This window comes from Curtobacterium flaccumfaciens, assembly GCF_004361695.1.
Lineage (GTDB): Bacteria > Actinomycetota > Actinomycetes > Actinomycetales > Microbacteriaceae > Curtobacterium > Curtobacterium flaccumfaciens_B.
The window spans coordinates 1-56,632 of sequence record NZ_SNVW01000016.1 but is presented as its reverse complement, the minus strand read 5'-3'; the positions used below and the strand labels follow the sequence as shown (position 1 = coordinate 56,632).

53 protein-coding genes (1 of these 53 cut by a window edge) are annotated in these 56,632 nt (G+C 72.1%); 14 read left to right on the top strand and 39 right to left on the bottom strand.

All coding sequences use genetic code 11. From position 1 onward, the window contains the following. Positions 1–671, bottom strand: partial view of a phosphatase PAP2 family protein gene (locus EDF64_RS17115; protein ID WP_133521163.1) — the start only. Its footprint begins 1,126 nt before the window's first position; the window shows 671 of its 1,797 coding nt (coding positions 1–671); its start codon is at positions 669–671; the stop codon falls past the left edge of the window. A gap of 169 nt (positions 672–840) precedes the next feature. After that, positions 841–1,725, bottom strand: a complete 885-nt coding sequence (locus EDF64_RS17110; RefSeq protein WP_166645794.1) for a CPBP family intramembrane glutamic endopeptidase — start codon at positions 1,723–1,725, stop codon at positions 841–843. 22 nt (positions 1,726–1,747) lie between these two features. Here EDF64_RS17110 and EDF64_RS17105 point away from each other — a divergent pair, with 22 nt between their 5' ends. After that, on the top strand, positions 1,748–2,437 hold the full coding sequence (locus tag EDF64_RS17105; RefSeq protein WP_133521161.1) for a metal-dependent transcriptional regulator: 690 nt from the start codon (positions 1,748–1,750) through the stop codon (positions 2,435–2,437). A gap of 50 nt (positions 2,438–2,487) precedes the next feature. On the opposite strand, the gene EDF64_RS17100 is transcribed toward EDF64_RS17105, so the two are convergent. Further along, positions 2,488–3,792 carry a sodium:proton exchanger gene (locus tag EDF64_RS17100; RefSeq protein WP_243736442.1) on the bottom strand — a complete coding sequence of 435 codons (1,305 nt, stop codon included), beginning with the start codon at positions 3,790–3,792 and terminating at the stop codon, positions 2,488–2,490. A gap of 355 nt (positions 3,793–4,147) precedes the next feature. After that, the gene (locus EDF64_RS17095) at positions 4,148–4,792 is read right to left on the bottom strand and encodes a HEAT repeat domain-containing protein (protein ID WP_133521179.1); all 645 of its coding nucleotides are present in this window, start codon (positions 4,790–4,792) and stop codon (positions 4,148–4,150) included. 94 nt (positions 4,793–4,886) lie between these two features. Between EDF64_RS17095 and EDF64_RS17090 the strand changes: the two genes are divergently transcribed. Beyond that, a complete protein-coding gene (locus EDF64_RS17090) occupies positions 4,887–5,840 on the top strand; it encodes an aldo/keto reductase (protein ID WP_133521160.1) in 954 nt (317 codons plus the stop codon). A 139-nt stretch (positions 5,841–5,979) separates the two neighbouring features. Here the strand turns inward: EDF64_RS17090 and EDF64_RS17085 are convergent, their stop codons facing one another. Both EDF64_RS17085 and pyrE read right to left on the bottom strand, forming a co-directional pair. Continuing rightward, on the bottom strand, positions 5,980–8,421 hold the full coding sequence (locus EDF64_RS17085) for a septum formation family protein (protein WP_166645793.1): 2,442 nt from the start codon (positions 8,419–8,421) through the stop codon (positions 5,980–5,982). Further along, positions 8,418–8,969 carry an orotate phosphoribosyltransferase gene (gene pyrE / locus EDF64_RS17075; protein ID WP_133521157.1) on the bottom strand — a complete coding sequence of 184 codons (552 nt, stop codon included), beginning with the start codon at positions 8,967–8,969 and terminating at the stop codon, positions 8,418–8,420. The genes EDF64_RS17085 and pyrE overlap by 4 nt, the downstream gene beginning before the upstream one ends. Positions 8,970–9,055: 86 nt before the next feature. On the opposite strand from pyrE, the gene EDF64_RS17070 reads away from it, so the two are divergent. Then, entirely contained in the window at positions 9,056–10,723 is a 1,668-nt protein-coding gene (locus EDF64_RS17070; protein ID WP_133521156.1) for a hypothetical protein, read from the top strand. A 127-nt stretch (positions 10,724–10,850) separates the two neighbouring features. Further along, a complete protein-coding gene (locus EDF64_RS17065; RefSeq protein WP_133521155.1) occupies positions 10,851–12,182 on the top strand; it encodes a M23 family metallopeptidase in 1,332 nt (443 codons plus the stop codon). Positions 12,183–12,226: 44 nt separating this feature from the next. Here the strand turns inward: EDF64_RS17065 and EDF64_RS17060 are convergent, their stop codons facing one another. From EDF64_RS17060 to EDF64_RS17035, 6 genes are read right to left on the bottom strand one after another with little or no spacing between them, the layout of a single operon-like run. Then, positions 12,227–13,018 (bottom strand): aminoglycoside 3'-phosphotransferase, encoded by a 792-nt coding sequence (locus EDF64_RS17060; RefSeq protein WP_243736441.1) that lies wholly within the window; start codon positions 13,016–13,018, stop codon positions 12,227–12,229. Between the two features lie 7 nt (positions 13,019–13,025). Beyond that, complete coding sequence (locus EDF64_RS17055; protein ID WP_133521154.1) at positions 13,026–13,619, bottom strand: hypothetical protein; 594 nt, start codon at positions 13,617–13,619, stop codon at positions 13,026–13,028. After that, entirely contained in the window at positions 13,616–14,239 is a 624-nt protein-coding gene (locus tag EDF64_RS17050) for a hypothetical protein (protein WP_133521153.1), read from the bottom strand. Before EDF64_RS17050 ends, EDF64_RS17055 begins: the two co-directional genes overlap by 4 nt. Then, a complete protein-coding gene (locus EDF64_RS17045; protein WP_133521152.1) occupies positions 14,236–14,619 on the bottom strand; it encodes a hypothetical protein in 384 nt (127 codons plus the stop codon). Before EDF64_RS17045 ends, EDF64_RS17050 begins: the two co-directional genes overlap by 4 nt. Further along, the gene (locus EDF64_RS17040) at positions 14,616–14,807 is read right to left on the bottom strand and encodes a DUF2273 domain-containing protein (protein WP_133521151.1); all 192 of its coding nucleotides are present in this window, start codon (positions 14,805–14,807) and stop codon (positions 14,616–14,618) included. Before EDF64_RS17040 ends, EDF64_RS17045 begins: the two co-directional genes overlap by 4 nt. Next, positions 14,804–15,250 (bottom strand): Asp23/Gls24 family envelope stress response protein, encoded by a 447-nt coding sequence (locus EDF64_RS17035; protein ID WP_133521150.1) that lies wholly within the window; start codon positions 15,248–15,250, stop codon positions 14,804–14,806. The genes EDF64_RS17040 and EDF64_RS17035 overlap by 4 nt, the downstream gene beginning before the upstream one ends. A gap of 180 nt (positions 15,251–15,430) precedes the next feature. Here EDF64_RS17035 and EDF64_RS17030 point away from each other — a divergent pair, with 180 nt between their 5' ends. Together EDF64_RS17030 and EDF64_RS17025 are read left to right on the top strand one after the other, a co-directional pair. Next, positions 15,431–16,267: an exodeoxyribonuclease III gene (locus EDF64_RS17030; RefSeq protein ID WP_133521149.1), complete on the top strand. Its 837-nt coding sequence runs from the start codon at positions 15,431–15,433 to the stop codon at positions 16,265–16,267. Positions 16,268–16,362: 95 nt separating this feature from the next. Further along, positions 16,363–16,620 carry a nuclease gene (locus EDF64_RS17025; protein ID WP_133521148.1) on the top strand — a complete coding sequence of 86 codons (258 nt, stop codon included), beginning with the start codon at positions 16,363–16,365 and terminating at the stop codon, positions 16,618–16,620. A gap of 5 nt (positions 16,621–16,625) precedes the next feature. Here EDF64_RS17025 and EDF64_RS17020 read toward each other — a convergent pair whose 3' ends face one another. Together EDF64_RS17020 and EDF64_RS17015 are read right to left on the bottom strand one after the other, a co-directional pair. Beyond that, complete coding sequence (locus tag EDF64_RS17020) at positions 16,626–17,033, bottom strand: aldehyde dehydrogenase (protein WP_133521147.1); 408 nt, start codon at positions 17,031–17,033, stop codon at positions 16,626–16,628. A gap of 102 nt (positions 17,034–17,135) precedes the next feature. After that, entirely contained in the window at positions 17,136–18,059 is a 924-nt protein-coding gene (locus EDF64_RS17015) for an AEC family transporter (RefSeq protein WP_133521146.1), read from the bottom strand. Between the two features lie 126 nt (positions 18,060–18,185). Here EDF64_RS17015 and EDF64_RS17010 point away from each other — a divergent pair, with 126 nt between their 5' ends. The 3 genes from EDF64_RS17010 (at position 18,186) to EDF64_RS17000 (ending at position 20,074) form a co-directional block, all read left to right on the top strand. Next, positions 18,186–18,782 (top strand): nitroreductase family protein, encoded by a 597-nt coding sequence (locus tag EDF64_RS17010; protein WP_133521145.1) that lies wholly within the window; start codon positions 18,186–18,188, stop codon positions 18,780–18,782. A 61-nt stretch (positions 18,783–18,843) separates the two neighbouring features. Next, positions 18,844–19,275 carry an acyl-CoA thioesterase gene (locus EDF64_RS17005; protein WP_133521144.1) on the top strand — a complete coding sequence of 144 codons (432 nt, stop codon included), beginning with the start codon at positions 18,844–18,846 and terminating at the stop codon, positions 19,273–19,275. 40 nt (positions 19,276–19,315) lie between these two features. Continuing rightward, positions 19,316–20,074 (top strand): HAD-IIB family hydrolase, encoded by a 759-nt coding sequence (locus EDF64_RS17000; protein ID WP_133521143.1) that lies wholly within the window; start codon positions 19,316–19,318, stop codon positions 20,072–20,074. A gap of 46 nt (positions 20,075–20,120) precedes the next feature. Here the strand turns inward: EDF64_RS17000 and EDF64_RS16995 are convergent, their stop codons facing one another. After that, positions 20,121–20,744 (bottom strand): phosphoribosylanthranilate isomerase, encoded by a 624-nt coding sequence (locus EDF64_RS16995; protein ID WP_133521142.1) that lies wholly within the window; start codon positions 20,742–20,744, stop codon positions 20,121–20,123. A gap of 73 nt (positions 20,745–20,817) precedes the next feature. Then, complete coding sequence (locus tag EDF64_RS16990; protein WP_166645792.1) at positions 20,818–21,870, bottom strand: serine/threonine-protein kinase; 1,053 nt, start codon at positions 21,868–21,870, stop codon at positions 20,818–20,820. Positions 21,871–22,070: 200 nt separating this feature from the next. Between EDF64_RS16990 and EDF64_RS16985 the strand changes: the two genes are divergently transcribed. Further along, the gene (locus EDF64_RS16985; RefSeq protein WP_133521140.1) at positions 22,071–22,274 is read left to right on the top strand and encodes a DUF2945 domain-containing protein; all 204 of its coding nucleotides are present in this window, start codon (positions 22,071–22,073) and stop codon (positions 22,272–22,274) included. Positions 22,275–22,287: 13 nt separating this feature from the next. Here the strand turns inward: EDF64_RS16985 and EDF64_RS16980 are convergent, their stop codons facing one another. After that, on the bottom strand, positions 22,288–23,022 hold the full coding sequence (locus tag EDF64_RS16980) for a DedA family protein (protein WP_166645791.1): 735 nt from the start codon (positions 23,020–23,022) through the stop codon (positions 22,288–22,290). Positions 23,023–23,096: 74 nt separating this feature from the next. After that, on the bottom strand, positions 23,097–24,245 hold the full coding sequence (locus EDF64_RS16975; RefSeq protein WP_166645790.1) for an ROK family transcriptional regulator: 1,149 nt from the start codon (positions 24,243–24,245) through the stop codon (positions 23,097–23,099). Positions 24,246–24,275: 30 nt separating this feature from the next. Here EDF64_RS16975 and EDF64_RS16970 point away from each other — a divergent pair, with 30 nt between their 5' ends. Further along, complete coding sequence (locus EDF64_RS16970; protein ID WP_208108938.1) at positions 24,276–26,045, top strand: beta-N-acetylhexosaminidase; 1,770 nt, start codon at positions 24,276–24,278, stop codon at positions 26,043–26,045. A gap of 91 nt (positions 26,046–26,136) precedes the next feature. Here EDF64_RS16970 and EDF64_RS16965 read toward each other — a convergent pair whose 3' ends face one another. The 19 genes from EDF64_RS16965 to EDF64_RS16880 all read right to left on the bottom strand — a co-directional run bounded on the left by EDF64_RS16965 (position 26,137) and on the right by EDF64_RS16880 (position 49,128). After that, positions 26,137–28,209, bottom strand: a complete 2,073-nt coding sequence (locus tag EDF64_RS16965) for a PTS fructose transporter subunit IIABC (RefSeq protein ID WP_133521138.1) — start codon at positions 28,207–28,209, stop codon at positions 26,137–26,139. A 98-nt stretch (positions 28,210–28,307) separates the two neighbouring features. Then, positions 28,308–29,330: a 1-phosphofructokinase family hexose kinase gene (locus EDF64_RS16960; RefSeq protein ID WP_133521137.1), complete on the bottom strand. Its 1,023-nt coding sequence runs from the start codon at positions 29,328–29,330 to the stop codon at positions 28,308–28,310. After that, on the bottom strand, positions 29,327–30,115 hold the full coding sequence (locus EDF64_RS16955) for a DeoR/GlpR family DNA-binding transcription regulator (RefSeq protein ID WP_133521136.1): 789 nt from the start codon (positions 30,113–30,115) through the stop codon (positions 29,327–29,329). Before EDF64_RS16955 ends, EDF64_RS16960 begins: the two co-directional genes overlap by 4 nt. 519 nt (positions 30,116–30,634) lie before the next feature. Then, complete coding sequence (locus EDF64_RS16950; RefSeq protein ID WP_243736440.1) at positions 30,635–31,579, bottom strand: carbohydrate ABC transporter permease; 945 nt, start codon at positions 31,577–31,579, stop codon at positions 30,635–30,637. Next, positions 31,576–32,538 carry a carbohydrate ABC transporter permease gene (locus EDF64_RS16945; protein ID WP_133521135.1) on the bottom strand — a complete coding sequence of 321 codons (963 nt, stop codon included), beginning with the start codon at positions 32,536–32,538 and terminating at the stop codon, positions 31,576–31,578. Before EDF64_RS16945 ends, EDF64_RS16950 begins: the two co-directional genes overlap by 4 nt. Before the next feature lie 3 nt (positions 32,539–32,541). Further along, positions 32,542–33,867: a sugar ABC transporter substrate-binding protein gene (locus EDF64_RS16940; RefSeq protein WP_208108937.1), complete on the bottom strand. Its 1,326-nt coding sequence runs from the start codon at positions 33,865–33,867 to the stop codon at positions 32,542–32,544. A gap of 284 nt (positions 33,868–34,151) precedes the next feature. Beyond that, positions 34,152–35,381, bottom strand: a complete 1,230-nt coding sequence (locus tag EDF64_RS16935) for an ABC transporter permease (protein WP_243736439.1) — start codon at positions 35,379–35,381, stop codon at positions 34,152–34,154. A gap of 11 nt (positions 35,382–35,392) precedes the next feature. Next, entirely contained in the window at positions 35,393–36,163 is a 771-nt protein-coding gene (locus tag EDF64_RS16930) for an ABC transporter ATP-binding protein (RefSeq protein WP_133521133.1), read from the bottom strand. Continuing rightward, a complete protein-coding gene (locus EDF64_RS16925; RefSeq protein ID WP_133521132.1) occupies positions 36,160–37,278 on the bottom strand; it encodes a peptidoglycan-binding protein in 1,119 nt (372 codons plus the stop codon). Before EDF64_RS16925 ends, EDF64_RS16930 begins: the two co-directional genes overlap by 4 nt. 29 nt (positions 37,279–37,307) lie before the next feature. Beyond that, the gene (locus EDF64_RS16920) at positions 37,308–37,829 is read right to left on the bottom strand and encodes a hypothetical protein (protein WP_133521131.1); all 522 of its coding nucleotides are present in this window, start codon (positions 37,827–37,829) and stop codon (positions 37,308–37,310) included. A 47-nt stretch (positions 37,830–37,876) separates the two neighbouring features. Then, positions 37,877–38,971: a sensor histidine kinase gene (locus EDF64_RS16915; RefSeq protein WP_133521130.1), complete on the bottom strand. Its 1,095-nt coding sequence runs from the start codon at positions 38,969–38,971 to the stop codon at positions 37,877–37,879. Beyond that, positions 38,968–39,621 carry a response regulator transcription factor gene (locus EDF64_RS16910; protein ID WP_133521129.1) on the bottom strand — a complete coding sequence of 218 codons (654 nt, stop codon included), beginning with the start codon at positions 39,619–39,621 and terminating at the stop codon, positions 38,968–38,970. Before EDF64_RS16910 ends, EDF64_RS16915 begins: the two co-directional genes overlap by 4 nt. A gap of 10 nt (positions 39,622–39,631) precedes the next feature. Next, complete coding sequence (locus tag EDF64_RS18620) at positions 39,632–39,754, bottom strand: hypothetical protein (RefSeq protein WP_279512741.1); 123 nt, start codon at positions 39,752–39,754, stop codon at positions 39,632–39,634. A 122-nt stretch (positions 39,755–39,876) separates the two neighbouring features. After that, a complete protein-coding gene (locus EDF64_RS16905) occupies positions 39,877–40,431 on the bottom strand; it encodes a DUF2231 domain-containing protein (protein WP_133521128.1) in 555 nt (184 codons plus the stop codon). Between the two features lie 83 nt (positions 40,432–40,514). Then, positions 40,515–42,683, bottom strand: a complete 2,169-nt coding sequence (locus EDF64_RS16900) for an ATP-dependent Clp protease ATP-binding subunit (protein ID WP_133521127.1) — start codon at positions 42,681–42,683, stop codon at positions 40,515–40,517. 73 nt (positions 42,684–42,756) lie between these two features. Beyond that, positions 42,757–44,160, bottom strand: coding sequence for an MFS transporter (locus EDF64_RS16895; protein WP_133521126.1), 1,404 nt, complete (start codon positions 44,158–44,160; stop codon positions 42,757–42,759). 199 nt (positions 44,161–44,359) lie between these two features. After that, positions 44,360–44,653 carry a twin-arginine translocase TatA/TatE family subunit gene (tatA, locus tag EDF64_RS18460; protein WP_208108936.1) on the bottom strand — a complete coding sequence of 98 codons (294 nt, stop codon included), beginning with the start codon at positions 44,651–44,653 and terminating at the stop codon, positions 44,360–44,362. A 178-nt stretch (positions 44,654–44,831) separates the two neighbouring features. Beyond that, positions 44,832–46,343, bottom strand: a complete 1,512-nt coding sequence (locus tag EDF64_RS16885; protein WP_133521125.1) for a sugar transferase — start codon at positions 46,341–46,343, stop codon at positions 44,832–44,834. A gap of 88 nt (positions 46,344–46,431) precedes the next feature. Further along, the gene (locus EDF64_RS16880) at positions 46,432–49,128 is read right to left on the bottom strand and encodes a glycoside hydrolase family 2 protein (protein ID WP_133521124.1); all 2,697 of its coding nucleotides are present in this window, start codon (positions 49,126–49,128) and stop codon (positions 46,432–46,434) included. Between the two features lie 232 nt (positions 49,129–49,360). Here EDF64_RS16880 and EDF64_RS16875 point away from each other — a divergent pair, with 232 nt between their 5' ends. Both EDF64_RS16875 and EDF64_RS16870 read left to right on the top strand, forming a co-directional pair. Then, entirely contained in the window at positions 49,361–49,759 is a 399-nt protein-coding gene (locus tag EDF64_RS16875; RefSeq protein ID WP_133521123.1) for a pilus assembly protein CpaE, read from the top strand. 88 nt (positions 49,760–49,847) lie between these two features. Beyond that, positions 49,848–50,678 (top strand): aldo/keto reductase, encoded by an 831-nt coding sequence (locus EDF64_RS16870; RefSeq protein WP_133521122.1) that lies wholly within the window; start codon positions 49,848–49,850, stop codon positions 50,676–50,678. Between the two features lie 119 nt (positions 50,679–50,797). Here the strand turns inward: EDF64_RS16870 and EDF64_RS16865 are convergent, their stop codons facing one another. Then, entirely contained in the window at positions 50,798–53,200 is a 2,403-nt protein-coding gene (locus EDF64_RS16865) for a M60 family metallopeptidase (RefSeq protein ID WP_133521121.1), read from the bottom strand. 24 nt (positions 53,201–53,224) lie between these two features. After that, positions 53,225–54,370, bottom strand: coding sequence for a class I SAM-dependent methyltransferase (locus tag EDF64_RS16860; protein ID WP_243736438.1), 1,146 nt, complete (start codon positions 54,368–54,370; stop codon positions 53,225–53,227). A 100-nt stretch (positions 54,371–54,470) separates the two neighbouring features. Between EDF64_RS16860 and EDF64_RS16855 the strand changes: the two genes are divergently transcribed. After that, positions 54,471–56,632 (top strand): hypothetical protein (locus EDF64_RS16855; protein ID WP_133521119.1); only part of this gene is annotated, 2,162 nt, incomplete at its 3' end.

Sequence of the window (56,632 nt, the reverse complement as noted above, 5' to 3'; positions counted from 1 at the left end):
AACTCGTGCGTCGTGTCGGTCACCGTGGGCACGCGGGTGATGTCGAGCGTGCCGTCTGCCGAGGCCCACGCCTTGCCGGCGCGGTTCGCCGCGAGCGACGAGGCGTTGACCGTCGCCGGCGCGCAGCCGGTCTGGTCGTCGGTCGCGGGCAGCGTCGCGGTCGTGGTGGCGGGCAGGTAGGGGCGCGGGTAGCTGTAGTGCGCCTTCGCGTCGCCGGTGCTGACGTACGCGCCGCTGGTGCCGTTCGAGCTGTTCACGAGCGCCGAGGTCAGGGGCAGTGCGCCGGACTGCCGGCCTTCGAGGTAGATCTTCTCGAGCGATGCGCCGAGGCCCTGCGACACCGTCGACGACTGGTCGTACCCGGTGTTCGTGGCGTTCTGGTACTCGGAGTCCTGCAGCGCCCTGAGCTGCTGCGCCTTCGTGGCGTGCTGGTTGATCCAGGACGTCAGCTGGTCGTTCTTCGCGAGCGTCGCCGGGTCCTGCACGGTGCCGTGCAGGTCGTTCTTCCCCGTCGACTGCCAGAACTGGTCGTAGCCGTTCAGCAGGGACACGAGGTCGGGCTTGCTGGAGTCGCTCGGGTAGCCCGCCGCGTTCGCGACGAGCGGCGAGCCGAGCACGAGTGCGGTCGCGACCGTCGCGACGGTCACCCCGCGGAGTGCGGTTCTGCGCATGTGGTGTGGTCGCCCGCGAGCGGGCGACGCTCCTCTCTTGGTACCGGCTTGGAATCACCGGAACGCTAAGGAGAGGTGGTTGCGGGACGGGGAACGGACGTCGACCACGAGGTGAACCGGGCCGGGGGCTGTGCGCATTCGCAGCCCCGCGCCTCCAGTCAGTCGGTGGTCACCACGTGACGGCCTGGAGGCGCGGCTCGTCCCCCTGCACCGCGAGGGCCGCCATGGGCGGTACCGTCCGCCACCGGCGCCGCAGGCGGCGCGGCCGGTCGTCCCGCCACGCGATCACCCCGCCGGCGACGACCCCGAGCGCCAGCACCCCGAACGAGAACAGCCCGACCAGGCCGACGAGCGCGAGCTTCGACGGGTCTCGCACGTCGGTCGTGGCCGAGAGCGCGATCGACCCGAAGTCCCAGAACGCGTGCAGCAGCACGGGCAGGAGCAGGTTGCCGGTCAGCCGCCGGGCGACGTAGAGCGTCGACCCGAACGACGCGGCGAAGACGACCTGCACGAGCGTCGCTCCCAGGCTCGCGCCGGCCAGGGCGTTGAGCAGGTGGAGCAGGCCGAACAGCAGGCACGAGGCGATCCACACGCCGAACTCGGGCAGCCGGCGGCGGAGGCCGACGAGCAGGACGCCGCGGGTCATCAGCTCCTCGAAGACCCCGACGAAGAGCACCCCGACGGTGAGCAGCAGGAAGTAGCGGACCGGTAGTGCGGACCAGTCGACGAGCGGCAGTCGCACGACGCAGACCACGAGGATGAGCAGCGGCGCGAGCATCGTCCAACGGAGCCCGGTGCGGGTCGGATCCACCGTCGCGATGCGCCACCAGCCGAGGCCGGTCACGACGAGGCACAGCGCGACCGCGGCGATGCCCTCGGGGACCACGAGCGACCGCACGACGCTCTCGACGGTCTGGCCGAGCGTCGGGTAGTCGTCGCTCGGACGGGATCGCCACGCGCTGATCGCCGCGAACACCACGAGCGGTGCGAGACCGACGAGCAGCGAGGGCGGGACGGGCCAGCGGCGGCGACGGGCGGGGGCTGCTGTGGTCACCTGCTGTTTGTACCATTGGGGCATGCGCCTGCCCTCCCTGTCCACGATGGCGGAGGACTACGTGAAGCTCGTCTGGAAGGCGAGCGAGCGCGGCGGTCCGGGGCTGGCGACGCGGGACATCGCGGCGACGCTCAAGGTGTCGGCCTCGACGGTGTCGGGCAACCTCCGGAAGCTCGACCGCGACGGCTTGATCGAGCACACCCCGTACTACGGCGTCGTCCTCACCCCGCTCGGCCAGCAGGTCGCCGTCGCCATGGTCCGGCGGCACCGGCTCATCGAGACGTTCCTCGTGGAGCGGCTCGGGTACTCGTGGGACGAGGTCCACACCGAGGCCGAGGCGCTCGAGCACTCGGTGTCCGAGACCTTCCTCGACCGGGTGGACGCCGACCTCGGGCACCCGACGCACGACCCGCACGGCGACCCGATCCCCCGCGCGGACGGCACGGTGCCGGACTCCCCGGGCACGCTGCTCGGCGCGGTCGAGCCCGGCGCGTGCGGCACCGTCGACCGGGTGTCCGACGACGACCCGTCCCTGCTCCGGTACTTCGACGAGCTCGGGGTCGGGCTCGGCACGCACCTGCGGGTGGAGCGGGTGCGGGACTACGCGGGCGTGATCGCGGTGTCACGCCGCGGTGCCGACGGCGAGGAGTCGCTCGTCGACCTGCCGGCGGCCGCGGCCTCGGCGATCTGGCTCGCCCCCGACGCCGACTGACCGCCCCGGGCTCGACTCAACCCGCTCGGCGGCCACCCGACGGTGGGCCCTCAGTCGCGGAACACCGGGGAGGACGGCCGTCGGAACGGGGCCGTCACCGTCGGCAGGACGTCCCGCCGGTTGATCCAGAGCACCACGAGCGCCGCGGCGACGTGCACCGCGCTGAGCACCCACCGTCCGTTCGTGTCCGTCACGAAGAACTGCACCGCGAACAGTGCCGCGAGCGCGATCGCCGACCACCGGTGGAACCGCAGCGCGATGATGATCGCCACGCCGAGCACGGTCTGCGACGCGGTGAGCACGAACTCCTCGACCTGCCGGCCGTCGAGCGGCAACCCGCCGGTGGTCCCACCGCCCAGCACGTGCGCGATCGGCAGCGACCCGACGAGCAGGGACCACTGGTTCACCTTCGACGCGATGAGCGTGCCGATCGCGGCACCGCCCATCCCGCGCAGGGCGAAGAGCGCGGCGACGATGAACTCCGGCGCCTCGGTCGCGAGCGGCGCGAGCCACTGCACGAGGAAGTAGCTGTCGATGCCGAGCGCGCTGCCGGACTGCACCAGGGCGTCCGCGAAGGGCTCGGCGGACGACAGGATGACCGCCGCGGCGACGACGAACAGTGCGACGATCGTCCACCGACGCGCCCGCTGCGGCATCGAGGCGATGTTCCCGGCCATGCCGACGAGCTCCTCGTCGTCCCCGTCGTCGGACACCTTCGACGCACGCCAGAGGTACCAGACGAAGGCGGCGAGCAGCACGAACCCGAACCACACCGGGATCGACCCCATCAGCGGGATGAGGAACGCGACGACGGCCAGCAGCGCCAGGAACCCGATGTCGAGTCGCGAGGAGCGTTCGAGCGCGAGCACCCGGGTGGCCGAGGCGGGGAGCGACCCGGTCCGGACGAACCGCCGTGCCACGAGCAGCGAGATGATCACCACGAGGGGCCACCCGAACCCGAGCAGCAGCCGGTTCGACCCGGTCATGTTCGCGGCGGCGAACTGCTCGTAGGCGGGGTCGTACCCGGACCGGAACGCGTAGTACAGGTCCACGGCGTACTCGGGCAGGACGGCGATGAGCGCGAGGATAGCGATGGCGAGTGCACCGGCGATGTCCTTCTGCGCGGCCTCGGCGGCCCAGGCGAGCAGGAACGACGCGGCGACGACGGCGGCGCCGAACACGAAGAGGTCGACGAGCGGGGCCGGGGCGAACCCGCCGATCCGGAAGACCACGGCGGGCAGGGCGACGGCGATGCAGATCGCGATGCGGCCCCAGGCGGTGGCGTGCATCCGTGGTGCGGGGGCGGCGGGTGTGGTGGACCCCGGCGACGCGGGCGTGGAGAGGGTGTTCGTCATGGTGGTCCTCGTGCTGGAGCCATGACGCGACACACACTGAGCGGCTTCGGCCATGGCGGAACGGCCGAAGGTCTCGCTCGCCCGGTCGACCGCCTGCTGCGACGGTGTCCGGGTGGTGCACCGGGCCGATCGTCGTGATGGCCAGTGTGTCGATGCACGCGCTGGGAGCTACTCCCCTTCGACACCCACCTTGGCGCGCTCCGATCCGCATGCGCAAGCCGATCCGCCCTGTTCGGCGGCCCGAATCCGGGTCTTCCCCGGCCCGCCCCGTCAGGGCCTGGAGGCGCGTGGCGGCGCCGCCACGCGCCTCCAGGCCGGCAGCCGGGTCGCGCCCACCGCGACCCGCCGTCGGTCGTCAGCCCGACGCGCGCTTGGTGCGTCCGAGCGCGACCTCGCGACGAGCACGCTCGAGCGCGAGGCCCGCGGCTGCGTCCGGATCGCGCAGGAGCCGTCGGACGTCGGCCACGTGCTCCTGGACGTCCTCGTCGCGACGCGCCTCGGCGGTGTCCAGCACCGGCGCGACGATGTCCTCGCCGAGTGCGACGATCGCTCGGCTCAGCGCGAGGCGGGCGTCACGGTCGCCCTGCCCGAGGTCGCGCGCCAGACGTCGAGCGAGGTCGGGTCGTTCGGCGTCCGGCGCGAGCCGCACGGAGGCGCGCCAGGCGGTCCGGACGACGCCGCGGTCAACGTCCTCGAGTCGCTCGACGACCGCGGGGTACACCGCGCCGTCACCGATCTTCGACAGGGTGTGCAGGGCCTGGCTCCGCGCCTGTGCCTCCGGTCGGTCCAGCTGCACGAGGAGCCTCGGGACGACCAGCTCGGCCGGCAGCCGCACGAGCGCCCAGGTGAGCATCTCCCGCACCTGCAGGTCGGGTTCGACGGCGCACTGCTCGACGAGGACGTCGAGGTCTGCCGGGTCGGGGGTCGTGCCGGCCTCCATGACCGCCCGGAGCCGGACGGTGGGACGAGGGTCGCTGAGGGACGAGGTGAGCGTCGACATGATCGACACCAGCAGACCCCACGGACCTGAAAGCGCACCCGGTGGCGGGCATACCGTGGCGTCGTTCGATCGTTCCGACCTGAAAGGACCTCGCATGCCCCGCATCGGTACCAGTGACCTCACCGTCTTCCCGCTCGCCCTCGGCGGCAACGTCTTCGGCTGGACCGCCGACGAGCAGACCTCGCACCGGGTGCTCGACGCCTACACCGGTGCCGGCGGCGACTTCGTGGACACCGCGGACGTGTACTCCGCCTGGGCCCCCGGCAACGAGGGCGGCGAGTCGGAGCGCGTCATCGGGTCGTGGCTCCGCGCCTCCGGCAAGCGCGACGACGTGGTGATCGCCACGAAGGTCTCGCAGCACCCGCGGTTCTCCGGCCTCGGTGCCCAGAACGTCGCCGCTGCCGCGCGGGCCAGCCTCGAGCGTCTCGGTACGGACCGCATCGACCTCTACTACGCGCACTTCGACGACGAGTCGACCCCGCTCGAGGAGACCGTCCGCGCGTTCGACCAGCTCGTGCGCGAGGGACTCGTCCGGTACACGGCGATCTCGAACTACACCCGCGCCCGCGCCGAGGAGTGGATCCGCATCGCGAAGGACAACGGCCTCGCGCTGCCGGTCGCGATCCAGCCGCACTACAACCTCGTCACCCGCGAGCCCTACGAGTCGGACATCGCCCCGCTCGCCGCGGCCGAGCACCTCGGCGTCGTGCCCTACTTCTCGCTCGCCGCGGGCTTCCTCACCGGCAAGTACCGCACCGCGGACGACTTCGCCGGCAAGGACCGCGAGGGGCAGGTCTCGGGCTACTTCTCCGACGAGGGCCTGGCCGTCGTGGACGCCCTCTCGACCATCGCCGAGGCCCACGGGGTCGAGGTCGCGACCGTGGCACTGGCGTGGCTGCAGGCGCAGCCGGACGTCGTCGCGCCGATCGCCAGCGCCCGGAACACCGAGCAACTGCCGGCGCTGCTGGCATCGGCAGAGCTGGAGCTCACCCCGGAGGAGCTGCGCACCCTGTCCGACGTGTCGGCGAAGGTGCCCGCCGCGGTCTGACGCCGCCGGCGCCGCCTGGCGCCGTCCCGGCGCCGTCCCGGAACGACATCGTCGACGTCGTACGACATCGACGATGTCGTTCCGGGTCGTCTGACCCGGGCGGCTGGCGCGGCTGACCCGGGCGCGCGGCCCGGCCGGCCTACGGCGCGACGGACCCTGTCAGCGGCTCCCCCGACGAGCGGGTCACGAAGCACGAGATGAACGTGTCGCCCTGGTCCCACGTCGCCTGGTCGGGCGCGTACGACCCCTGCACCTGCACGTCCCCGACGGCCGCAGCCGCCGACGTGTTCAGCGCCGCCGAGGTCTGGCACTGCTCCGCAGCCTGCGCCGCGAGGGCGTCCGGCCCCGGCCACTGACCCGCCGTCACGGGCAGGCGGGCGGTGAGCTGGGCGGCGTGCGGACTCGTGCAGTCCACGACGGTGAAGGTCTGCGCCCACGCGTCGGTGAACGGCGACAGGCACTCCCCGCCCGCGAGCTCGGTCCAGCCGTGCTCGCCCGGGGCCGCAGGGGTGGTCGCGAACTCCAGGTTCTGCAGCCCCTGGGTCGGCGACGGGGTCGCCGCCGGGCTCGACGCCGTGGAGGCCTTCGCCGAGGACGACGCCGGGGCGGACGCCGCCGAGGTCGAGGTGGGCGCCGGGGTGTGGTCCTCGATGGTGTTGCCGAGGATCCACCGCGTCAGGGCGAACACGGCGACGAGCAGGATGACGATCAGCGCGACCGAGCCCCAGATGAGCAGGCGCTTGCCACGCTGCCCCTCGTTCCGGAGCTTGGCGAAGCCCTCGTTGATGAAGTTGCCGCGGTCGCCGCCACCGGCCGCGGCTGCCGGAGCGACCGGCGTCCGACCCGGGCCGGGAGCGTGCGCCGGAGCACTGCCGACCGCGGGCATCATCCGGGTGCTGCTGTCGTGCGGGTCGTAGCCGGTGCCGCCGAGCTGCCCGACGGCCTCGGTGCCGAACAGGTCCTTGATGGCGCTGGTGTCGCTGGTCTCGCGGCCGTCCCACTCGGACTGGTCGAGCTCGTCCGGAGCGGCTGCCGGCAGCGGCTCCGGTCCTGCGTCGTCGGCGGTCGGTGCGTGCCCGCGGATGCCGGTCACGGCGTCGAGGTCCTGCCCGACGGCCGGGGGCAGGTGCGCCGGGTACGCCTGCGCGTCGGTCGCCGCGGCGGGTTCGACCAGCGGCGGGGCCGCGGTCGGCGGCACGGTCGCCTCCGGCTCGGCCCACCAGGGCGTCTCCGTCACGGGCAGCGCGGTGGTCGCCGCGTCGGCACGGGTGCGGTCGGACGGCGCGTCCCGCTCGTCGGCCTGGAGGCCCGTGGCCGCGTCCGCCTCGTCGCTCTCGTCCTCGACCTGCGTCCAGTCGAAGGCCGCGGTCGGCTCGTCGCGGTGCGTCACGTCGGACGGCGTGGCCGCGGTCGGGGTGTCTGCAGGCGGCACGACGGTCGGCGGCACGACGGCCGGCGGGACGGCGACTGCTGGTGGCACCACAGCGGGCGGGGCGACCGCCGGCGGCACGACAGCGGGCGGCACCACGGCCGGCGGCACGACGGCGGGCGGCACGACAGCCGGCGGCACGGCCGGTTGCGCGACGACCGGCGGCGGGACGACGGCGGGCAACCCGAGGCCCGGCGTCTCGAGCTCGCCCGAGACCACGTCGTCGTCGGACTCGTCCGCCAGCGTCCACGACCCGCCCGCGAGCGCCGTCGTGTCGAACGCGTTCGTCGTCAGGGTCGTCGGGACCTCGCCGGTCTCGTCGTCGCGGATCGCCCAGTCGAAGGGGCGCTCGTGCCCGCCGGTGTCCTGCGCGGCGGCGGCGTCGGCGATGCGGAGCAGTTCGGTGAAGCTCGGCGGCTCATCGCTCGTCGGCAGCACGTTCTCGACGCCGAGCGGCTGCTGCGGCGCCACGGGGGCGGCCGGCGCCGGGGGCTCGGGGTGCGAGCCGGTCGCCCGGCCGAGCCAGTCGACGTCGCTGCGACCCTCGCCGAACGGGTCGAGGCGACGGCGTTCGTCCTCGATCGCACGGTTCTCGGCGGCGCGCTGGTCGCGGTGCGACTGGGCGGTCGGCAGCTGGATCGACGAGGGGTGCGGCGCGGCCGGGGCCGGCGGTACGGGAGCGGCGGCCGGGATCCGCTCGCCGAGGGTCTCGCGCTCGTGCTCGGCGCTGGCCTGCGGGTTCACCGACGGCGCGGTGAGCTGCTCCGGCATCGAGATGGCCTGCGTCGCACCGTCGTCATCGGCAGAAACGGGCGCGGGCACGGACGCGGGCGAAGGCGCTGACGCTGGCGCTGGCGCTGGCGCGGACGTTTGCACCGGCGCGGAGGCCGGGGCCTCGGGCTCGACGGGCTCGAACGGTTCCGGCAGCGGTGCGCCGGTCTCGCGAGCGGCCTTCTCGGCCTCGCGACGTTCGCGCCGCGACGGCCAGTCGTCGGCACCGCGCGGCGCACCGAAGATGTCGGCGGCACTGCGGAGACCGTGGAACGGAGCGTCCGGGGCGGACTCGCGCCGTGCCTCCAGTCCGTCGTCCCCGTGTTCGGGACCGGCGGCCTGGTCGGGCTCGTGCGCGTCGTCCGGACGCTCCGGGGTCACGCGCTCAGCCCCAGATCAGCCAGCCCGATCGCCGCGAAGTACGGGTACCCGGCGGCCTCGATCTTCTCCTTCGCGCCGGTGTCGCGGTCGACGACGACGGCCACGGCGGCGACGATGGCGCCCTCGCGCTCGAGCGCCTCGGCGGCCTTGAGCGGGGAGCCACCGGTGGTGGAGGTGTCCTCGAGCACGACGACGCGCTTGCCGCGGAGGTCCGGACCCTCGACCTGCTTGCCGCGACCGTGGTCCTTCGGCTCCTTGCGGACGACGAAGGCGTCGTAGGCCAGACCGCGGGCGGCGGCCTGGTGCAGCACGGCGCTGGCGATCGGGTCGGCACCCATGGTGAGGCCGCCGACGGCGTCGACGTCCGGGACCTGCCCGACGAGGTCCGTCATGACCTGCCCGATGAGGGGGGCCACGCGGTGGTCGAGGCTCACCTTCCGGAGGTCGATGTAGTACGTCGCCTTCTTCCCACTGGTGAGGGTGAAGTCGCCGTGGAACACCGCTTCGTCCGAGATGAACTGGATGAGCTGGTCGCGCGCGTCGGTCACAGCCCACAAGGGTAGCCGGTCGTCCCCGGAGCGCGCTCCCCCAGCCCGTGGGGGTGTGGAGGAGCGTCACTCGGTACGCTCCGGTCATGCCCTCCGACGCGCGCACGACCACGGCCGTGGTGCGTCCGTCCGGCGGCCCGCGGTGGCGTCGACTGGTCACCGCGATCGGCCGGGAGGCAGTGGGTGCGCTCATCGCGCTGGCCCTGTCCGTCATCGCCCTCCGTCACGTGCTCGCGACGGCTCGCGTGGACCTGCTCTGGTACGACGGCGACTCCGTGCTGCTGCCGCTCGTCCGGCGCTCGATGGAGCTGGGGCAGCCGTTCGAGTGGGCGATGTCCCCGGCGCTGTTCTTCTTCCCGGAGCTGCCGGTCTACCTGCTGAGCGCGGCGGTCACGGCGACCCCGCAGCAGGCCCTGGCGCTCAACGGCGTCCTGGTGCTCCTCGCCGTGTACGCCCTGGTGCGCGCGGCGGCGAACGAGCTGATGCCGGCGGCTCGACGGTCGGCCCGCATCGCCGTCGCCGCGATCGCCCTCGGGTTCCTGACCCTGCTCGTGCTCACCGAGTCGTCGGCGACCGCCACCTCGCTCGAGCTCGCGTCGCTGCTCCTCACCACGACCTACTACTACGGCGTCGTCCTGGCGATGCTCGGCACCGCCGTGCTCGTGCTGCGCGCGGTCCGGGTCGGTCGGGCCACGGTGCCGGTCCTCGTCGTCCTCGGCCTCGTCGCCGCGTGCACGACCGCGTCGAACCCGCTGTACGTGCCGTGGTCGGCGGCGCCGGTGGTCGTGACCCTCGTGCTGCTCGCCGTCGCGCGTCGGCTGCCCTGGCGCCCGGTGGTGCTCCTCGCCGTTGCCGTCACGGTCGGGTCGGTCGTCGGGTACCTGCTGCGGATCCCGCTCCGTCCGTTCGTGTCGCTCGACCCGTCCACGTACGTGCAGCCGTCGCGGGCGGCGGAGACGCTCGGCTTCTTCGCCGCGCTCACCGACGACCGTGCGGGCACGGCCGCCGGGGACGCCGGACTCGTCCTGATGTTCGTCGGGGTGCTCGTGACCGTCGGGGGGACGGTGTGGGCGTGGCGGGTGCGGACCTCGCGAACGGTGCTCGTCGCGGCGGCGCTCCCCCTCGTCACCGTGGTCGCCGTGTCGGTCGGGGTGGTCCTCGCCGGGTCGTCGACCCCGCGCTACCTCGAGCCGGTCGTGACGGCCCCGCTCCTCGCCGTCGTCGCGGTCGCGGAACTCGCTCGCACCGCGGTCCGACGCACGCAGGTGCACCGCCCCCGGCGAGGACTGCGCGTCGTGCTGGCGATCGCCGCGGCGGGGGTCCTGCTCGCCGGGGTCGCCACGGCGCCGAGCACCGCGCGGGCGGTCGCGACGGCGCGGTACGACCCGGCCTCGTGCCTCGACGCGTGGGCCGACGGCCGTGACGTGGTCGGGGTCGGGCAGTTCTGGACGGTCCGACCCCTCGCCGCGTACTCGTCGACGAACGTGCAGCTGCTGCAGGTCCGCGACACCTTCGAGACCTACCCGTGGCTCGTCGACCTCGGGGCCTACCGCGACGCCGCACCGACCTTCGTCGTGATCGGGTCGCGCGACATCTGGACGACGGCGGTCGAGGACTCGCTCGGCAGCCCGGCCGCGATCACGCACTGCACCGGGTTCGACGTGTACGACTACGCCGGCACGTCCGGGGCGGCGGTCCTGCGGCGGGACGTGGTGGGGAGTGCCGACCGGATCCGGCTCGAGCGGGGGTTCTGACGGGTCCTCCCCGCCGCTCTGCGGACGGTTCCCCACGCGGTTCTCCGCGTGGTTCTCCGCACACGACTTCTCCACAGCGGCGCGCCGTCGGGCGGTCTTCTCTGTACGGATGTATAGGCTCGTCGCCGTGACTCGCCCCACCAGCCACCGCACCACGCGTGCGACCATGCGCCTCCGACTCGCCGCGACCGCCCTGGCCCTCGCCGGCCTCGTCGGCACGGTGGTGCTCGACGCGCCGTCGGCCAGTGCGGCGAAGTACCCCTCGTGGGACGAGGTGATGGCCGCCCGCGGGCAGGAGTCCGCGAAGCAGGGCCAGATCAGCACGATCAAGGGCATCATCACCGGTCTCGCCGACGACCTGAAGGAAGCCGAGGCCGAGGCGAAGCGGCTCGGCACCGAGTTCTTCGATGCGCAGAGCGACGCGCAGGAAGCCGCCGAGAAGGAACAGCGGCTCCGCGCCGACGCCGACGAGCACAAGGAGATCGCCGAGCAGAGCGCCGCGCAGGCCGGACAGTTCGCCGCGCAGATGGCCCGCTCCGGCGGTGCCGACGTCACGGCGTCGGTGATCACCGGCGGCGAGGACGCGAAGGACCTGCTCTACAACCTCGGTGCCCTGAGCAAGCTGTCCGAGCAGGCCGAACGGGTCGAGGCAGCGGCCACCGCCGACGCCGCGGTCGCCCGCTCGCTCACCGCGCAGGCGGACCGGGCAGCCGAGGCGCTCGAGGACCTGGCGGCCGAGGCCGAGCGCCGCATGCAGGCGTCGCAGGCCGCTGCCGACAAGGTGCAGACCGCGTACGACGAGCAGCAGACCAACAAGGCGCGGCTCGACGCCCAGCTCGCGACGCTGACCACCGGCCGCGTCCGGACCGAGGCCGAGTTCGCGGAGGGCGAGAAGGTCCGCAAGGCAGCCGAGGCGAAGGCCGCGCGCGAGGCGGCAGCACGTGCGGCCGCAGCCCTGGCGGCCGCGGCGAACAGCGGCGGCGGGGGCGGGGGCGGCGGCTCCGGCAGCAGCGGTTCCGGCGCCGGCGGTTCTGCGGGGTCCGGCAGCGGCACCGGCTGGGTCCGCCCGGCCAGCGGGTACGTCATCAGCCCGTACGGGTACCGCGTGCACCCCATCACCGGCGTGGTGACGAAGCACGACGGCGCCGACCTGGCGAGCGGCTGCTACACACCGATCGTCGCGGCGTCCGCGGGCACCGTCGACTACGCCGGCTGGTACGGCGGGTACGGCAACTACGTCCGGATCAGCCACGGCGGGGGCGTGCAGACCGCGTACGGGCACATCGTGAACGGCGGGTACCGGGTGTCCCCGGGCCAGCAGGTCTCGGCCGGGCAGCTCATCGCCCTGGTCGGTTCCACCGGCGCCTCCACCGGCTGCCACACGCACTTCGAGGTCCACATCGGCGGCGCGACCGTCGACCCGATCCCGTTCATGGGCGCTCGCGGCGTCGCGTTCTAACGACCCGGCCCGTCAGCGTTCGGCACCGTCAGCGCTCGGTACCGTCAACGCTCGGTACCGTCGGCGGTCTCGATGCCGTCGTCGTCCAGGTTCCACAGCGCGCGGTACCAGACGGTGCGCTCCTCGTCGATCGGCACTCCGTAGGCCTCGTGGAACAGCTGGTCCCACCCGGGGCCGTAGTTCCAGCCGAGCGCCATCGTCGCGACGCCCAGGTCCGCCCACCGGTCCGCGATGCCGAGCGCGTCGAGGTCCACGTGGCCGGCCCACCGACCGTCGGCACCGATGAGCGTGTTCGGCGTGCAGGGGTCCCCGTGGCAGACCACCACGCGGTCGACGGGCGGCTCCGGTCCGATCGACTCCGGGTCGGCGCCGGCGGCTCGCGCACGGCCCGTCCGCTGCGCCGTGGACCACTCGAACGGGCAGTCGAGCACGGGCAGCGCCTCGTGCAGGGCGCGGAGCCCCTCGCCGGCCGCGACGACCGCCGTGCGCGGTTCGTCGTGCCACCGGGGGTCCACGGCGCTCCACCCGGGCAGGGCGCGGGTCCGCAGCCAGGCGCCCTCGTCGTCGAGGCCGTGGTCGAGCAATTCGGGGACCCGCGCGTACCTGGACGCCCAGGTCAGCCGGGCCGCTTCGCCGACGACCCAGGGCGCGTAGGCGTGCGGCAGGACCTTCACGTACTCCTCGGCGTGCCCGTCCTCGCCGATGCGGAACGTGCGGCCACCGATCTCGTTGACCCAGACCGCCTGCACCGGCCGACCGCGAGCGGCCTCGGTGACGACGTGCGGCACGACGACGTCCCCACGGGCGCGGGCCAGGCCGTCGACGGAGCGGGGCACGGCAGCCTCAGTGCACCCGGTCGGTCCGGCCGGAACCCGAACCGCCCCGGGCGATCTCGAGCAGCACCGGCAGCCGGTCCCCGAGCAGCGCGTCGAGGTCGGCGACGATGCCCTCGACCCCGGTCGTGATCGCACGCGGCGACGCCCCACGACGGGGACGGACGCGGATCCGGATCGCCCGGTTGCCCCGGACGCGGTAGACGTCGACCGCCAGGGAGCCGACCTGCGGCATCGCGCCGATCGCCGACGACAGCGCGTGCTGCACGGCGGCGGCGTCGATGCGGACGAGTCCCGCGACACCGTCCGAGGACCCGTCGTCCTCGACGACCGTGCCGACGCGTCCGCCACCGAGGGCCGACAGCACGACGAGCGCGAGGATCCCGAGCACCACCCCGCCGCCGAGCACCCAGGTCCACGCGGTGACGGAGGCGTCACGGTCGGCCCCGGCACCGAGGTCGCCCAGCGCACGGCCCCAGTCGTGCCAGGTGGACGCGGCCCACGGCACCGTCTGCACCAGGATCGTCGCGACGCCGGCGACGAGCAGCACCAGGCCGACGACCACGAGCGCCGTGCGGCCGAGACCGCGGTTCGTCGCGTTCATCCGTCGACCCGTCCGGTCGGCTGCACCCGGACCCGCGCGGTGATCGGCGGCTGGGCGTCGATCGCGGCGAACTCGTCCGTCACGGCCTCGGTCGCGGCGACTGCGGGGACGTCGACGCCCGCTGCGGGGCGGAGCACGACGTCGACCGTCCGGCGGCCGACGGTGCCCACGGCGGCGTCGGGCCCGAGCCGGGTCACGGAGCGTGCCGCACGGGCCGCGGCGGAGGCGAGCACCTCGTCGTCGACGACCACGGCCAGGCGGTCGGACGACATCGCGTGCCGGGGCCGGCGCTGCGGCAGGAGGCCCTGCGCGAGGAACACCAGTCCGAGGAACGCCACGATCGCGGCGATGCCGACGGTGATCGTCGTGTCGAGGCCGCGCGGCGCCCGGACGGCACGGTCCACGACGTCGCGCGGGTCGATGCCGAGCACCCGCTGGTCGAGCAGCACGAGGGCCGCCGCGAACACGGCCGCGGCGGCGAGGACGAGCAGGAAGATCATCGCGACGACGACCGTGCCGGAGCGCGAGGCACTCGTCTCGCGGCGGACGATGCGGCGGTAGACACGGTCGTGGGTGCGGCCGGGCGTCGTGGCCGCCGTCGCCTCCTGCTGGAGCGTCACCGGACCCTCCTCGGCGTGTCCACGACCGACGACGAGAACGTCACGGTCACCCGTTCGACCTGTCGGCCGGTGATGTGGCGGAGCCGCTCGGCGATCAGGGCACGGGCGCGGTGCGCCGTCGTGACGACGGGTTCGTCGGGGACCGCGTGGGTCCCCAGCACCGGGACGGCGAGCGGGGCGGTGATCTCGACCGCCAGCGCACCGTGACCGTCGTCGGCGACCCGGGCACGGGCCTCCCGGAACGGCACGCGCAGCGCTTCGGAGGCGACCGCCTGCGCGGTGTGCACGAGCGCTGCCGATCCGACGCGGTCGTACCCGGCCACCTGCCGCGGTGCGGGCGGGGGCGCTCCGACGCCGCCGGCCACCGCGGCTGCGCTCACGACGAGCTCCGGCGTCCGCGCAGTACGTCGAGCAGGCGGCGGAGGTCGATGTCACCCGACACGATGCGGGCGACCAGGCCGCCGACGAGCATGAACACGGCCACGACGACGAACGCCCAGAAGCCGAGCGTCACGGCGACGATCGCGAGGACCGCGCCGACGCCCATGCCGACGACGGTGGCGTTCACCGGACGCGACCCTCGGCATCGGTCTCGACACCGTTCAGCGCCGGGATGTTGACGTCGTTGATCGCGATGTTGACCTCGGTGACCTCGAGGCCGACGAGCTCGGTCACGGCGCTCGTGACGGCCGCGCGCACGGCGGACGCGACGTCCATCATCGGGATCGGGTAGTCCACGACGATCGTCAGGTCGACGGCGACCTGGGTCTCGCCGACCTCGACGCGGACGCCCTGTCCGAGCGCACTCGAACCGATCGCGTCGCGGATCGCTCCGAAGGCGCGCGCCGCGTTGCCGCCGAGCGCGAAGACGCCGGGGACGTCGCGGGCGGCGATGCCCGCGACCTTCGCGACGACCGTGTCGTCGATGATGGTCCTGCCGTTGGTGGTCACCTGCGTCGTCACGGTGCCCGTGGTCGCGGTCCCGTCGACGCGGTTCGTCGTCGATGCCATGAGTGCCTCCGGTTGCGGTCGGTTGCTGGACCACCCAGCGAACACCATCGTGCCGTGCCGCGGCCGAGAGCCGCACGCGGCACGCGGCACGCGGCGGCGGTCCGCGGCGCCCGTCCGCGGCGGCCGTCCGGGCCGGTCCGCTGCACTCGGTTGCCGGTGGTCCCCGGTAGGTTCGGACCCATGCGCGTGGCGACCTGGAACGTGAACTCCGTCCGGACCCGAGTCGGTCGGGTCGTCGACTGGCTGGTGCGCGAGGACGTCGACGTCCTCGGCATGCAGGAGATCAAGTGCAAGCCCGAGCAGTTCCCGGTCGACGCGTTCGAGGCCGCCGGCTACACGGTCGAGGCGTACGGCACCAACCAGTGGAACGGCGTCGCGTTCGCCAGCCGCCTGCCGATGGAGGACGTCACCCGTGACTTCCCCGGGCAGCCCGGCTTCCTCAAGGGCCACGAGGGACCCGACGTCCCGACCGAGGCCCGCGCGATCGGCGTGACCGTCGACGGCGTCCGGCTGTGGAGCCTCTACGTGCCGAACGGGCGCGAGGTCGGCGACCCGCACTACACGTACAAGCTCGACTGGCTCGCCGCACTGGCCGACCGCACCGCGGAGTGGATCGCGGCGGACCCCGAGCAGCCCCTCGCACTGATGGGCGACTGGAACGTCGCACCGCTCGACCAGGACGTCTGGGACGTGCGAGCGTTCGAGGGCGCCACGCACGTCAGCGAGCCGGAGCGTGCCGCGTTCCGCGCGTTCGAGGCCCGCGGGCTGCAGGACGTCGTCCGCCCGATCGTGCCGGACGGCTACACGTACTGGGACTACAAGGCGCTGCGCTTCCCCCGGAACGAGGGCATGCGGATCGACTTCGTGATGGGGTCGCAGGCGTTCTCCGACATCGTGACGGACGCCCGCATCCACCGCGACGAGCGGAAGGGCGACGCCCCGAGCGACCACGTCCCCGTCACGGTCGACCTCGACCTCGAGACCTCGCTCGACGACGATCGACCGATGATCTTCTGACGGCTCTGTTACGCCCCGGGTAGCCGTGCGTTGAACGGGCGGAGAAGGCGGACGTAGGTTTCCTGCACCGAACCCCTCCGAGAGCAGGTGAAGCCATGTCCCGCACGACCCCGTCGACGATCCTTCCCATCCAGCGCGTCATGGCGGACGCCACCCCCAGGGCCTGGAGGGACGGCATCGTCCTCGAGACACGTCCCGCCGACCTGGTGGTCGCCTTCCTCGACGGCGGCGTCACGCAGCTGCGGGTGGCGGACGCCGACACGCTCGTGTCGGTCGGCGACCCGGTCGCCCACCACCCGGCAGCGGAGATCCTCAGCGCCGCCGGTCGGAAGACCACGGCGCGCGTCGCGTAGACGGGTCAGGCGGTCATCGAGGCTGTCATCGCCTCGCACTTCGCCACCATCTCGTCGCACGCCATCGCGCAGTAGCGGCAGGCCTCGTCCATGTCGGCGTGCGCCCGGCACTCCGCGGCGCAGGCCCGGCCCATCGCGGTGACGGCCATGAGCATCGCGCGCATCGCGTCGGCGTCCATCCCCATCGGTCGCATGAGCATCCGCATGCCGGTGTCGGCCAGCATCGCCGTGTTCGAGCACATCGCGGCGCACGTCGCCATCTCGGCACCCATGCGCATGTCGCTCGCGGAGCACATCGTCGCAGCCATCGACGCGGCGTTCATCGCCATCATCGTGTCCTGCATCATCTCCGTGTCCATCGCCACGGGCATGTCGCTCGTCGACATCGTCTTCATCATCGCCATCGTGTCCATCGGGATCTCCTCTTCCTCGTGGTCACGGGACGGTCCGCCCCGTGTGCGCCAGGGTACGCGCGGACCCGATGCGTGCGGTGGCCGCCGTGGGCGCTCGGTCCGCTACGGGTGCAGGAGCGCGGCGACGGCGACCAGGACCGGCACCGAGCCGATCGTCGAGATGAGCACGACGTCGCGGGCCAGCGGGACGGCCGCCCCGTAGCGCTGCGCGTAGTTGAAGACGTTCTGTGCCGCCGGCAGGGCCCCGAGTGTCGTGAGCACGAAGACGTCCTGGTCGCCGAGCCCGAACACGAAGCGGGCGAAGACGAACGCCACGGCGGGCATCACCACGAGCTTGATCGCCGACGCCACGATGACGTCGGTGCGGATGGTCGGGTCGCGGAGCGGCGTCGCACCGTGCAGGCTCATACCGAACGACAGCAGCACGACCGGGACCGCCGCGGCGCCGACGAGGGAGAACGGCTCGAGCACCGGCGTCGGCAGCTCGATCCCGGTCGCCGAGAACGCCAGGCCGACGAGCGACGCGATGATGATGGGGTTCCGGAACGGCCCGGAGACCCGCCGCCCCCAGCTGCCGCCGTCCGAGGTGGCGGTGTCGAGCACGGTGAGCGCGATCGGCGCGAGCACGATGAGCTGCAGCAGGATCACCGGCACGACGGCGGTGGCCTGTCCGAGGACGTAGACGGCGACCGGCAGCCCGATGTTGTTCGCGTTCACGTAGCTCGACGCGAGCGCCCCGATCGTGGTGGTGGTCACCGGGCGCCGGAGCACGAGGCGGAACACGAGCGCGGCGCCGAGCGCGACCGAGACCGCGCTGACGAGCGACACCCAGAGCATCGGCGACAGCAGCGAGCCGATGTCGGCGCTCGCGATGGTGTGGAAGAGCAGGGCGGGCATGAGCACGAAGAACGCGAGGCGGCTCATCACGAACTGGGCGTGCGGTCCGAGCAGTCCGGTGCGCCCGACGACGTACCCGGCCGCGATGATCGCGCCGATGATCGCGAACCCGGTCAACACGCCACCCATCGGTCCCATCCTCGCACCGAGTGGCCACGCGACCGCGGGTGTGCCGCAGCGTGCCGTCGCGCCTCGACGACATGTGACGTCGTACAGGTCGGAAATGCGTACGCATCGATTACCGTTGAGCGCACCATGACCTCGACGAACTCCAGCACGCTCACGCGTTCGACCGACTCCAGCCAGCCCCTCGTCCCCCTGCTCGAGGAACGGTGGAGCCCCCGCTCCTACGACGAGACGGCCACGATCTCGGACGCGCAGTTCGACGCCGTCCTCGAGGCCGCTCGCTGGGCCGCCTCCGCCATGAACTTCCAGCCCCGCCGCTTCATCGCGGGCCGTCGCGGCACCGAGACCTTCCGCACGATCAACGAGAACCTGCTCGGCTTCAACGCCACGTGGGCCTTCCGTGCGAGCGCGCTGGTCGTCGGTGTGCTCGAGACCGTGACGGAGGACGGCGACGCACGTCCGTTCGCGCAGTACGACCTCGGCCAGTCCCTCGCGGCGCTCACCGTCCAGGCGCACGCCGAGGGCCTGCACGTGCACCAGATGGCGGGCATCGACGCCGAGGGCCTCCGCGCGGCCTTCGACCTGCCGGAGCGGTTCCTGCCCTACACCGTGACCGCGATCGGCACCGTCGCGCACCCGTCGCAGCTCGACGAGAAGGCCGCCGAGCGCGAGGTCGCCCCCCGCACCCGCCTGCCGCTCGACGAGGTCGTCCTCGTCAAGGAGTAGTCACTCCGACATCCGCGGCCGCGCCCTCCCCGGAGGACGCGGCCGCGTAGTATGTCGTGACATGCAGCAGCACGACGACACCCAGCCGGAGATGAACTTCTACACGCGGAAGTGGGTCCGCCCCGAGGACCTCAACGCCAACGGCACGCTCTTCGGCGGCAGCCTGCTCCGCTGGATCGACGAAGAGGCAGCCGTCTACGCGATCATCCAGCTCGGCAACGGCAAGGTCGTCACGAAGTACATGTCGGAGATCGAGTTCGTGTCCTCCGCCAAGGAGGGCGACATCGTCGAGATCGGCCTCGTCGCCACCCGCTTCGGCCGGAGCTCACTGACCATGCGCGCCGAGGCCCGGAACCTCTTCACGCACCAGAGCATCCTCACCATCGACGAGGTCGTCTTCGTGAACCTCGACGCCGACGGCAACCCCGCCCCGCACGGGTACACCGACATCACGTACAAGCGCGACCGCGTCCCCACCACCCACCGCTCCTGACCGGGTGGGGCTGTCGGCCGGACCTGACAGAATCGGTCGCATGACCACGCCCCGACTCGTCGCCTTCGACCTGGACGACACCCTCGCCCCCTCGAAGTCCGCGCTCGACCCCCGCATGCTCGAGACCTTCGCGTCCCTGCTCGAGGTCGTGCCGGTCGCGGTGATCTCGGGCGGCAACTTCCAGCAGTTCGAGCAGCAGCTGGTCACCCCGCTCCGCCACCGCGACGGACTGGTCCTCGACGACCTGCACCTCCTGCCGACCTGCGGGACCCGCTACTACCGGTGGGCCGGGGACGACTGGGCCCTGCAGTACGCCGAGGACCTCACCGAGGAGCAGAAGGCCCGCGCCCTCGCCGCCGTCGAGTCGCACGCGAAGGCCGCCGGGTACTGGGAGTCGGAGACCTGGGGCGCCATCCTCGAGGACCGCGGGTCGCAGATCACGTTCTCCGCGCTCGGCCAGGCGGCACCGGTCGACGTCAAGAAGCAGTGGGACCCGACCGGGGCGAAGAAGGACGACCTGCGCCGCCGGGTGCAGGCCGAGCTCCCCGACCTCGAGGTCCGTTCGGGCGGCTCGACGAGCGTCGACATCACCCGCAAGGGCATCGACAAGGCCTACGGCATGCAGCGCCTCGCCGAGATCACCGGCATCGCGCTCGACGACATGCTCTTCGTCGGCGACCGGCTCGACCCCGAGGGCAACGACTACCCGGTGAAGGCGCTCGGCGTCCCCTGCCACGCGGTGACGGGCTGGGAGGACACCGACGCGTTCCTGACGGAACTCATCCCGACGCTGCGCTGACGCGCCGGCGGCGTCCCGTCGGGGCGGTCCCTTCAGCGCTGGACTGTCAGGGGATGCTGCGGACGGCCTCGACGAAGGCCCGGATCTTCGCCGCGTCCTTGACACCGCGCTCGGACTCCACGCCGCTCGAGACGTCCACGCCGTCCGGGTCGAGGGACTCGATCGCGGCGACGACGTTCGCCGGCGTGAGCCCACCGGCGAGGATCCAGGCCTCGTCGACCTTCCCGTCGATCGAGGCGGGGTCGATCAGTCGCCCGCTGCCCGGCACCGCGGCGTCGAGCAGCAGCAGGTCGTGGTCGTACGAGTCGCGCACCTCGGGCGTCTCGCGGAGGTAGTCCTCGGCGGCGACCGCCCGGATGGTGAAGAACCCGGCGTCACGCGCGCGGGCGAAGTCCGTCGCCGATTCGCCGCCGTGGAGCTGCAGGGTGGTCAGCCCGACCTCGGACGCGATGCCCACGATCTCGTCGATCTCCTGGTCGCGGAACACCCCGACGGCGTCGATGCCGTCCGGCACCCGTTCGACGAGCTGCTTCGCCAGGTCGGCGGTCACGGTCCGGGGGCTGCCCGCGGCGAAGACGAACCCGACCGCGTCGGCACCCGCGTCGATGGCGGCGTCCACGGTCTCGGGCGTCGACAGGCCGCAGATCTTGATCCAGCGCTGGTCGGTCATGCTGTCCATCCTGCCAGGGACGCACGGCCTCGGAGCGCTACCGTTCGCTGACGACGTAGCCGGGCGACGGACGTCAGTGCAGCATGCCCGCCACGTACGCGGCACCGCACGCGACGAGGACGCCGAACGCCGCGAACGATCCGACGAGCACGTTCCGCCGACGCCAGCGGCGCACCACCGCGAAGGTGCCGCGCCGGGCGTGCCGGTGCGCTGCCCGGTGCATGCGGTGGTCGCGCTTGTGCTTGACCCGCTGCGGGCCGAGCGGCACCGGTCCGGTGACCTGGGTCGACCCGCCGCGCAGGGCGTTCGCGATGGCGACCGCGGTCGGGCGGCGCTCGGGGTCGCGGGCGGTCATCTTCGCGAGCAGGTCCCGCCACTCCGGCGCGATGCCCTCGGGGATCTCCGGGTCGTGGCGCAGCCGGGCGAGGGCCGCCTCGATCAGGGTGCCGGAGTACTCCTGCTTGCCGGTCAGTGCCTCGAGCAGGACGAGCCCGAGCGAGTAGACGTCGGTGGCGAAGCTGATCGGTTCCCCGGCGACCTGCTCGGGGCTGAGGTAGGCGGCCGTGCCGATGATCGTGCCGTCGTTCGTCAGCCGCGAGCCGTCGACGAAGTGCGCGACGCCGAAGTCGGTCAGCTTCACGGTGCGGGCGAACCCGGACGACCCCTCGTCGCTGATGAGGATGTTGGCGGGCTTGACGTCGCGGTGCACGATCCCGCGGGAGTGCACGTACGCCAGCGCGTCGGCCAGCTGTGCCCCGAGGTCGGCCACCTCGTAGTTGTGCAGCGCCCCGCCGGCCAGGCGACGCAGCAGCGTGGTGTCCGCGATGAGCTCCATCACGATGTACCGGTGCGGACCGTCGTCGAACTCGTGGGTGCCGGCGTCGTACAGCGGGATGAGCCCGGGGTGCGAGAGCATGCTGAGCAACCGGATCTCGCGCTCCTGGCGCACCCGGTCGGCCGTCGTCATCGAGTCCGGCGTCGCGAACATCTTCACGGCGACCGCGCGGTACGTGTGCTCGTCGCGTGCTTCGTAGACCGACCCCATGCCGCCCGTGCCGATCAGCTTCACGAGCCGGTAGCGGCCCGAGAGGACCGTGTCCGTCCGTACGCTGTCGAGCAGGGTCATGGTGTCGTCGTTCCGTGTTCGGAGCCCGGTTGTCCGTGGCAGTTGCCAGCAAGGTGACTCACCCAGTACGGTACGCGTCCGCATTCGATTCCGCTGCGGCGTTATGACATCGTGATCGGCCTACTTCCCTGTGTTCATGCGGATGCATCGGGGTACAGTCCGACTCCCACGAAGGTGAGCGATCACGCAAGGAGGACAGGATGGCGCTGTCGAAGGGCGACGAAGTGCACTGGAACACGTCGCAGGGGACGACGACCGGCACGTTGGTCGAGAAGAAGACCAAGGACTTCCGGTTCGACGGGCAGACGTTCCGGCCGACGGACGACGACCCCTACTGGATCATCGAGTCGGAGAAGTCCGGCAAGCGCGCGGCCCACAAGGAGTCGGCGCTGACGAAGGCCTGACGAGCAGCCGGGCTCAGTCCTCGGCGGGTTCGGCCCGGCGGCGCCCGCGCGCGACCGGGTCGGACGATCCGGAGCGGCCGGCGCGCTCGGCACGGGTCCGACGGACCCGCCGCACGACGAAGGTCACGACGACCACGGCGATCGCGACGTAGAGCACCCGGTCGATCCACTCCGTGTACTGCTCGACCCGGTCGTACTGGTTGCCGAACGCGGCGCCGAGCAGCACGAGTGCGCTGTTCCAGATCCCGCTGGCGATGATCGTGAAGAGCGAGAAGGTGCCGAGGTGCATCCGGTCGGCGCCGGCGGGCAGCGAGATCAGGCTGCGGACGATCGGCACGAAGCGACCGAAGAACACCGCACTCTTGCCGTGCCGGTGGAACCAGTCGGCGGCCTTGCGGAAGTCGTCCTCGTCGACGAGGGGCAGCTTGCCGAGCCACCGGGTGGTCCGCTCGAAGCCGATCACCGCTCCGAGCCAGTACAGCACCAGCGCGCCGAGGTACGACCCGAGGGTGGCGAGCACCAGGACGAGCACGAGGTTCATCCGGCCGGCACCGGCGAGGAACCCGGCCAGCGGCAGGATCACCTCGGACGGGATCGGCGGGAACACCGTCTCGACGAAGAGCATGAGCGCGACGCCCCACTCCCCCAGGGCGTCGATGAGTTGGAGCACGAGCCCCGAGAGGCCACCCATCTCGGAGTCCCCGGCGGCTGTCACGGTCGTGGCCGGCGCGGCCAGGGCAGTCGTCATGCGTCCATGGTCCCTGAACGCCCTGACAGAACCCGGCGCGCGACCTGGGGATCAGCCCCGCCGACCGCCGGTGGTCAGCCCAGCCCCATGTGCGACGTCCGGACGTGGGTGAGCGACCGCGCGAGTGCGCCGCGCGCCACGGCGTCGCGGCCGACCGTCGACGGGACGATCTCCACCGGGTGCCTGAGCTGCGGCGTGACGACCTCGGCGAGCGCCTCGGCGAACACGGCCGCAGCGGGCAGCACCTCACCCCCGACGACCACGACCTCGGGGTCGATCGTCGTGACGAGCTGCACGACACCGGGCGCGACGTCCGCGGCGAACGCCCGCACGATCGCCGACGCCTCGGCGTCGCCCTGCCCGGCCGACGCCATGACGGACTCGAGGTCGGAGCCGGAGGGGATCCGTGCCTCCAGGCGGGCGGGTGCGCTCGGCCAACCGGTCGATGCCAGGCCACCCGTCTCGCCCGCCGCACCGCGCGCACCGCGCGCGAGCTGTCCGTCGATCAGGTAGGCCGCACCGATCTGGCGACCCATCACCAGGTACAGGCCGTCCTGCACGCCGCGGAAGCGTCCCCACATGGCCTCGGCGGTGGCGGCGAGCTTCGCGTCGTTGTCGAAGAACGTGGCGGAGCCGGGGAACAGGTCGCCGATGCGGCCGGGCACCCGTCGTTCGACCCACTGCGGGACCGCGACGGTGTAGTCGATCTCGCCGGATCGGTCGACGACGGCCGGCACGCCGAAGGTGGCGGCGAGGAGCTTCGACGGCTCGGTGCCGTCGACGAGCCGGCGGACGACGTCCTGCACGCTCTCCCACGCCTGCTCGGCCGAGGCGAGGTCGGCGTAGACCTCCTCCACCCGGGCGAGCTGCTGGCCGCGCAGGTCGGACCGGAGCCCGACGATGCCGTGCAGCCCGAGGTCGACACCCAGCACGGACCCGGCCCCGGCGTCGGCACGGAAGCGCTTCGCCCGGCGGCCGGCCTTGTTCGGCGTGGCGATCGCCTCGGCCTCGGTGACCCAGCCCTCGGCCACCAGGTCGGCGAGTGCGGCCTCGACGGTGGGTCGCGAGAGCCCGACCGTGCGGCTCAGCTCGGTGACGGTGTGCGAGGTGTCGTCGCGGAAGAGCTCGTCGAGGATCGCCCGCGAGTTGATGAGGCGGAGCATCCCCGGGGTGCTGCCCACGACGCCGCCCGGAAGCGTTGACACGGTCTCGTCCACGGCCATAGCCTCCATATTACGAAAGATCATTGAGGAATGGTGGACTGCGACATGCTCATCCCACGGCCGCGCCGCACCGAACCGGGTGTCGGTGCCTTCGCGATCACCCCGTCGACACGCATCGCCGCAGACCCTGCGAGCGAGTCCGTCCGACTGTACCTGCAGCAGACGCTGCGCGGATCGACCGGGCTGCCGGTGCGCGATGCCGACGACGGCGCCGCCCACACCACCGACGTGATCGTGCTCCGCGTCGCCGACGACGCGGAAGCCACCACGGACGCCACCGCGGACGTCGCCACCCCAGCAGACGCTGCCACCGCCCGCACCACCGGCCTGCCCGCGGGCCCCGGCGGCGACCGCTCCGAGTCGTTCCGCCTCGTCGTCACGCCCGACCGCGTCGAGGTCACCGGTGGCAGCGCCGCCGGCGTCTTCTACGGCGTGCAGGCCCTCCTGCAGTCCCTCCCCGCCGACGTCTACCGCAGGGGCCGGGTCGGCCAGGGCCCGTGGACGATCCCCGCGGTCACCGTCGAGGACGCCCCGGCCTTCGCCTGGCGCGGCGTCATGCTCGACGTCGCCCGGCACTTCCGCACGAAGCACGAGGTCATGCGGGTCATCGACCAGCTCGCTGCCCACCGCCTCAACCGGCTGCACTTCCACCTCACCGAGGACCAGGGGTGGCGCATCGAGATCCGGAAGTACCCGCGGCTGACCGAGATCGGGTCCTGGCGTACGGAGTCGCAGGTCGGCGCGCACGTCCCCGGCCCCGACGGCGAACTCGTCGTCGCCGGCAAGGACGGCCGTCCGCACGGCGGCTACTACACGCAGGACGACATCCGCGAGATCGTGGCCTACGCCGCCGACCGGTTCGTCACCGTCGTCCCCGAGATCGAGACGCCCGGCCACGTCCGCGCCGCCCTCGCCGCGTACCCGGAGCTCGGGGTGTCCGGGCAGCCGGTCGACGTCTGGACCGAGTGGGGCATCGCCGAGGACGTCCTCAACGCCGAGGAGTCGACGGTCGCGTTCTTCCAGGACGTCCTCGACGAGGTCATCGCCCTGTTCCCCTCCGAGTACATCGGCGTCGGCGGGGACGAGTGCCCGAAGGTGCAGTGGGAGCAGGACCCGCGCACGCAGGAGCGCATCCGCGAGCTCGGCCTCGAGGACGAAGAACAGCTGCAGGCGTGGATCATCGGCCGGCTGGCCGCGCACGTCGAGTCGCACGGTCGCCGGGCGTTCGGCTGGGACGAGATCCTCGAGGGTGGCACGCTGTCGAAGTCGGCGACCGTGGTCTCGTGGCGTGGCCTGACCGGGGCCCGGACCGCGGCGAAGCGGGGGCACGACGTGATCTCCGCGCCGGACGACCAGGTGTACCTCGACTACCGGCAGAGCGACCTCGAGACCGAGCCGATCCCGGTGTCGATCGTCCTGACGGTCGACGACGTCTTCGCGTTCGACCCGGTGCCGTCCGACCTCACCGAGGCTGAGCGGGCGCACGTCATCGGCGGCCAGGGCAACATGTGGACCGAGCACGTGGACACCGCGCGGAAGCTCGACTACCAGCTGTTCCCGCGCGTCGCGGCCCTCGCCGAGGCGCTCTGGTCGGCCGACGTGACCGGTCCCCGTGACGTCGCGGAGTTCCGCGGTCGGCTCGCGGAGCACGTCGCCCGGCTCGAGGCGATGGGCATCGAGTACCGGCACGAGGCCGGTCCGTTCCCGTGGGAGCAGCGTCCGGGCGTCCCCGGGCGTCCGCACTCGCGCGAGGAGCGCGCGGCCTACATCGACGCGGTGACGGCGAACATCGCCGAGTAGCCGCGCCGGCGGTCCGCGACGTCACCGGTGACGGACTGGAGGCGCGGTGCCAGCTGGCACCGCGCCTCCAGGCACGCGATCAGGGCGTCGATTACACGGCGACGGCCACGCGGTCGGCTGCCGTCTCGGAGACGGCGGCGTCCGCCGCCGGCGCACGCCGCACCCACTTCTTCAGCGCGACCAGCACGAGCGCCGAGACGACGGTGCCCGCCAGGATCGCGACGATGAACATCGCGACGTCGCCGATGGCGAAGAACACGAAGATCCCGCCGTGCGGCGCCCGCGAGGTCACGCCGGCCGCCATCGAGATCGCTCCCGTGACCGCGGCGCCGACCATCGACGCCGGGATGACCCGCAGCGGGTCGGCCGCGGCGAACGGGATCGCGCCCTCGGAGATGAACGAGGCCCCGAGCAGCCATGCGGCCTTGCCGTTCTCGCGCTCCGGCTTCGTGAAGCCCTTGCGGTACAGGACGGTCGAGGCCAGCGCGAGGGCGAGCGGCGGCACCATGCCGGCGGCCATCACCGCGGCCATGATCTCGAACGGCACGACGTTCGTCGCGGTGCCGGCACCGAGCCCGGCGACGGCGAACGCGTACGCCACCTTGTTGACCGGACCACCGAGGTCGAACGCCATCATCAGGCCGAGGATGATGCCGAGCAGGATCGCCGAGGCGCCGGAGAGCGAGTTGAGGAACTCGGTCAGCTGCGTCATCAGCCAGGCGATGGGTCCACCGAGCACGAGCAGCATGAGGCCGGAGGCGATGATCGAGGCGAACAGCGGGATGATCACGACCGGCATCAGGCCACGCAGCCAGCGCCAGGTCGGGATGCGGCCGATCCAGTACGCGGCAGCACCGGCGATGAGGCCACCGATCAGACCACCGAGGAACCCGGCGTTCATGAAGACGGCGATCGACCCGGCGACGAAGCCGGGTGCGATGCCGGGTCGGTCGGCCATGGCGTAGGCGATGTACCCGGCGAGGGCAGCGACCAGGAAGCCGAGCGAGATCCCGCCGATCTGGAACGCGGCGGCGCCGAGGTAGTAGCCGAGGCCCTCGGGCGGCAGGTTCAGCAGCGTGTAGTTCGTCAGCGTGAACACCGCGTTGTTCTGCCCGGAGTCGCCGTGCTGCAGCGCGATGCCGTACCCGGCGAGCAGGAAGCCGAGCGCGATGAGGAGCCCGCCGCCCGCGACGAACGGGATCATGTAGCTGACACCGGTGAGCAGCCAGCGCTTGAGCGCCTGGCCGAAGTGCTCGTTCTTCGCGGTCGTCTCGGTCGTGGCGGCGCCGCCCTGCACGCGCGCGGCGTTCGGGTCCTCGGACGCGCGGATCGCCTCGGCGATCATCTTGTCGGGCTCGTCGACGCCGCGCTTGACGGGTCCGGAGACGAGGGGCTTGCCGGCGAAGCGGCTGCGGTCGCGCACGTCGACGTCGACCGCGAAGACGACGGCGTCGGCGCGGGCGATGAGCGCGGGGTCGAGCGGCTCGACCTGCGAGGACCCTTGGGTCTCGACGTGCATCTCGGCGCCGGCCCGCTCGGCCGCCGCGACGAGCGCGTCTGCTGCCATGTAGGTGTGCGCGATGCCGGTGGGGCAGGCGGTGACGCCGACGATGAGCTTGCGCTGGGTCGCCGTCTCACCAGCGGGCGGGGTCGGACTGGAGGCGCTGCTCGCCTTCCCGACACCGGCTTCGGACACCTCGCCGCTCACCTCGCGATCGACCAGGTCGACGATCGCCTGCGGGGTGGCGGCCGCACGGAGCGCCGCGGTGAAGTCGTCGCGGATGAGCGCACGGGCCAGGGTCGAGAGGACCGTCAGGTGGTCCTTGTCCGCCCCCTCCGGCACGGCGATCATGAACACGATGTCGGCGTCGCCGTCCGGGGCGCCGAACGACACCTTCCGGGCGAGGCGCGAGAACGCCAGGGTCGGTTCGGACACCGACGCCGAGCGGGCGTGCGGGATCGCGATGCCGCCGGGGACGCCGGTGCCGACGCTCGCCTCGCGTGCGATGGCGTCCTGCGCCAGCGTGGCGCCGTCCGCGGCGCGACCGGAGGCGGCGACGCGGTCGGCGAGCACGCGGATGACGTCGCTCGACGTGGCGCCGAGGTCCTCGTCGAGACCGACGAGCTGGACGCTGATGAGGCGTGGACTCGTGTTGACGGACATGGTTGCTCCTTTGCAATCGTGCTGCGGTCGCACGGGGTGCTGGTCTTCGGGGGTGGTGATCGGGGGGTGCTTCGGGGATGTCGCTCGGCGTGCTGACGTCAGGCCGGCGCTCGGGCTGGCGCTCGGGCTGGCTCAGACGCGAGCTGGAGTCGCCGGACGGTGATCGCGGCGGGGTCGGTGTGGTCGAGGGCGGGCACGTCGCTGCCGGGCAGCGCAGCGGCGGCGGCCCCGGTGGCGACGGCCTGGGCGAGGCGCTGCTCGGGCGACTGCCCGGCGACCTCGGCGAGCAGGTACCCGGCGAGTGCGGAGTCCCCCGCGCCGACGGTCGAGCGCGCCGTGATCCGGGGCGCGGCGGCGGCGTGACTGCCGTCGTCGGTGACGAGCACCGCACCGGCGCTGCCGAGGGTCAGGAGCACCGTGCCGACGTGCTTCTCGCGGAGTCGCTGTGCGGCACGGGCGGCGACCTCGACGTCGCGCTCGAACTCGTCCGGGTCCCCGCCGACGACCTCGGCCAGTTCCTCGGCGTTCGGCTTGACCAGGTCGATCCGTTCGCCGGACTGCAGCAGCGCGGTGAACGGCACGCCCGACGAGTCCACGGCGATGCGGACGTCGTCGCCGTGGCGCTGCCGGACGGCCCGCACCAGCACGGCGAGGGCGTCGTCGGGGAGCCCCGGCGGCAGCGACCCGGCGAACACGACCCAGCGGGCGGCGGGGCCGGTGGCGGTCGCGGCGGCGGTGTCGGCGACGAGGGCGGCGAGGTCGTCCAGGCGTCCGGCGAGGGACGGCCCGGGCTCGTTGAGCTTCGTGGTCGTGCCGGTCGGCTCGGTGACGGTGACGTTCGAGCGGAGCGGGGCCCCGATCGGCAGGGCGGCGGTCGGGATGCCCCGGGTCGCCAGGCCGAGCAGGACGGGGTCGAGCTCGTCGCCGGGCAGGACCGCGACGGTGTCGCCGCCGCTCGCCACGACGACGCGGGAGACGTTGACGCCCTTGCCGCCGGGTTCCGCGGTGCTCCGCGTCGCTCGCTGGACCGCGCCGCGCTGGAGTTCGCCTGCGAGCTCGATGGTGCGGTCGAGGCTCGGGTTCGGGGTGACGGTGACGATGCGGGTGCTGGACTCGCTCATGCGACGACCACCTCGACGTCGGCGTCCGCCAGGGCCCCGGCGAGGTCGACCGGCGGCTGCTCGTCGGTGACGATCGTGTCGATCTCGTCGAGCCGCGCGAACCGCATGAGGGCCTCGACCCCGTGCTTCGCAGCGTCCGCGAGCACGACGCTCCGACGGGCGGCGAGCACGTACGCGGCCTTCACGGCGGCCTCGTACTCGTCCGGGGTGCTCAGTCCGAAGCCGGCGGAGAGACCGTTCGTCCCGACGAAGGCGATGTCCGGTCGGAGCGCGCCGATCTGCTCGACCGTGGCGGTGCCGACCGCGGCGCTCGTGACCCCGCGGACACGGCCGCCGAGCAGGTGCAGCTCGACGTGCTCACTGTGCTGCAGGGTCGCGGCGATCGGCACGGAGTTCGTGATGACGGTGATCGTGGCGCCGACCGTGGCGGGCTCCCACCGAGCGAGTTCGGCGGCGACGGCGGCGCAGGTCGTGCCGGCGTCGAGGGCGATCGAGCCGGTGAACGTCGGCGGAACCAGGCGCATCGCGGCCCGGGCGATCGCGGACTTGGCGGAGTTGTGCTGCCCCTCGCGCTCGGCGACGGTCAGCTCGACGACGCTCGAGCGGCCGACGGGGACCGCTCCCCCGTGCACCCGGCGGAGGACCCCGGCGGACTCGAGCAGGTCGAGGTCGCGGCGCACGGTCTCGGTGGTGACGTCGAAGTGTTCGGCCAGGTCGGCGACGGAGACCCGCCCGGCGTCCTGCAGCGCTGCGGCGATGGCGTCGTGTCGCTCGGTTGCGTACATGCCCGAACTCCTTCGTTCCCGTGGGTTTCACGCAGCGTACGCGCACAACCCACCAAATCGCAACCGTTCCACAGCCAAACCAACATCCCCACCCCGGCGTCCCGCCCGCCCGCACGCGCCCGCGCGCCCGCCCGCACGCCCGCCGAGATCGCACAATGTGCCACGCTCGACGCCTCCGAACGGCACATCGTGCGACCTCGGCAACACGCACGCGGCGCGTCGTGCGATCTCGACGCCGGCCGCACGCGGGCCCTCCCCCGCCGCCCTCCCCGCCGAGATCGCACTCCAGCGCGGACGCCGGACGAGCCTCGCCCGCCGAGATCGCACAATGTGACACGCTCGACGCGTCCGGACAGCACATCGTGCGACCTCGGCAACACACACGCGGCGCGTCGTGCGATCTCCACGCCACCGGACACCGGACGCCCGGACGCCCCCGCGCCCCGCCCGCGCGCCCGCACCCACGCACGACGACGCCCCGACCCGCCGGAGCAGGTCGGGGCGTCACGCGTCGGGCGCTCAGCCCTTGACAGCCCCCGCCGTCATGCCGCTGACCAGCCGCCGCTGCACGATGAGGAAGAACACCACGACCGGGATCGAGAACAGCACCGACGCCGCCATGAGCCCACCGAAGTCGGTCCCCTTGTTCGTCGAGAACCCGGCGAGCCACACCGGCAGCGTGTACATCCCCTGGTCCTTGAGCATCACGTACGCCGTGAGGTAGTCGTTCCACGCCGCGATGAACGCGAACACGCTCGTCGCGATGACCCCCGGCATCACGAGCGGGAACAGCACACTCCAGAGGATCCGGAACGTGCCGGCGCCGTCGACCTTCGCCGCTTCCTCGATCTCGATCGGCACCGCGACGAAGAAGCCGCGCATCACCCAGATCGAGAACGGCAGCACGCTCGCGACGTACGCCAGGATCAGCCCGAGGTAGCTGTTGAGCAGCCCGAGGGTCTGGAACGACAGGAACAGCGGGATGAGGAGCGCACCCGACGGGATCATCTGCACGAACAGGATGGCCACGAGGATGGCGCGACGCCCGCGGAACCGGAACCGCGACAGGGCGGCCGACGCGAGGAACCCGACCACGATCGACAACAGCACCGCCGCGACCACGACGATCGCCGAGTTGCGGAGGTAGACGAGGAACCCGTCCTGCGTGAGCGCCCGCGTGAAGTTCTCGAGCGTGGGCCGCAGCGGGAGCCAGATCGGCGTGAGGGTCGTGACCTCGTCGGCGGGCTTGAACGCCGTGTTCACCATCCAGTAGATCGGGAACACCCAGATCAGGCAGAACACCACGGCGATGGTGTTCGCGAGCACGCGTGGCCTGCGTTTGCGCGCACGGACCGGCGCGACCGCACGAGCCCGGCCCGAACCGGAACGGTTCGCACCCGCCACGTCCGGCTGCGTCTCGGACGCGGTCGCCCCGGTCACCCCGGGGGTCGTGATCGTCGTCACAGGTCCTCCTCCCCGCTCCGGACGAGCCGGCGGATGTAGTAGCTGGTGAGCGCGCCGAGGATCAGCGTCGAGATGACGGCGATCGCCGCGCCCTGCCCGTAGGCGTTCGACACGAAGGACTTCACGAAGGTCCAGATGCCGAGGGTGAGGGTGGTGTCCTCCGGGCCGCCGCGGGTGAGCAGCCAGATCTGGTTGAAGACGTTGAAGTCCCAGATCACCGACAGGATGGTCACGAGCAGCAGGGTCGGCACGAGCGCCGGCAGGGTGATCGCCCGGTACATCGCCCACGCCGAGGCCCCGTCGAGCGAGCCGGCCTCGTAGTACTCCGGCGCGATCTGCGACTGGGCGGCGTAGAGCGTCAGGGCGACGAACGGCACCGCCTGCCAGATGACGAGCGACAGCACGATGGTCAGGGCCTGCCCCGGGCTCGACGCCCAGTTGTCCTGCGTGTGGTCGCCGAACACCCCGAGCTGCGTGATCAGCCAGTTGAGCACGCCGTAGAACGGCTGGAAGAGCCACTGCCAGACCAGGCTCGACGCGACGTTCGGCATCGCCCAGGCCAGCACGAGCACGACGCTGACGATCGTCCGCATCGCGACGCCGAGCCGGGTGAGCAGCTGCGACACCGCCATGCCGATGCCGATCGTCCCGACGACCATCGCCCCGGTGACGAGCACCGTCCGGAGGATGACCGGCCAGAAGCTCGGGTCGGCGAGCACGTTCGTGTAGTTCGAGAACCCGGCGAAGCCTGCCTGCCCGGTGAAGATCGCCCGGAGGCCGTAGTCCTGGAAGGAGATCACCACGAGCCGGACCAGCGGGTAGACGACCAGCGCCAGCAGGAGCAGCGCCGCCGGGGCGAGCAGCACCAGTGGCGCGCGTGACGAGCCCAGCGACCGGCGGCGCCGGGTGCCCGGCCCGGCCGGAGCCGAGCCGGGCACCCGCTCTGCAGTCGAGGTCATCGACTACTGCTGCGCGTTGAGTGCGGACGTGAGGTGCTCCGAGAAGCCCTCGGCCGCCTGCTTCGGCGTCTTCCGACCCGTCGCGATGTCCGCGAACATCGTCTGGAAGGTCGAGTCGCCCTCGATGGTCGCCCAGCCGGGGGCCGCCGGCGTCGGACGGCTCGTCGACGCGGCGGCGAAGTACGGCTTGTGGAGCTCGTCCACGTCACCGGACACCGCGTCGAGCAGCTGCGTCGAGTTCGGCTCCCAGCCGTCGACCCCGAACACCTGGTCCTGCTGGAACTTCTTCGAGGTGAGGATCTTCGTGTAGTACAGCGCGAGATCCTGGTTCTGCGACTTCGACGGGATGCCGAGGTCGGAGCCGCCGAGGAAGACGGGCTGGGTCTTGCCCTTGGTCTGGGACGGCATCGCGAAGGTGCCGATCTGGTCCTTCAGCTCGGGCTTCGCCGTCGTGATCGAGCCGATCTCCCACGCGGACCCGAGGATCGCCGAGGTGTTGCCCTGGGCGAAGATGTCGGACTCGGCCGGCTTGTCCGTGTTGATGTCCTGCGTGGACTTCGCGGAGTAGCTGTTCTGGAAGTCCTTCCACGCGGTCAGGCCCTTGACGGCGTCGGCGGAGTCGATCGACCCCTTCCACTTGCCGCCCTGCTCGGTGGCGATCTGTCCGCCGGCGTCCCACACCCACTGCAGGCCGCCGTACCAGTACTGCCCGGGCATGTAGAACGCCGAGAAGTCCGCCTGCGGGTTCTTCGCCTTGACCTTGTCGAGGTCGGCGGTGAGCTGGTCGTACGACGTCGGGACGTCGGTCACGCCGGCGTCGGCCCACATCTTCTTGTTGTAGATCACCGCGCGGTTGCCGGCGAACAGCGGCGCCCCGTAGAGCTTGCCGTCGACGGTGGCCGGCCCCTCGAGCCCGGAGAGCCAGGTCTGGCCGCCCTGCAGTTCCTTCTTGTACGGCGACAGGTCCATGAGACCACCCGTCGCCGCGTACACGGGCACCTGCGTGTTGCCGAGGTCGACCACGTCGGGTGCGTCCTTCTGGGCGAGTGCGGTGGTCAGCTTCGTGGTGATGCCGTCCCACTGCTGGAGCTGCAGCTTCACCTTGGCGCCGGTGGCCTCGGTGAACTGCTTCTCGGCGACGTCGAGGATCTTCGGGCTGAGGTCGCCGTTCATGATCCAGACGGTGATGGTCTTGCCCTTGCCATCGGGTGTGCCGATGGACTTCGTGCCGCCGTCGGAAGCTCCGTTGCTTCCGGCGGAGCACCCGGTGAGGGCGAGCGCGCCTGCGAGGGCGAGCGCACCGAGTGCGGCGAAACGCGTGCGTGTCACGATGACTCCCTTGGTCCGACCTTTATGAAAGGACGTTGCGTATTGGCAAGTGAAGACCCTCGAGGTCGCGTTGTCAAGCATCGATCCGCGCCTTGTGGACCCGTGTGATCCGCGTGTTTCCGGGGGATCACGGATGTGGAACGGATGGTCTCCGATGCTTGACGAACTGGTCATGACCAGGCATGATCAGCACCCGTTCTCGACGCGACCGCCTGGAGGCGCGGTGCCGGTCTCCGAGACCGGCACCGCGCCTCCAGGCGGTCACCTCCACTGCGCGACGCGACTCACACAGCAGCCAGTGCGGACGTCGGTGGGATGCGCGCTGCGCGCGCTGCCGGGTACAGCCCGGACACCCCGCCGATGAACACCGTCGCGCCGAGCCCGCCCGCAACGGCCCAGAGCGGGATCGCCACCGGCCACCCCTGCCCGAGCGCGAACACGACCGTCACGCCGACACCGATCACGACCCCTGCGACCCCGCCGAGGAACGACAGCAGCAGCGACTCGACCAGGAACTGGTCGCGGATGTTCCGCCGGCGGGCGCCGAGCGCACGACGCACCCCGACCTCCGCACGACGCTCGAGCACCGTGATCACCATCGTGTTCGCGACGCCGATGCCGCCGACGAGCAGCGCCACCCCGCCGATCCCGACGAGGAGCCCGGTGAACGAGTCGTCCGTCGCGTTCTTCGCGGCGAGGGCGTCGGAGGGGCGCGTGACCCCGACGTCCTGCGGTGCTCCCGGCCGGATCGCCCCCGCGAGCACGGCACGCATGCTCGGGACGTCGGCCGGGTCGACCCGCGCGTGCACCGCGGTCGGCGCGCCGTCGAACCCGAGGGCCTCGGCGAGGCCGCGCGGGACGAACACCTGGTTGGCGAGGTCGTCGGCGAGCGCCAGGGGTTCGAGCACCCCGACCACCTGCACCCACTGCCCGCCGATCCAGACGCGGGTGTCGGCGTCCACCCGCTCCACCCCGAGCGCCGCTGCGGCCGTCGCCCCGAGGACCACCTGCGCCGGCGCGTCCGGCCGGTCGTCGATCCACCGGCCCGAGGCCAGGGAGCCGCCGAGCACCTCGGGCACGTCGCCCCAGGCCGCCATCACGCCGATGCCCTTCGTCTGGTTCGCCGGCACGAACGGGTTCCGGTACACGGCGCAGCCCTCGACCGTGCCGACCGCCGCGGCGTCGAGCACGCCGTCCTGCCGTTGCACGGACTCGAGGGCCGTCGCGGGCAACGGCACGCTGTCGCCGAGGCCCTGCACGCGGGTCGCGGTGAGGACGTTCGTGCCGAGTGCGTCGAGCACCTGGTCGAGCTTCGCCTTGCTCGAGGACGAGATGCCGACGACGGCGATCATCGCGGCGATGCCGATCGCGATGCCGAGCGCCGACAGGACCACCCGCGTCGGCCGGGTCCGCAGCCCGAACACCCCGAGGCGCAGGAGGTCGGCAGCGGACACCCCGTTCCGGCGCACCCCGTCCGCGCGCACCCCGTTGCGGCGCACTTCGTCCGCGCGCACCCCGTCCCCGCTCACGCCGCACCCCGGATCGCCGAGGCCAGGCCGGCCGCATCGGACGCCGCACCGCTGCACGAGTCGTGCTCGATCCGTCCGTCCCGCATCCGCACCTGCCGTGGCAGCGCCGCGGCGAGGTCGAGGTCGTGCGTGATGACGAGCACCGTGGTGCCGCCGTCGTTGAGCGTCCGCAGGAGGTCGAGGATCGCTGCGCCCGACGCCGTGTCGAGCGCCCCGGTCGGTTCGTCCGCGAGCAGGATCGTGGGTTCGCCGACCAGCGCACGAGCGATCGCGACCCGCTGCTTCTCACCGCCGGACAGCTGGTTCGGCCGGTGGTCGACCCGGTGTCCGAGGCCGACGCGCACGAGCGCCTCGACCGCGCGCCGGTGCCGCGCTCGTCGTCCGGTGCCGGCGTAGAGCAGCCCGTCGGCGACGTTCTCCGCCGCCGTGGCACCGGCCTGCAAGTGGAAGTGCTGGAACACGAACCCGATGTGGTCGGCCCGCAGCGCGGAGAGGGCGTCGTCGGACATCGTCGCGACGTCGTTGCCGGCGACCGTCACCGTCCCCGTGGTCGGACGGTCGAGGGTGCCGACGACGTTGAGCATGGTCGACTTGCCGGAGCCGGACGGGCCGACCACGGCGACGAGCTCACCGGCGGCGACCTCGAGCGACACCCCGCGGAGCGCCCCGACGTCGCCGTACGTCTTCGTGACGTCCCGCACGGACAGGACAGGCGCCGCACCGCCAATCAGCCCCGCACCGCCACGCACCGTGGCACCGCCGCTCATCGGGGCACCACCACGTCGTCGCCCGCCGAGACGCCACCCGTGACCGCCGCGCGGCCGTCGGCGACGAACCCGACCTCGACCGGGACCCGCTTCGCCGTCCCGTCGCGCCGGACCACGTCGACGGCGTAGCCGCCGCGCTCCCCGGTGCCCGCGACCAGCGCCGACACCGGCACCGACGTCACGCCGCGCTCCGTCCGGCCCTTCGCCACGAGCTGCGCCGTCGCGGCGGCGGGCAGCTCGGTGCCGCCCGCGTCGAAGGACACCTCGACGTCGGTGGTGCCGGTCCCGCCGGTCCCGCCGGTCCCGCCGGTCCCGCCGGTCCCACCGGCCCCGTCCTGACCCGCCGCGGGACGGACGTCGGACACCTTCCCCCGCAGGGCCTTCCCGGTGCCGTTCACCCGCACGTCGACGGCGGTGCCGACGGCCAGGCGCGCGGCGTCGCGGTCCGGCACCGTCGCCGTGACGACGCGTGCGGTCGAGGTGACCTCGAGCACGTCGCCGTTCGCCGGCTGCCCGAGCCTGCCGGTGACCGTCCCCACCCGGACGTCGCCGTCGACGAACGCGATGTCGTCGCTCGTCAGCACCCCGGTCACGGTCTGGCCGCGGTCCCGCTGCCACCGCTCGACGGCGCGCTGGGTGCGCGGGCCGAAGGTGTCGTCCTCGGCCACGTCGTACCCGAGGGCGGCGAGGTTCGCGGTGAGCTGCCGGACGTCGGTGCCCTCGAGCCCCCGCTGCAGCGACCGCCAGAGCGGCACGGTGCCGTGCATGGACCGCACCGCGCGCTCGTCGACGGCGTACAGGGGTTCGTCGCGGTGGACGACCTGCCCGGCCTTCGGCAGCCAGGTCAGCGTGCCGTTCGCGGCTCCGGGCACGCCGGTCGCCGCGCCGTACCCGAGCACCCCCGCGAACACCTTCGAGTCGGTGAGGTCCCCCTGGACGACCGGAGCCGTGCCGCCCTTGCCCGGGGCCGTCCCACCCGTCCCGCGGTCGTCCGCCGCGGCCGACGCCGGCGCCGGGGCACCCGCACCACCGTCGAGCAGCGCCCAGGCACCGGCTCCGGCTCCGAGCACGGCGACGAGGCACACCGCCGTGACGAGTCCACGTGTCTTCTGCATGTCGTTCGTCTCCGTTCCGCCGCCCGGCCTCAGCCGGCGTCCTGGGTCTGCGTGTCGGGCGCGAACTCGGCGAGGCAGTCGCGGAACGTCTGGTCGAACTCCGGCTCCTCGGCGCGGGGGTAGTCGTTCGTGCTGATCGACCCGGGCTGCTGCTCGGGGAAGTCCTCGTACCCGTTGTCCCGGATGCAGCTCGCGACCTGGTCGTACTGGCGCTCCCACTTCTGGTGGTCGGCGGAACTCGCGGGCTCGACGCCGGCCTGCTCCGCGCACGTCGCCGATGCCGTCGAGAACGCCTCCTCGTCGACGCCGGGGATCGGCTTGGTGATCCCGGACGCGACCGTCTGGTCGTCCGGGTCCTGGACGTCGAAGCCGGCGTCGCGCATGCAGGACCCCCACTGCGCGCCGATCCCCGACGTCGCGCCCGCGGCGGTGTCGGCGCCGTCGGACGAGGTGGACGAGGTGGAGCAGGCCGCCAGCCCGAGGGGCAGCGTGCAGGCGAGCAGGGCGGTGGCGATGACGACGCGGAGTCGACGGGTGGTGATGTGTGTCATGTGACCAGCACACCGCACGGCCTGTTTCGCCCCCGGTACGCGCCGGGTTACACCGACGAAACGTCGACGCGCACCCGGAGTCCGCCGTCGGCGCGCGCCGCGATCGTGACCGTCCAGCCGTGCGCGTGCACGATCGACGCGACGATCGAGAGACCGAGGCCGCTGTGCCGTCCGGACGTGGCCGTGTCGGCGCACCGACGGAACGGTTCGACGAGCAGCGGGGCCACGTCCGCGGGTACGACCGGCCCGGAGTTCTCGACGGCGAAGCCGCCGTCGTCGGTGGTCACGCGGACGAACCCGCCCGGTTCGTTGTACTCGACGGCGTTGCCGACGAGGTTGACGAGCACCTGTCGCACGAGCGTCGGCTCGCCCCGGACGACCGGGCCGGGAGGCGCGACTCGCCCCTCGTGGGTCACCGTCACCCCCGCCTCGTGGCCGGGCCCGGCGAGGGCGGTGGTCACCTCGTCCGCGATCGTCGCCAGTGCCACGTCGGCGACCTGTCCCCCGAGGCCACGGTCGGCCTCGGCGAGCAGCAGGAGCGACTCGACCAGGTGCTCCGTCCGCCGGTTCTGCTCGAGCAGTTCGTCCCGGACGGCCCGGACGTCGTCGGGGTCGGCGTCGTCGTCCAGCCCGATCTGCAGGGCGGCCCGCTGCACGGCGATCGGCGTGCGGAGCTCGTGCGAGGCCTGCGCGACGAACCGCCGCTGGCTCTCGAACGCGGACTCCAACCGGTCGAGCAGGTCGTCGACCGTGCGCGACAGCCGACGCAGTTCGTCGTCGGGTCCGGTCAGGGCGATGCGCTCGTGCAGGTTCGAGGCGGAGATCCGCTTCGTCGTCGCCGTGATGCGGTCGATCGGGCGGAGCATCCGACGGCTGACGAGCCACCCGACGCCCCCGGCGACGATGCCCGCGCCGACGATGCCGACCGCCGACCACTGCCACTGCAGGACCGCGACGACCCGGACGACCGATCCATCCGCCGCACTGCCGTCCGCGGGCGTCAGGCTGGGCGTGCCGAACGCCCCGCCGACCCCGGCGATGGTCATCAGGTTCGTGAACACGACGACCGCCGCGGCGAGGGCCATCGCCGCGATCGAGAACGCCAGGGCCGTGCGGACCCGGATGCTCCAGGACCGCTTCACAGGGCGTAGCCCTCGCCCGGCACGGTCCGGATCGGGTCGGGGTCGCCGAGTTTCTTGCGGAGCTTCGACATCGTCACCCGGACGGCCGCGGTGAACGGGTCGATGTTCATGTCCCACACCTTCTCGAGGAGCTCCTCGGCGGGGACGATCCGACCGTCGGCCCGGAGCAGCGCTTCGAGCACGCCGAGCTCCTTCGAGGTGAGGTCGAGCGGTCGGCCGTCCCGCGTCGCCATCCGGCGGTTCGTGTCGACGAGGAGCCCGGCGCGCTCGAGCACCGGCGCGACCGGGGCGACGCTGCGCCGGCCGAGTGCGCGCACGCGTGCGACGAGCTCCGGGTACTCGAACGGCTTCGGCAGGTAGTCGTCGGCACCGAGTTCCAGCCCGTTCACCCGGTCGGTGAGGGTGGTCGCCGCGGTGAGCATGAGGATGCGGGTGAGGCCACCGCGGCGGGACAGCCGGCGGGCGACCTCGTCCCCGTGCATGCCCGGGAGGTCTCGGTCGAGGACCACGACGTCGTAGTCGTTGACCGCCAGGAGCTCGTCGGCGTCGTCGCCCCGGTAGACGACGTCGACGGCCATGTCCTGCCGGGTGAGGCCCTTCGCGACGAGGTCCGCCAGGGCGACCTCGTCGTCGACCACGAGTACGCGCATGCCCGCAGCCTCAGGGAGTGCGGGGCACGAGCGTCACCGTGCCGTCGTGCTCGTCGATGCGGACGACGAACTCCGGGCCGTCCGCGCCGGCGACGAGGGTGAGCGGGAGTGTGTCGGTGCTGAGGTGATCCATGCATCCAGCATGTCGGATGCGGTGTTTCGGATGCGTAACGATTCCGCCAGAAGCGCGCCAGAGCAGCGCCAGAACAGCGCCAGTTCAGCGCCAGAACAGCAGCCAGAACCGGCGGGGACGGCTCAGGCGTCGAACGGGACCTCGCCGCTGCGACTGACGCCGGCGCGCTGGCGGTACGCCAGGTGTCCGCCGAGGTAACCGCCGACCCCGACGACCGCGAGTCCGGCGTACCCGAGGAGCTTGCCGGCGCCGTGGTTCCCGCGCTTCCGCTGCATCCAGGACAGGCCGTACAGCGAGATGCCCACCCAGTTGACGGCCTGGTGCACCCAGCCGGTGCGGAGCTGCTCGCGGTCGAGCTCGGACCAGTCCACGTACCCGGCGACGCTCGCGCTGCCCGACGACACGAGGCCGACGCCGACGAGGGTCTTCGCGGCCCGGGCGTTGCCCTTCCCGCCGATCGTGTCGAGGACGGCGGCCGAGATCCAGGCGCCGAGCGGCACCTGCACCATGAGCGGGTGCAGCGGGTGTCCGAACGGCACGCCGTGCAGCAGCTGCCGCAGCGCCTTCGGCTTCGCGAGCGCGTTGACGACGGACCGGTCGATGTCGACCGCCTTGTCGAGCACGCTCGCGTGCTCGACGGACTCGGTGAGGCGACGGAACGCGCGGATCTCAGGCATGCCCTGGACGCTAACCCTGGAGGCCCGGTGCCGGTCCCAGGGACCGACACCGGGGCTCCAGGGCGGTGCGTTCCGTGCGTCAGCTACTCCTCGACGATCTCCGCCACCTCGAACGGTTCGACCGTCAGCTCGTCGCCGCTCGCGGCGACGTCGACGCGGACGGTGTCGCCGTCGCGCACGTCGCCCGACAGGATGGCGCGGGCCAGCCGGTCGTCGATCTGCCGCTGCATGAGCCGGCGGAGCGGACGTGCGCCGTACACCGGGTCGTACCCGCGCTCGGCGAGCCAGCTCCGGGCGTCCGGCGTGACCGCCAGCTCGAGCCGACGGTCGGTGAGCCGGCGCGCGAGACGATCGACGTAGAGGGAGACGATCTGGCCGAGGTCCTCCTCCGTCAGCGCCTGGAACACCACGATGTCGTCGAGCCGGTTGATGAACTCCGGCCGGAACGCCTGCTGCACCAGCTCGCGGACGGCCTCCTCGCGCTGGACGTCGGTCAGGGACTGGTCGGTCATGAACTGCGACCCGAGGTTCGACGTCAGGATCAGGATCGTGTTCCGGAAGTCGACCGTCCGGCCCTGTCCGTCGGTGAGGCGCCCGTCGTCGAGCACCTGCAGCAGCACGTCGAAGACCTCGGGGTGCGCCTTCTCGATTTCGTCCAGCAGCACCACCGAGTAGGGGCGACGGCGGACGGTCTCGGTGAGCTGCCCGCCGGCCTCGTAGCCGACGTACCCGGGCGGGGCGCCGATGAGCCGCGCGACGGAGTGCTTCTCGCCGTACTCGCTCATGTCGATGCGGACGAGTGCCTTCTCGTCGTCGAACAGGAACTCGGCGAGCGCCTTGGCCAGCTCGGTCTTGCCCACGCCGGTCGGACCGAGGAACAGGAACGAGCCCGTCGGGCGGTCCGGGTCGGAGATGCCCGCGCGGGTGCGCCGCACGGCCTCGGACACGGTCGACACCGCGGTGCGCTGCCCGATGATCCGGCGGCCGAGCTCGTTCTCGAGGTGCAGGAGCTTCTCGGTCTCGCCCTGCAGCAGGCGCCCCAGCGGGATGCCCGTCCACTGCGCGATCACGGCGGCGATGTCCTCGTCGGTGACGCTGTCGTTCACCATGCGGTCGGCGGACTCGGCCTGCTCGGCGGCGGCGAGCTCGGCCTCGATGCGGGGCTTCTCGCTGTACTCGATCCGCGAGACGAGCTCGTAGTCGGCTTCACGCTGCGCCCGCTGGCTCCGCATGTTGAGTTCGTCGAGCTGCTGCTTGAGCTCACCGATGCGGTTGAGGCTCGAGCGCTCGGCCTGCCAGCGCTGCTCGAGTCCGGTCAGGAGCTCCTGCCGGGTCGCGAGCTCGGCGCGCAGGGTCTCGAGACGGGCCTTCGAGGCGTCGTCCTTCTCCTGCTTGAGCGCGAACTCCTCGACGCGCAGGCGGTCCACGGTGCGCTTCAGCTCGTCGATCTCGACGGGGCTGGAGTCGATCTCCATGCGCAGCCGGCTCGCGGCCTCGTCGATGAGGTCGATGGCCTTGTCGGGCAGCTGGCGACCGGAGATGTACCGGTTCGACAGGCTGGACGCGGCGACGAGCGCGGAGTCGTTGATCGTCACCTTGTGGTGTGCCTCGTAGCGCTCCTTCAGGCCACGGAGGATCGCCACGGTGTCCTCGACGCTCGGCTCGCCGACGAAGACCTGCTGGAAGCGTCGTTCGAGGGCGGCGTCCTTCTCGATGTACTCGCGGTACTCGTCGAGCGTCGTCGCCCCGATGAGCCGCAGTTCGCCGCGGGCCAGCATCGGCTTGAGCATGTTCGACGCCGCGACGGACCCTTCCCCGCCGCCTGCGCCCATGAGCGTGTGCAGCTCGTCGATGAACGTGATGACCTGCCCGTCGGAGTCGTTGATCTCCTTGAGCACGGCCTTGAGCCGCTCCTCGAACTCGCCGCGGTACTTCGCGCCGGCGATGAGCGCGGACATGTCGAGCGACACGAGGCGCTTGTCCTTGAGGGAGTCGGCGACGTCGCCCGCGATGATGCGCTGGGCGAGTCCTTCGACGACGGCGGTCTTGCCGACGCCGGGTTCCCCGATGAGCACGGGGTTGTTCTTGGTGCGGCGCGTCAGCACCTGGCTGACGCGGCGGATCTCGGCGTCGCGGCCGATCACCGGGTCGAGCTTGCCACTGCGTGCGATCGCGGTGAGGTCGACGCCGTACTGCTCGAGGGCGGTCTTCTGTCGCTCTTGCGAGTCAGGAGCGCCCTGCAGGTTCGCCATGCGTTCCGTCCTTTCGTTGCGGTGGTCGTTCGGCTGGTTGAGCCTACTTGACTCAACTTTACCGCGGGAGGGGCTATTCCGTCTTCGGGTTGCGGATCCCGACGGCACTGACGACCGCGCCGGCGAGCAGGAGCAGCGCCATCACCAGCATGGCCCGGTGCAGGCCGTCGACGCTCACCTCGCCACCGAGGAGGACGCCCGCCAGCGCCACCGTCACCAGCCCGGCGATGCGCGCCACCGCGTTGTTCACCGCCGAGCCCGAGCCCGCCTCGGACTGCGGGACCGAGCCCAGCACGGCGCTCGTCAACGGCGTCACCATGACCGAGATCCCCGTCCCCATGAGGACCAGCCCGGGGAACACCGACCACCAGTACCCGGCCGGGTCGCTGCCGGCGAAGAGCAGCAGGAGCGCCCCGACCGCACCGACCGCGGGCCCGGCGGCCATGAACCACCGCGGGCCGTACTTCCCCGCCGCTGCCCCGACCGTGGTCGAGAGCAGCAGGAGCATGACCGTCGGGGGCAGTGTCGCGAGCCCGGCGAGCCAGGCCGGGAAGTGCCAGACCTCCTGCAGGAACAGCGTCACCACGAAGAACACCATGCCGAGCGCGCCGTAGATCGACAGGGTCGCCAGGTTGCCGACCGCGAAGTTCCGCGCCCGGAACAGCTCGAGCGGCACCAGCGGGCCGCCCGAGGTCCGCGTCACGTGGAGCTCCCAGGGCACGAACGCCGCCAGGGCAGCGGCACCGATCACCAGCGCAGCGACGACGACCGGCGCACCCCACCCCAGCCGCTCCTGCTCGATGAGCCCGAGCACCACGCCACCGACGCCCACCACGGCGAGCACCGCACCGACCACGTCCACCTTCGCCCGGGGACCGACCCGCACCTCGGCCTGGATCCGCCGCACGAGCGGGATCGTCACCGCGATGGGGATCGCCGTCAGCACGAAGATCCAGCGCCAGCCGATGCCGTCCACGATGAGGCCGCCGACGACCGGCCCGAGGATCGTCGCCGCGCTCGACCACGCCGTCCACGTGCCGATCGCCTTCGCCTGGGCGGCCCCGCGGAACGCCGCGACGATGAGCGCCAGCGCACTCGGGGTCACCAGCGCACCCCCGACGCCCTGGAACGCCCGCGCCACGATGAGCACCTCGCCAGTGGGCGCGATCGCGCACGCCACGGAGGCGATCCCGAAGACCACCAGCCCCCAGGTGATGATCCGCACCCGGCCGAACAGGTCGGACAGACTGCCGGCGACGAGGATGAGCGACCCGAGCGTCACGAGGTACGCGTCGACGGTCCACTGCTGCACGACCAGGCCACCGCCGAGCTCGTCGCGGATCGCCGGCAGTGCGACGTTCACGACGCTCGAGTCGAGGCCCACCACGAACGACGACAGGATCGCCACCACCAGCACGACGCGCCGGTCGTCACGGAGCGGTGCCGTGGACGACGACGGCGCGGTCGGAGAGCTCATGCGCTCATCCTCCGCCACTCCGGACCATCGCGCCTGTCCCTCCCGCTCCCCCGGTCGGACACCCGCCCCGCCCGCACCGCTCCGGGCGCTCCCCGTGGCAGGCGCGCTCGCTCCGGCACGACGAAGCCCCCGTGACCGGATGGGTCACGGGGGCTGCCGACAGGACGGGGCTGGGAGTCCTGGGTTCGGGAGGCGCTGCCTAGTTCCGGGAGTCGGAGTTGGGCTGCACCGAGGGGCCGGGGTTCACGACCGGCTGTGCGACGGGGGCGACCGGCTCGGCCGCGGCGTTCTGGACGGACCCACCCTGGACGGTCGTGTTGTTCACGCCGTCGGCACCCTTGGCCTTCTTCTCGTCGTCGCTCATCTCCTTCTTGAAGATGTTGATCGACTGACCGAGGCCCTTGGCGAGCGCCGGGAGCTTGGTCGCACCGAACAGCAGGATGACGATCCCGAGGATGATCAGCAGGTGGACGCCACCGAGGTTTCCGAGCATCATGACTCCTTGAATCTGGATCTGGTCGCCGTCTCCGAGTCACCGTCGACGCGTGCGGCGGAAGTCCGTCGTTCCCCCATCGTAACCCGCACGCCCCGGGAATCACAGGCCAGGCCCCCGACGGACACCGTTCACCCAGGCTGCAGCCCCGGCACGGGCCCGAGCTTGGGCTCGTGCGTCAGTACGCGCCGCGGGAGCGCAGCACCGAGGGGATCGTCCGGGCGAGGATCACCACGTCGTGCACGAAGGACCAGTTCTCGACGTAGTGCAGGTCGAGCCGGACGCCGTCGACCCAGTCGAGGTCCGATCGGCCACTGACCTGCCACAGCCCGGTGATGCCCGGCGTGACGAGGAGCCGGCGGTCGGCGAAGTCCTCGTACAGGGCGACCTCGCGCGGGAGCGCCGGACGCGGTCCGACCAGGCTCATCGACCCCGTCAGGACGTTCCAGAGCTGCGGGAGCTCGTCGAGCGACGTTCGCCGCAGGACGGCGCCCACCCGGGTGACCCGCGGGTCGGCCTTCATCTTGAACAGCGGCCCCGCCCCCTCGTTCGCCTGCTCGAGCGCGGCCACGCGTGCCTCGGCATCGGTGCACATCGTGCGGAACTTGAGGATCGAGAACTCCCGCCCGCCCCGACCCACGCGGATCTGGCGGAAGAACACCGGGCCGCGGTCGTCGGCGCGGATGACCAGGGCGATGCCGGCGAACACGGGTGCGAGCAGCAGCAGCCCGAGTCCCGCGCCCACCACGTCGAGCGCTCGCTTGCCGACCCGGCGGCGGTAGTCCGGCGTCTCGACGTGCATGAGCGGGAGGCCGTCGACGGGTCGTTCGTGCACGCGTCCGGCGGCGATGTCGGCCAGGGGCGAGGACACGACGAGCTCGACGTCGTGCTCCTCCAGCTGCCAGCCGAGGCGCCGCAGCCGCTCGTGCCCGCCTCGGACCGCGCCCGCGACGACGACCGCCGAGACGTCCTGCGTGCGTGCGAGGTCGAGGACGTCGTCGATGCCGCCCAGCACGGGCACGACCGCGCCGTCGAGGTCGATGTCCGCCCCGACCGCCGCGCAGTCCGTGACGACGGCCCGGACGCGGTACCCGGCCGTCGGCGTCGCAGCGATCCGACGGCCGACGTAGCGGACGTCCTCGGCGTCACCGACGAGCAGGACCTGCTGCAGTCGCTCCCCGCGAGCCCGGCGCCGGAAGAGTGCGGTGCGCAGCGTCTTGCGGCCGAGGGCGAGCAGCAACAGGCCGAGCGGGAAGGCGATGGCGACGTACCCGCGGGCGAGGTCGATGCTCGCCGCGTACGCGACCACGGCGACGCTCCCGCCGGCCAGCAGGCTCGCGGTCAGCAGCCGGCGGTACTCGTCCCCGCCGATGCCGGTGATGCGGGGGTCACGGGTGCGGAAGGCGGACAGCAGCGCCATCCAGACCAGGACGATCGCCGGGGCCACGACGAACTCGATCCACCCCGCGTCGACCGACCCGCTGGGCAGCTCCCACGGGAACCGGAGGAGGTGCGCCACTCCGAACGCCACGAGGAGCAGGGCCAGATCGAGCAGCGCGGTGGCCGTCGCCGACGAGGCCTGACGCCGACCGCGGACCGACGAGGTGTGATCGGGGGATGCCGACGTGCCCGACGCGCCTGATGTGCCTGACCTGCCCGGCGCGGACGAGGGGCGGAGTGCGAGTGACATCGAAGGGACCTCCTGCGGGCCACCGGCGACGGGAGGTCGACCGGACGCCCCGCACAGCCGAGGGGATGCGACTGCGCGGGGCGTCCTGTCAATATATCACTCTGGTACTCCGGATATCAATGCCGAGTTCGCGGTCGAGCGTGGTGATCACCGGGGCCTGCCGGAGTGCCGGGACGTTCGCCTCGGTCACGCCGCGCAGCCGGAACGACACGGTCTCGCCGGGCAGCAGGGTCATGAACCCGCGGTCGACGGTGCCGGTCGCGGCGACCCGGTCGGGCTGGACGAGCAGGTCCCGCACCAGTCCCTCGGCCTCGACGACGAGCTGCAGGCCGTCGTCGCCCACCGGGGTGAACGACGTCCGGTACCGCGCCGGCTCCCACCGCATGTCCTTGTCCGGCGCCGGGGTCCACACCGCGCGGCGCCAGTCCATGTCCGCCACGACGAGCTCGTTCGTGGGGTCGTCCACGACGCCGACGGACTCGGGCAGCGCCACGACGGCGACCCCGGCCGCGGACAGGTGCACCGGGAGCGTGACCTCGGCGAGCACGGCACCGGCGAGCGTGATCCGCCGCACGCGCACCACGCTGTCGTGCCCGGTCCGGGTGGAGCGGACGGCGACCTCGATCGGCGAGTGGCCGAACGCCCCGGGCGAGACCCCGAGCGACAGGGTGTCCGCCGGGTCGTCCAGCTCAGCCGTCCCGTCGACGGGAGCCGACGACGCGGGGTGATCCGCGCCTCCAGGCCCGTCCGCGTCGTCAGCCGGAGCCGACGCGGCGGGCGTCCCCACCGGACGGATCGTCAGCAGCACGTCGTCGTAGAGCCGGCGCAGCTCGTGCGCCAGCGGCTTGAGCCGCCCCGCCGAGTCGATCGCCGACCACGAGGACACCGGCCACAGGTCGTTGAGCTGCCACACGACGACACCGGTGTTGCGCGGCCAGTGCGTGCGCCAGTGCTCGACGCCCGTCGCGATCGCCCGCGCCTGCTGGAGCTGGGTGAGGTACAGCCACGTGTCGAACGCGGCGGGGTCGACGGCGCCGAACCGGGGCTCGAGCCCACGGGCGAGCTTGCCCATCCCGTCGGCGGCCTTCTGGTGGTGCACCACGCCGGGCGAGTCCACGCGGAGCGGCTCGTCCGCGACCGCCTCGCGCAGCGTGCGCCACGCGGGCGGCGCCTGCCAGCCGAACTCGGACACGAACCGGGGCACGGAGTCGCGGTAGTGGTCGTCGGACAACCGATTCCAGACGTCCCAGGAGTGGTGCGTCTCGTGGTCGACGTCGTTCGCGGGCAGCGACTCGGCACCCGACCAGGGCGACGCGACCGTGTAGAACCGCGACGGGTCCACCGCGTCGACGATCGTCGGCAGCAGATCGAGGTAGTAGTCGAGGCCCCAGCCGCGGTCGCCGAGCTCCTCGCCCCAGCCGTCGGCGTCGTGCAGCCAGATGTTCTCGTTGTTGCCGTTCCAGAGCACCAGCGAGGGGTGCCGCGACAGCCGGGCGACGTTGTCGCGCGCCTCGGCGATGACCTCGCTGCGGATCGGCTCGACCTCGGGGTAGGCCGAGCAGGCGAAGGGGAAGTCCTGCCAGACGAGCAGGCCGAGCTCGTCGCAGACGTCGTAGAAGTCGTTCGACTCGTAGACCCCGCCACCCCAGACCCGCACGAGGTTGACGTTGAGGTCGGCGGCGGCCAGCAGGCGGCCGTGCACGCGCGCGCGGTCGACCCGCGACACGATGACGTCGTCGGGGATCCAGTTCACGCCCCGCACGTCGATCGGTGTGCCGTTGACGTGGATGGTGAACGGCTTGCCGACGGCGTCCGAGGTGGTGTCCACCCGGGTCGACCGGAAGCCGGTGCGGAACGCCTCGCGGTCGAGGACCTCGCCGTCGACGGTCTGCAGCTCGACGACCACGTCGTACCGAGCCTGCTCGCCGTAGCCCCGGGGCCACCAGCGCTGCACGTCGGGCACCCGGACGGTGACCACGGTCTCGTCGTCCTTCGGGGTGAGCTGCGCGCGCGACCGCTGCCGGGTCGCCGTCCCCTCGGCGGTCTCCCCGCTGACGGTGACGACCAGCACGAGGTCGTCGTCCTCGCCGTCCTGGTCGAGGTCGTTCATCCCCGACCGCTCGACCGTGATGTGCGCGTCGAGCACGCCCTCGCCGGCCTCGACGTCGACCAGCGGCCGCACGTCGCGCAGGCGAGCCGTGGACCAGCGCTCGATCGCGACCGGACGCCACGGGCCGCTCGTCACCGCGGTGAGCCCCCAGTCCCAGCCGAAGTTCGACGCCATCTTGCGGATGTACGGGAACGGTTCGTCGTACGGGCCGGGCATGCTGCCCGCCTTGGCCGCCACGCGGCCTGCCTCGCGGTAGGGCGACTCGAACAGCAGCTCGAGCGTCTTGTCCCCCCGGCCGACGCCACCGGTCTGGTCGCGGGCGTCGAAGCGGTAGCGACGGTGCATGTTGCGGGTCGTGCCGACGACGACGCCGTCGAGGCTCAGCTCGGCCACCGTGTCGAGGCCGTCGCACACCAGGTCGACGCGCTCGAAGCCCCGCGGGTCGACGTCCACCGTGCGCTGGTACGACCAGTCCGCACGGCCGACCCACTTCGCGGCGTCCTCGTTGCGGTCGGACGTCGGGTCGGCCAGCAGTCCCTCGCGCTCCAGGTCGGTGTGCACCTGTCCGGGGACCGTCGCCCGGATCGCGCGGCCTGCGACGCCGTCCGGCGCACCGGTTCCTGCGACCATGCTCACGGTCCAGTCGTCGCGGAGTTCCTCGCGTTCGAGGGTCATGCGGGTCCTTCTCTTCGGCGGACGGGGTGGTGTCCGCCACGGGTCGGGACGCCGGCCGGCTGCCCGCCTCGGGGCCGGTTCGGGCGGCCTGGAGGCGCGACACCGGTTGGCCGGGCGTCGTCGCGTCGCGCGCGCGGACGCTGGTGCGGCCGCGCGTAGGGTGCTCGGCGATGCTAGTACGGCTTGCCCTCTGCAACGTCTGAGTCCGGCGTTCCGTGGCAGTGTGGGTCAGGTGATCGCTCCCGCACTCGCCCGTTCCCTCCGCGCGGCCGGGCTCCGCTGGCACCCCACCACCGGCGACCGGTTCGTCATCGACAAGCCCGGCGTCGACGACGACGTCTACACGGTGTCCGAGATGACCGTCGAACGGCACGACTTCCCGTCCGGCACCGTGCTCGGGTTCAACGGCACGACCGAGTGGGCGCTCGACTCGGTCGAGGCGTCGGAGTCGCTCTGGCTGCCGCGCGAGGACCAGCTGCGGGAACTGCTCGGGCCGGCGTTCGTGTCGCTCGAGGCGGGCTTCACCGTGACCGCGACGATCTCCGGCGCGGCCCGGACCTTCTCGGAGCCGGTCGCTGCCGATGCGTACGGGCAGGCGCTGCTCGCGTACATCGGCGCCGCGCTGGCCTGACGGGCGGCGCGCCGCTTTGGCCCGGGGCGGCGCGCCCGGCTGGGCGTTTCCGGAATGGCTCCTGGGGGGCCTTTGGTTGCATGGGGACATGACCGTTCCGAACATCACCCTGAACGACGGCAAGACCATCCCGCAGCTCGGCTTCGGCGTCTTCCAGATCGACCCCTCCGAGACGAAGGCCGCGACGCTCGCCGCACTCGAGGTCGGCTACCGCCACATCGACACCGCCGAGATGTACGGCAACGAGAAAGAGGTCGGCGAGGCCATCGCCGAGTCCGGCATCGACCGCTCGGAGATCTTCGTCACCTCGAAGCTCAACAACGGCTTCCACGCACCCGAGGCGGCGCTGGAGAACGGCAAGAAGTCGGCCGACCTGCTCGGCGGCTACACCGACCTGTTCCTCATCCACTGGCCGCTGCCCACCGTGTCGGACTTCGTCCCCACGTGGAAGGCCCTCGAGGAGCTGTACCACGCCGGCACCGCCCGCTCGATCGGCGTCTCGAACTTCCAGGCGCACCACCTCCGCCGCCTCATCGCGGAGACGACCATCACGCCGGCCGTCAACCAGATCGAGGTGCACCCGTACCTGACGCAGGACGAGCTCCGTGCCGTCGACTCCGAGCTCGGCATCGCGACCGAGGCCTGGTCCCCGATCGCGCAGGGCCTCGTGCTCGACGACGAGACCATCACCCGCATCGCCTCCGCGCACGGCAAGTCGCCCGCGCAGGTCGTGCTCCGCTGGCACATCCAGCGTGGGGACATCGTCTTCCCGAAGTCGGTCACCCGTGCCCGCGTCGAGGAGAACTTCGCGATCTTCGACTTCGAGCTCTCCGGCGAGGACATGACGGACATCTCCGGCCTCGACAAGGGCCACCGGACGGGTCCGGACCCGGACACGTTCGACTACGTCCCGGCGTAGCCAGTCGTTCGACGGAGGGCGGTCGCGCAGTGCGCGGCCGCCCTTCGCCGCTCCGTCGCCGCGTCGCCGCGGCGCCGCGGCGTCGCGTCGTCGCGTCGTCGCGTCGTTGCGTCGTCGCGCTACCCGGCCGTGCCCTCGGCCAGGATGCCGAGCTGCCCGGCCCCTGCCTGCGCCCCGGACGGCGTGCTGACGACGGGTGACCACCGCATCGACGCTCCCGGCGAGAGCTGGAACCCCCCGCCGGTCGCGAGCGTGTACGAGAGCGTCCCGCCGTCGGCGCTCCGCGTCCCGTTCCGCAGGACGAGGTTCGCGCTCCCGGTCCAGCCGATGCCCGGCGCGCTGTAGAACCCGGCGAGTGTGGTCTGTCCGGCCGCGAACGTCGTCCCCGCGGGAGCCGAGAACGTCACCGTTGCCGCGATCCTCGTGATCCGGGCATGGACCTCGAGCGCTGCCGGGACGGCCGTGTCGGCTCCGCGAGCGAGGGCCACCTCGGCGGAGGTACCCGGGCGGATGGACTGCCAGCCGGGGATGGCCTCGCGGTCGACCGGCTCGAGCCGACCGTCCTGCAGGCGGAAGGCCTGCGGGAGCCCGCCGTCCTGCACCTCGACGCCGTCGCGGTACGCCGTGAGCAGGGTCGGCTGCTGGTGACTCACGAGCAGGAACTGGCCGTCGCGGTACGCGTGTTCCCCGAACACCGCGTTCAGTGCGGATCCGTTCTGGTTGCCGCGCACGGTGCCGGTCGTGACCTGCTTGCCGTCGGAGTCGAGGAGCACGATCGTCAGGTACTCCTTGTCCGCGTAGGACGCATGCGCGCCGTACGAGGTGAACGGGTGCCAGCGCAGCCGGTCGGCCGCGGCGTCGACGGAGAGCGTCCCGACCACGCGGTTCGACTGCCCGCGCGCGACGATCGAGTTCCCCCCGACCGCGTCGGCGCGGAGGACGATCGCGTCCTCGGTGCCGTTCGCGCTCTGCAGCCGGACGGCCAGCTTCGCCGCGTCCGCACCGACGGCCTCGGCCGAACCCACGGCCCCGACGACTCGCGCGCCCTGGGTCCCGCTCACCGTCCCGAGCCCGGTGACCGTGGGAGCGGCGAGGTCCCACCGTCCGACGGGCACGTCCGGCAGGGCACCGGTGACCGTGCCGACCGGCGGGTCGTACGCCGGGATGATCCGCTCGGTGATCCGCTTCGTCGAGTCGACGTTGTCCCAGATGCGCTGCTCGAGGTCCGGGTACGCACCGATCGCGGCCCGTGTCTCGTCGGACATCGGGAACCCGAGCGCGTCGTAGAACGGTGCGAGGTCACGATCGGCGATCCGCGATGCCGTCCGCACGAAGAGCGCGTGCTTCTCGTCGTTCGTCACGACCGTGACGTTGGTGAGCGCCGCCTCGGTCCGGAGCGCCTGGAAGAACCGCGGCAGGAAGTGGTCGCCGAACGCCCGTCGCAGCTGTTCCCACGCCAGCAGCCGGATCCGGTCGTGCGCCGCGACCCAGTTCCGGTCCTCCGATGCGAAGTACGCCTCGAACGCCGAGATGCTCTCGTCCCAGCGGCTGCCGAACCCGAGCCGCTCCTGCACGGCCAGCGCGGAGAGGTTCGTGATCGTCTCGGCGGTTCCCGGGAACGAGTTGATCGAGGACTCGTAGGTGTGCCCGATCTCGTGCCAGAGCCCCCACTGCGCGGCCGGGGTCGCCCGGAACAGGTCACCAGCAGCCGCGGTGTTCACCTGGAACATGATCCTGGCGTTGGACGCGTTGGCGTACCCGGCCCCGCTGTCGGGCGACACGATGTGGATCCGGTGCGCGTGCTTCCGCGACGTCCCGACCGCACCGTCGACCAGGCCGTACGTCTCGTTGGTGAGTTCGACGACCCGGTCCCAGTTCGCCGTCCGGGCCTCGAGGTCGTCCGCGGCGATGATCGAGCCGGTCCGCGGCTTCTGGAAGTCCCCGAACATCCGGTCGGCGACGACCTCGACGAACGGCGCGCCCGCGTAGCGCTGCATCTGCTGGGCGAAGGACGCGTTGGTGGATTCACCGCGGACGAACACGGGCACCGCCTCGCCGCCGCTGACGGTCGCCGTGGCCTGGCCGCCGTCCGCGGTGCTGATCAGCGAGACCATGCCGTCGTGCGGCGCGGTGACGACGTTCCGCCCGGTCGTGAGCGCGGTCCGGCGGTACCCGACGTCGCGGCCGGCGTTGTGGGCGGAGTAGGTCCCGATGAGTCCGATGGCGACCTCCATCGCGGGTGCGTCTGCGGGGACCGTCACGACGACCTGCTCGCCGTCGGCGACGAAGCGCCCGGCCGGCTGGAGGTCGCTGTGGGTGTACTTCCGTCCCTCGTTCCCGGCGGCGGCCGCCGCGGTGCCGATGCCGTGCACGAGCACCCGCGTGGACGTGCCGTCGGCCGCGTGCTCGATCGACGTCTCAGGCGGGCCGACCGAGGCCGTCGCCGACGGCGGGTCGACGATGAACCCGGTGGTCAGGAGCGCGGCGGTGGCGAGCGCGACGACGAGGAGAGAACGAGGCATGCTTGATATTTTACATTGTGCTTCTCACTCGCGGGCGATCGATGCCGTCACGGTGAACCGGTCGGTCCGGACGACCTGACGCGTCGGCCCGACGACCTTCTCGAGCACCGGCCGGTAGCGCAGGTGCGAGTTCCAGACGCACCACAGTTCACCGCCGGACTGGAGGATCGTGGCCGCGTTCCGGAACATCGCCTCGGCCGCATCCGTGGTCACCGTGGTGTCTGCGTGGAACGGCGGGTTGCACAGCACGAGCTGCGCGGACCCCTCGTCGAGTTCGTCGCCGGCGTCGGTCCGCACGGTGACGACGCGATCGCCGACACCGTTGAGGTCGGCCGTCGCCCGTGAGCTCCAGACCGCGGTGTTCGACACGTCCGTCGCGATCACCCGGAGGCCTGCGCGACGACGCGCGATCTCCGTCGCGATCACGCCGTTGCCGCTGCCGAGGTCGACGGCGACCCGGGCGGTCGGGACGGCATCGTCCATCGCCTCGAGCAGGACGCGCGTCCCCATGTCGAGCGTCGCCCCGGCGAAGACCCCGCCGTGCGCCGCGATCGACATGCCCAGCTCGTCGTTGTGGACGACCCGCGGCCACGGCGACGTCACGGCGGCGCGGTTGGCGGCCGCCGTGAGCGGGTCCTGCGCGATGAGCAGGCGCGACTTCGCACGACCGCGCGACGCGACCACGTCCCCGAAGTACCGGCGCAGCACGTCGTTCTGCGACAGCGTCATGAACTTCGTCCGGCCGCCGCAGAGCAGCACCACGTCGGGCGAGGCGAACCGGGCGACGGCACGGGCGATCTCGTCGAGCCGGTCGTTCGACTTCGTCAGCCGCAGGATCACCAGGCGCGCGTCACGGAAGGCGTCCTCGAACGACGCCGGGTGGTGGAAGCCGCGGTGCCCGAACGTGCCGGCGTAGGCCTGCAGTGCGCGCTGCCCGACGAGCGAGTCCTGCACGACCCGGACGTTGGTCGCGCCGTGCACGGCGAGCACCCCGACCGTCAGGACGCCGCGCAGGTCGTCCACGATCGTCACGGCACCCGGCTGCCGGAGCGCGTCCCCGTGCACGTGCGGTGCCTCGTCGAGCAGGAAGCGGTCCGTCCCGTCGATCGCCAGGATGTCCGGGCTCTCGTCGGAGTCGCGGCGGAAGCGGTCGGCGAAGTCGAGTGGCACCGCGCCAGCGTACCCATGGGAGTCCTCGCACTCAGCATTGTGTCGAGTTGAAATATCACATTCGAATAGCTTGGGAAACCCGCACACTCCAGGAGATCCCATGACATCGTTCCGAGCCCGCAGTTCCGCAGCCGCCTGTGCCCTCGCCGTGATCGGCACGACCTTCGTCGCCGTAACGCCCGCCGCCGCAGCGCAGACCCCGTCCCCGACGACCTCGGCGACGCCGTCGACGCCCGCCACGACCGCGGTCGACGCACCCGACCAGCAGGACGTGTTCCGGAACGTGGCCGGCGAGTTCCGACTCCGCGGCCTGGCGCCCGGTGCGGAGAAGGTGGTCGCGCAGCACGACGGCGTCGACATCGCGGAAGCACAGACGCTGTTCGCCCGGAAGGCGTACACCGTGGTGGTTCCGCTCTCCGCCGCAGGGAGCACCATCGAACTGATCGCCGTCGCCGCCGACGGTTCCCGATCCGCAGCGACGCAGGTCGCCCTTCCGGAGACGACGGTCGATCCCTCGCTCACGAAGCCCGAGATCGAGAAGGTCTGGTCGTTCCCGAACGGACGCCAGCGCATCACGCCGGCAGCACAGGTGGACGCCAACACGGTGTGGCTCCTCGACGGTGACCGCGTGATCGAAGCACACCGACAGGGCGTCGCGTTCCCCTTCTTCGAGGCCCCGGCGGACATCGCCGACAAGCCGCTCGACCTCGTCCAGTTCGGCCCCGACGGCAGGATCTCCGAGCGGACTCCGGTCCCACGTCCGATCCAGGTGGACGGGCTCGGCGAGACCAACGTCTACACCCCCGGCACGAAGGACTTCGCCGGCACGGCAGAGTCGGGCGCGACGATCATCGCGACCGACCAAGACGGCGACGAGCTCTTCCGAGAGCAGGCGACGACGGCTCGCAACGGCATCGGGAGCTGGCGGGGCACGGCCGATCTCACCGCGAAGGACGGCTACGAGGTCACGTTCACCCAGACCACGACGGACGGACGGACCTCGACGATGGAGAACATCGCGTTCACCGTGGCGGAGGACGACGCAACCGTGATCACGATCGACAAGGTCGAGCGTCTCGCCTCCGGGACCTTCATCATCGACGGGCACGCCAACGGCGCCCGAGTGGTCCGCGCCGTGACTGCGTCGGGCGAGACCACGGGCGGTCACGCCGCCGTCCGACCCGACGGCAAGTACAGCTTGTTCGTCGACTCGCGGTTAACGGGCGAACGGATCACCCTGACGGCATTCGCGGACGAGAAGCCGGTCGCCACCACGCCGTACCAGCTCAAGGGATCGTCGGTCGACCCGTCGTACGAACGCCCGACCGTCTCGGAGATCGGCGAGAACATCCTCTTCGTCACGGTGGCCGGCACGATCGCGCCCGGCTCGTTCGTGATCGCCTACGACGGGTTCGCCCGCATCGGCAGGTCCGACCAGGCCGGAGCCGACGGGAAGTACTCGCTCACCGTCGACCGGAAGTACCTCGGCAAGACCATCGACCTGGTCGGCACGCGGCCCGGGTACGGCGACTCGCACTCCCTGCGCATGGCTGTCGACCTCGTCCCGGGCGAGGTCCCGTCGACGCCCGCAGCGCCGAGCGACCCCGTGGCTCCGGCTGCCGAGCCGCTGACGTACGCCGACGACGGCGACTACCTCGTGGTCGGGTCCGTCGAGGACGGTGCTCGTGTCCGTGCGTTCATCGGCGATGAGCCGGTCGAGCACGCGGATGCCGCCGGTGGTCGCTTCGCCGTGAAGATCCCCGCGAAGCAGTCCGGCGCGACCGTTCGGATCGTCGCCGTCGGCGCGAACGACGCGGAGTCCGCACCGATCACCGTCCACCTGACGGCACCGGAGCACGACCCCTCGATCGGGATGCCCGACGTCGAGACGATCTACGTCCACCCCGACGGCGCGCAGTCGCTGTACGGGCGCCTCGGCGTCGGCGTCGATGCGGTGCTGTGGGCCTTCGACGGCGATGAGGTCGTGGCATCGAGTCCCGTGCTCAACAACCGCTTCGCGTTGGACCTCCCGAAGGCGCTGAAGGACCGGGAGCTCACCGTCAAGGTGTTCCAGTTCGGCAAGCTCTCCGAAGCCTTCCCGCTCCCGCGGACCCTGGAGGTCGACGGTGTCGGAGAGTCGAACACCTACACGCCTGGTAGCAAGGCGTTCACCGGTTCCGCCGAGGCCGGCGCGACCATCACCGCGACCGACCAGAACGGCACCACGCTGTTCGAGACCACGGTCGGCGCCACCAAGCGCGC

What these genes read in the sequence shown, in the direction of transcription:
- EDF64_RS17105 (WP_133521161.1), top strand. Translation starts at nt 1,748, where the DNA reads ATGCGCCTGCCCTCCCTGTCCACGATGGCGGAGGACTACGTGAAGCTC.
- EDF64_RS17100 (WP_243736442.1), bottom strand. Translation starts at nt 3,792, where the DNA reads ATGACGAACACCCTCTCCACGCCCGCGTCGCCGGGGTCCACCACACCC.
- EDF64_RS17095 (WP_133521179.1), bottom strand. Translation starts at nt 4,792, where the DNA reads ATGTCGACGCTCACCTCGTCCCTCAGCGACCCTCGTCCCACCGTCCGG.
- EDF64_RS17090 (WP_133521160.1), top strand. Translation starts at nt 4,887, where the DNA reads ATGCCCCGCATCGGTACCAGTGACCTCACCGTCTTCCCGCTCGCCCTC.
- EDF64_RS17070 (WP_133521156.1), top strand. Translation starts at nt 9,056, where the DNA reads ATGCCCTCCGACGCGCGCACGACCACGGCCGTGGTGCGTCCGTCCGGC.
- EDF64_RS17055 (WP_133521154.1), bottom strand. Translation starts at nt 13,619, where the DNA reads ATGAACGCGACGAACCGCGGTCTCGGCCGCACGGCGCTCGTGGTCGTC.
- EDF64_RS17035 (WP_133521150.1), bottom strand. Translation starts at nt 15,250, where the DNA reads ATGGCATCGACGACGAACCGCGTCGACGGGACCGCGACCACGGGCACC.
- EDF64_RS17030 (WP_133521149.1), top strand. Translation starts at nt 15,431, where the DNA reads ATGCGCGTGGCGACCTGGAACGTGAACTCCGTCCGGACCCGAGTCGGT.
- EDF64_RS17025 (WP_133521148.1), top strand. Translation starts at nt 16,363, where the DNA reads ATGTCCCGCACGACCCCGTCGACGATCCTTCCCATCCAGCGCGTCATG.
- EDF64_RS17020 (WP_133521147.1), bottom strand. Translation starts at nt 17,033, where the DNA reads ATGGACACGATGGCGATGATGAAGACGATGTCGACGAGCGACATGCCC.
- EDF64_RS17015 (WP_133521146.1), bottom strand. Translation starts at nt 18,059, where the DNA reads ATGGGTGGCGTGTTGACCGGGTTCGCGATCATCGGCGCGATCATCGCG.
- EDF64_RS17010 (WP_133521145.1), top strand. Translation starts at nt 18,186, where the DNA reads ATGACCTCGACGAACTCCAGCACGCTCACGCGTTCGACCGACTCCAGC.
- EDF64_RS17005 (WP_133521144.1), top strand. Translation starts at nt 18,844, where the DNA reads ATGCAGCAGCACGACGACACCCAGCCGGAGATGAACTTCTACACGCGG.
- EDF64_RS17000 (WP_133521143.1), top strand. Translation starts at nt 19,316, where the DNA reads ATGACCACGCCCCGACTCGTCGCCTTCGACCTGGACGACACCCTCGCC.
- EDF64_RS16995 (WP_133521142.1), bottom strand. Translation starts at nt 20,744, where the DNA reads ATGACCGACCAGCGCTGGATCAAGATCTGCGGCCTGTCGACGCCCGAG.
- EDF64_RS16990 (WP_166645792.1), bottom strand. Translation starts at nt 21,870, where the DNA reads ATGACCCTGCTCGACAGCGTACGGACGGACACGGTCCTCTCGGGCCGC.
- EDF64_RS16985 (WP_133521140.1), top strand. Translation starts at nt 22,071, where the DNA reads ATGGCGCTGTCGAAGGGCGACGAAGTGCACTGGAACACGTCGCAGGGG.
- EDF64_RS16980 (WP_166645791.1), bottom strand. Translation starts at nt 23,022, where the DNA reads ATGACGACTGCCCTGGCCGCGCCGGCCACGACCGTGACAGCCGCCGGG.
- EDF64_RS16975 (WP_166645790.1), bottom strand. Translation starts at nt 24,245, where the DNA reads ATGGCCGTGGACGAGACCGTGTCAACGCTTCCGGGCGGCGTCGTGGGC.
- EDF64_RS16970 (WP_208108938.1), top strand. Translation starts at nt 24,276, where the DNA reads ATGGTGGACTGCGACATGCTCATCCCACGGCCGCGCCGCACCGAACCG.
- EDF64_RS16965 (WP_133521138.1), bottom strand. Translation starts at nt 28,209, where the DNA reads ATGTCCGTCAACACGAGTCCACGCCTCATCAGCGTCCAGCTCGTCGGT.
- EDF64_RS16960 (WP_133521137.1), bottom strand. Translation starts at nt 29,330, where the DNA reads ATGAGCGAGTCCAGCACCCGCATCGTCACCGTCACCCCGAACCCGAGC.
- EDF64_RS16955 (WP_133521136.1), bottom strand. Translation starts at nt 30,115, where the DNA reads ATGTACGCAACCGAGCGACACGACGCCATCGCCGCAGCGCTGCAGGAC.
- EDF64_RS16945 (WP_133521135.1), bottom strand. Translation starts at nt 32,538, where the DNA reads ATGACCTCGACTGCAGAGCGGGTGCCCGGCTCGGCTCCGGCCGGGCCG.
- EDF64_RS16930 (WP_133521133.1), bottom strand. Translation starts at nt 36,163, where the DNA reads ATGAGCGGCGGTGCCACGGTGCGTGGCGGTGCGGGGCTGATTGGCGGT.
- EDF64_RS16925 (WP_133521132.1), bottom strand. Translation starts at nt 37,278, where the DNA reads ATGCAGAAGACACGTGGACTCGTCACGGCGGTGTGCCTCGTCGCCGTG.
- EDF64_RS16920 (WP_133521131.1), bottom strand. Translation starts at nt 37,829, where the DNA reads ATGACACACATCACCACCCGTCGACTCCGCGTCGTCATCGCCACCGCC.
- EDF64_RS16910 (WP_133521129.1), bottom strand. Translation starts at nt 39,621, where the DNA reads ATGCGCGTACTCGTGGTCGACGACGAGGTCGCCCTGGCGGACCTCGTC.
- EDF64_RS18620 (WP_279512741.1), bottom strand. Translation starts at nt 39,754, where the DNA reads ATGGATCACCTCAGCACCGACACACTCCCGCTCACCCTCGTCGCCGGC.
- EDF64_RS16905 (WP_133521128.1), bottom strand. Translation starts at nt 40,431, where the DNA reads ATGCCTGAGATCCGCGCGTTCCGTCGCCTCACCGAGTCCGTCGAGCAC.
- EDF64_RS16900 (WP_133521127.1), bottom strand. Translation starts at nt 42,683, where the DNA reads ATGGCGAACCTGCAGGGCGCTCCTGACTCGCAAGAGCGACAGAAGACC.
- EDF64_RS16895 (WP_133521126.1), bottom strand. Translation starts at nt 44,160, where the DNA reads ATGAGCTCTCCGACCGCGCCGTCGTCGTCCACGGCACCGCTCCGTGAC.
- tatA (WP_208108936.1), bottom strand. Translation starts at nt 44,653, where the DNA reads ATGCTCGGAAACCTCGGTGGCGTCCACCTGCTGATCATCCTCGGGATC.
- EDF64_RS16885 (WP_133521125.1), bottom strand. Translation starts at nt 46,343, where the DNA reads ATGTCACTCGCACTCCGCCCCTCGTCCGCGCCGGGCAGGTCAGGCACA.
- EDF64_RS16880 (WP_133521124.1), bottom strand. Translation starts at nt 49,128, where the DNA reads ATGACCCTCGAACGCGAGGAACTCCGCGACGACTGGACCGTGAGCATG.
- EDF64_RS16870 (WP_133521122.1), top strand. Translation starts at nt 49,848, where the DNA reads ATGACCGTTCCGAACATCACCCTGAACGACGGCAAGACCATCCCGCAG.
- EDF64_RS16865 (WP_133521121.1), bottom strand. Translation starts at nt 53,200, where the DNA reads ATGCCTCGTTCTCTCCTCGTCGTCGCGCTCGCCACCGCCGCGCTCCTG.